54 protein-coding genes, 1 tRNA gene and 1 pseudogene (1 of these 56 only partly in view) are annotated in these 57,671 nt (G+C 38.3%); 32 read left to right on the forward strand and 24 right to left on the reverse strand.

Translation table 11 applies throughout. The annotated features are described in order from the left end of the window. Nucleotides 1-421: 421 nt before the first annotated feature. The 4 genes from ODQ17_RS07035 to yccS all read right to left on the reverse strand — a co-directional run bounded on the left by ODQ17_RS07035 (nt 422) and on the right by yccS (nt 6,910). Entirely contained in the window at nt 422-1,207 is a 786-nt protein-coding gene (locus ODQ17_RS07035; RefSeq protein ID WP_322902647.1) for a YdcF family protein, read from the reverse strand. A gap of 114 nt (nt 1,208-1,321) precedes the next feature. Beyond that, nucleotides 1,322-3,904 (reverse strand): sulfite reductase flavoprotein subunit alpha, encoded by a 2,583-nt coding sequence (locus ODQ17_RS07040; protein WP_322902649.1) that lies wholly within the window; start codon nt 3,902-3,904, stop codon nt 1,322-1,324. A 155-nt stretch (nt 3,905-4,059) separates the two neighbouring features. Further along, a complete protein-coding gene (locus ODQ17_RS07045) occupies nt 4,060-4,635 on the reverse strand; it encodes an SdpI family protein (protein ID WP_013196917.1) in 576 nt (191 codons plus the stop codon). Nucleotides 4,636-4,735: 100 nt separating this feature from the next. Further along, complete coding sequence (gene yccS, locus ODQ17_RS07050) at nt 4,736-6,910, reverse strand: YccS family putative transporter (RefSeq protein WP_034596023.1); 2,175 nt, start codon at nt 6,908-6,910, stop codon at nt 4,736-4,738. A 127-nt stretch (nt 6,911-7,037) separates the two neighbouring features. Between yccS and ODQ17_RS07055 the strand changes: the two genes are divergently transcribed. Continuing rightward, nucleotides 7,038-8,252, forward strand: coding sequence for a multidrug effflux MFS transporter (locus ODQ17_RS07055; protein WP_049838069.1), 1,215 nt, complete (start codon nt 7,038-7,040; stop codon nt 8,250-8,252). Nucleotides 8,253-8,277: 25 nt separating this feature from the next. On the opposite strand, the gene ODQ17_RS07060 is transcribed toward ODQ17_RS07055, so the two are convergent. Next, nucleotides 8,278-8,985: a nitroreductase gene (locus ODQ17_RS07060; protein WP_322902652.1), complete on the reverse strand. Its 708-nt coding sequence runs from the start codon at nt 8,983-8,985 to the stop codon at nt 8,278-8,280. A 507-nt stretch (nt 8,986-9,492) separates the two neighbouring features. Between ODQ17_RS07060 and ODQ17_RS07065 the strand changes: the two genes are divergently transcribed. From ODQ17_RS07065 to sbmA, 6 genes are all read left to right on the forward strand, one after another. Next, nucleotides 9,493-9,696 (forward strand): hypothetical protein, encoded by a 204-nt coding sequence (locus ODQ17_RS07065; protein ID WP_192834376.1) that lies wholly within the window; start codon nt 9,493-9,495, stop codon nt 9,694-9,696. 156 nt (nt 9,697-9,852) lie between these two features. Next, nucleotides 9,853-10,020: a hypothetical protein gene (locus ODQ17_RS07070; protein WP_151823308.1), complete on the forward strand. Its 168-nt coding sequence runs from the start codon at nt 9,853-9,855 to the stop codon at nt 10,018-10,020. Between the two features lie 99 nt (nt 10,021-10,119). Further along, on the forward strand, nt 10,120-11,595 hold the full coding sequence (locus ODQ17_RS07075; protein WP_151823305.1) for an alanine/glycine:cation symporter family protein: 1,476 nt from the start codon (nt 10,120-10,122) through the stop codon (nt 11,593-11,595). Between the two features lie 170 nt (nt 11,596-11,765). Further along, nucleotides 11,766-12,740: a patatin-like phospholipase family protein gene (locus ODQ17_RS07080; RefSeq protein ID WP_205668941.1), complete on the forward strand. Its 975-nt coding sequence runs from the start codon at nt 11,766-11,768 to the stop codon at nt 12,738-12,740. Nucleotides 12,741-12,944: 204 nt separating this feature from the next. Then, a complete protein-coding gene (locus ODQ17_RS07085; protein ID WP_322902656.1) occupies nt 12,945-14,180 on the forward strand; it encodes a threonine ammonia-lyase in 1,236 nt (411 codons plus the stop codon). A 237-nt stretch (nt 14,181-14,417) separates the two neighbouring features. Further along, complete coding sequence (gene sbmA / locus ODQ17_RS07090) at nt 14,418-15,614, forward strand: peptide antibiotic transporter SbmA (protein ID WP_322902658.1); 1,197 nt, start codon at nt 14,418-14,420, stop codon at nt 15,612-15,614. A gap of 42 nt (nt 15,615-15,656) precedes the next feature. On the opposite strand, the gene ODQ17_RS07095 is transcribed toward sbmA, so the two are convergent. Then, nucleotides 15,657-16,406, reverse strand: a complete 750-nt coding sequence (locus ODQ17_RS07095) for a DUF4850 domain-containing protein (protein ID WP_322902660.1) — start codon at nt 16,404-16,406, stop codon at nt 15,657-15,659. 124 nt (nt 16,407-16,530) lie between these two features. On the opposite strand from ODQ17_RS07095, the gene ODQ17_RS07100 reads away from it, so the two are divergent. The 3 genes from ODQ17_RS07100 to ODQ17_RS07110 all read left to right on the forward strand — a co-directional run bounded on the left by ODQ17_RS07100 (nt 16,531) and on the right by ODQ17_RS07110 (nt 19,035). Continuing rightward, nucleotides 16,531-17,595, forward strand: coding sequence for a DUF1176 domain-containing protein (locus tag ODQ17_RS07100; protein WP_322902662.1), 1,065 nt, complete (start codon nt 16,531-16,533; stop codon nt 17,593-17,595). Nucleotides 17,596-17,635: 40 nt separating this feature from the next. Then, nucleotides 17,636-18,406, forward strand: a complete 771-nt coding sequence (locus ODQ17_RS07105) for a hypothetical protein (protein ID WP_322902664.1) — start codon at nt 17,636-17,638, stop codon at nt 18,404-18,406. Between the two features lie 110 nt (nt 18,407-18,516). Then, nucleotides 18,517-19,035: a hypothetical protein gene (locus ODQ17_RS07110; RefSeq protein WP_322902666.1), complete on the forward strand. Its 519-nt coding sequence runs from the start codon at nt 18,517-18,519 to the stop codon at nt 19,033-19,035. A gap of 80 nt (nt 19,036-19,115) precedes the next feature. On the opposite strand, the gene ODQ17_RS07115 is transcribed toward ODQ17_RS07110, so the two are convergent. The 5 genes from ODQ17_RS07115 to gatC form a co-directional block, all read right to left on the reverse strand. After that, nucleotides 19,116-19,694, reverse strand: coding sequence for a DJ-1/PfpI family protein (locus ODQ17_RS07115; RefSeq protein WP_322902668.1), 579 nt, complete (start codon nt 19,692-19,694; stop codon nt 19,116-19,118). 169 nt (nt 19,695-19,863) lie between these two features. After that, on the reverse strand, nt 19,864-20,328 hold the full coding sequence (locus ODQ17_RS07120) for a hypothetical protein (RefSeq protein WP_322902670.1): 465 nt from the start codon (nt 20,326-20,328) through the stop codon (nt 19,864-19,866). A 110-nt stretch (nt 20,329-20,438) separates the two neighbouring features. After that, the gene (gene gatB, locus ODQ17_RS07125; RefSeq protein WP_192455321.1) at nt 20,439-21,908 is read right to left on the reverse strand and encodes an Asp-tRNA(Asn)/Glu-tRNA(Gln) amidotransferase subunit GatB; all 1,470 of its coding nucleotides are present in this window, start codon (nt 21,906-21,908) and stop codon (nt 20,439-20,441) included. Continuing rightward, on the reverse strand, nt 21,908-23,386 hold the full coding sequence (gatA, locus tag ODQ17_RS07130; protein ID WP_322902673.1) for an Asp-tRNA(Asn)/Glu-tRNA(Gln) amidotransferase subunit GatA: 1,479 nt from the start codon (nt 23,384-23,386) through the stop codon (nt 21,908-21,910). The genes gatB and gatA overlap by 1 nt, the downstream gene beginning before the upstream one ends. A gap of 53 nt (nt 23,387-23,439) precedes the next feature. Continuing rightward, nucleotides 23,440-23,754 carry an Asp-tRNA(Asn)/Glu-tRNA(Gln) amidotransferase subunit GatC gene (gatC, locus tag ODQ17_RS07135; RefSeq protein ID WP_000107699.1) on the reverse strand — a complete coding sequence of 105 codons (315 nt, stop codon included), beginning with the start codon at nt 23,752-23,754 and terminating at the stop codon, nt 23,440-23,442. Nucleotides 23,755-23,887: 133 nt separating this feature from the next. Here gatC and ODQ17_RS07140 point away from each other — a divergent pair, with 133 nt between their 5' ends. The 6 genes from ODQ17_RS07140 (at nt 23,888) to ODQ17_RS07165 (ending at nt 28,709) form a co-directional block, all read left to right on the forward strand. Next, nucleotides 23,888-24,928 (forward strand): rod shape-determining protein, encoded by a 1,041-nt coding sequence (locus ODQ17_RS07140; protein ID WP_004789315.1) that lies wholly within the window; start codon nt 23,888-23,890, stop codon nt 24,926-24,928. Nucleotides 24,929-24,944: 16 nt separating this feature from the next. After that, nucleotides 24,945-25,802 (forward strand): rod shape-determining protein MreC, encoded by an 858-nt coding sequence (mreC, locus tag ODQ17_RS07145; protein WP_004789316.1) that lies wholly within the window; start codon nt 24,945-24,947, stop codon nt 25,800-25,802. After that, a complete protein-coding gene (mreD, locus tag ODQ17_RS07150) occupies nt 25,789-26,280 on the forward strand; it encodes a rod shape-determining protein MreD (RefSeq protein WP_004789317.1) in 492 nt (163 codons plus the stop codon). Before mreC ends, mreD begins: the two co-directional genes overlap by 14 nt. Further along, nucleotides 26,268-26,828 (forward strand): Maf-like protein, encoded by a 561-nt coding sequence (locus ODQ17_RS07155; RefSeq protein WP_322902675.1) that lies wholly within the window; start codon nt 26,268-26,270, stop codon nt 26,826-26,828. The genes mreD and ODQ17_RS07155 overlap by 13 nt, the downstream gene beginning before the upstream one ends. 113 nt (nt 26,829-26,941) lie before the next feature. Further along, nucleotides 26,942-28,396 (forward strand): ribonuclease G, encoded by a 1,455-nt coding sequence (gene rng / locus ODQ17_RS07160; RefSeq protein ID WP_004789319.1) that lies wholly within the window; start codon nt 26,942-26,944, stop codon nt 28,394-28,396. Nucleotides 28,397-28,535: 139 nt separating this feature from the next. Continuing rightward, complete coding sequence (locus ODQ17_RS07165; RefSeq protein WP_002116397.1) at nt 28,536-28,709, forward strand: PA1571 family protein; 174 nt, start codon at nt 28,536-28,538, stop codon at nt 28,707-28,709. A gap of 27 nt (nt 28,710-28,736) precedes the next feature. Here the strand turns inward: ODQ17_RS07165 and ODQ17_RS07170 are convergent, their stop codons facing one another. Together ODQ17_RS07170 and ODQ17_RS07175 are read right to left on the reverse strand one after the other, a co-directional pair. Further along, entirely contained in the window at nt 28,737-30,122 is a 1,386-nt protein-coding gene (locus tag ODQ17_RS07170) for a WS/DGAT/MGAT family O-acyltransferase (RefSeq protein WP_005309889.1), read from the reverse strand. A 171-nt stretch (nt 30,123-30,293) separates the two neighbouring features. Next, nucleotides 30,294-31,028, reverse strand: coding sequence for a phosphoadenylyl-sulfate reductase (locus tag ODQ17_RS07175; protein WP_322902677.1), 735 nt, complete (start codon nt 31,026-31,028; stop codon nt 30,294-30,296). 184 nt (nt 31,029-31,212) lie between these two features. Between ODQ17_RS07175 and thrH the strand changes: the two genes are divergently transcribed. Then, on the forward strand, nt 31,213-31,830 hold the full coding sequence (gene thrH, locus ODQ17_RS07180; protein ID WP_003655338.1) for a bifunctional phosphoserine phosphatase/homoserine phosphotransferase ThrH: 618 nt from the start codon (nt 31,213-31,215) through the stop codon (nt 31,828-31,830). A gap of 59 nt (nt 31,831-31,889) precedes the next feature. Here the strand turns inward: thrH and ODQ17_RS07185 are convergent, their stop codons facing one another. Both ODQ17_RS07185 and ODQ17_RS07190 read right to left on the reverse strand, forming a co-directional pair. Further along, nucleotides 31,890-33,365 (reverse strand): outer membrane protein transport protein, encoded by a 1,476-nt coding sequence (locus ODQ17_RS07185; RefSeq protein WP_322902679.1) that lies wholly within the window; start codon nt 33,363-33,365, stop codon nt 31,890-31,892. A gap of 600 nt (nt 33,366-33,965) precedes the next feature. Further along, complete coding sequence (locus ODQ17_RS07190) at nt 33,966-34,664, reverse strand: NAD(P)H-dependent oxidoreductase (protein WP_322902681.1); 699 nt, start codon at nt 34,662-34,664, stop codon at nt 33,966-33,968. Nucleotides 34,665-34,820: 156 nt separating this feature from the next. Between ODQ17_RS07190 and ODQ17_RS07195 the strand changes: the two genes are divergently transcribed. Beyond that, on the forward strand, nt 34,821-35,846 hold the full coding sequence (locus tag ODQ17_RS07195) for an AraC family transcriptional regulator (protein ID WP_322902683.1): 1,026 nt from the start codon (nt 34,821-34,823) through the stop codon (nt 35,844-35,846). Nucleotides 35,847-35,888: 42 nt separating this feature from the next. Here ODQ17_RS07195 and ODQ17_RS07200 read toward each other — a convergent pair whose 3' ends face one another. Then, nucleotides 35,889-36,881 (reverse strand): fatty acid desaturase family protein, encoded by a 993-nt coding sequence (locus tag ODQ17_RS07200; RefSeq protein WP_322902685.1) that lies wholly within the window; start codon nt 36,879-36,881, stop codon nt 35,889-35,891. 105 nt (nt 36,882-36,986) lie between these two features. Beyond that, a complete protein-coding gene (locus tag ODQ17_RS07205; protein ID WP_322902687.1) occupies nt 36,987-37,787 on the reverse strand; it encodes a PaaX family transcriptional regulator C-terminal domain-containing protein in 801 nt (266 codons plus the stop codon). 347 nt (nt 37,788-38,134) lie between these two features. Here ODQ17_RS07205 and ODQ17_RS07210 point away from each other — a divergent pair, with 347 nt between their 5' ends. The 4 genes from ODQ17_RS07210 to hchA all read left to right on the forward strand — a co-directional run bounded on the left by ODQ17_RS07210 (nt 38,135) and on the right by hchA (nt 42,134). Then, nucleotides 38,135-38,953, forward strand: a complete 819-nt coding sequence (locus tag ODQ17_RS07210; protein ID WP_016137097.1) for an undecaprenyl-diphosphate phosphatase — start codon at nt 38,135-38,137, stop codon at nt 38,951-38,953. A gap of 157 nt (nt 38,954-39,110) precedes the next feature. Beyond that, nucleotides 39,111-40,007 (forward strand): AraC family transcriptional regulator, encoded by an 897-nt coding sequence (locus ODQ17_RS07215; RefSeq protein ID WP_322902689.1) that lies wholly within the window; start codon nt 39,111-39,113, stop codon nt 40,005-40,007. 32 nt (nt 40,008-40,039) lie between these two features. Then, nucleotides 40,040-41,050, forward strand: coding sequence for an NAD(P)H-quinone oxidoreductase (locus tag ODQ17_RS07220; RefSeq protein WP_322902691.1), 1,011 nt, complete (start codon nt 40,040-40,042; stop codon nt 41,048-41,050). 208 nt (nt 41,051-41,258) lie between these two features. Then, nucleotides 41,259-42,134 carry a glyoxalase III HchA gene (gene hchA, locus ODQ17_RS07225; RefSeq protein ID WP_013196940.1) on the forward strand — a complete coding sequence of 292 codons (876 nt, stop codon included), beginning with the start codon at nt 41,259-41,261 and terminating at the stop codon, nt 42,132-42,134. A gap of 13 nt (nt 42,135-42,147) precedes the next feature. Here the strand turns inward: hchA and ODQ17_RS07230 are convergent. Beyond that, nucleotides 42,148-42,220: transfer RNA gene (locus tag ODQ17_RS07230), tRNA-Arg, on the reverse strand. Between the two features lie 311 nt (nt 42,221-42,531). Between ODQ17_RS07230 and ODQ17_RS07235 the strand changes: the two genes are divergently transcribed. Continuing rightward, nucleotides 42,532-42,786, forward strand: coding sequence for a TIGR03643 family protein (locus tag ODQ17_RS07235; protein ID WP_003655360.1), 255 nt, complete (start codon nt 42,532-42,534; stop codon nt 42,784-42,786). 101 nt (nt 42,787-42,887) lie between these two features. Here ODQ17_RS07235 and ODQ17_RS07240 read toward each other — a convergent pair whose 3' ends face one another. Then, complete coding sequence (locus ODQ17_RS07240) at nt 42,888-44,267, reverse strand: amino acid permease (RefSeq protein WP_004789335.1); 1,380 nt, start codon at nt 44,265-44,267, stop codon at nt 42,888-42,890. A gap of 378 nt (nt 44,268-44,645) precedes the next feature. On the opposite strand from ODQ17_RS07240, the gene prpF reads away from it, so the two are divergent. The 3 genes from prpF to ODQ17_RS07255 all read left to right on the forward strand — a co-directional run bounded on the left by prpF (nt 44,646) and on the right by ODQ17_RS07255 (nt 47,335). After that, on the forward strand, nt 44,646-45,833 hold the full coding sequence (gene prpF / locus ODQ17_RS07245) for a 2-methylaconitate cis-trans isomerase PrpF (RefSeq protein WP_322902693.1): 1,188 nt from the start codon (nt 44,646-44,648) through the stop codon (nt 45,831-45,833). Nucleotides 45,834-45,995: 162 nt separating this feature from the next. Then, nucleotides 45,996-46,907, forward strand: a complete 912-nt coding sequence (locus tag ODQ17_RS07250) for a polyprenyl synthetase family protein (RefSeq protein ID WP_322902695.1) — start codon at nt 45,996-45,998, stop codon at nt 46,905-46,907. A 59-nt stretch (nt 46,908-46,966) separates the two neighbouring features. Further along, nucleotides 46,967-47,335 carry an MmcQ/YjbR family DNA-binding protein gene (locus ODQ17_RS07255; protein ID WP_322902697.1) on the forward strand — a complete coding sequence of 123 codons (369 nt, stop codon included), beginning with the start codon at nt 46,967-46,969 and terminating at the stop codon, nt 47,333-47,335. Nucleotides 47,336-47,403: 68 nt separating this feature from the next. On the opposite strand, the gene ODQ17_RS07260 is transcribed toward ODQ17_RS07255, so the two are convergent. From ODQ17_RS07260 to ODQ17_RS07275, 4 genes are all read right to left on the reverse strand, one after another. Then, nucleotides 47,404-48,258 (reverse strand): SPFH domain-containing protein, encoded by an 855-nt coding sequence (locus tag ODQ17_RS07260; protein ID WP_013196946.1) that lies wholly within the window; start codon nt 48,256-48,258, stop codon nt 47,404-47,406. 28 nt (nt 48,259-48,286) lie between these two features. Continuing rightward, a complete protein-coding gene (locus ODQ17_RS07265) occupies nt 48,287-48,748 on the reverse strand; it encodes an NfeD family protein (protein ID WP_004789340.1) in 462 nt (153 codons plus the stop codon). A 104-nt stretch (nt 48,749-48,852) separates the two neighbouring features. Further along, entirely contained in the window at nt 48,853-49,770 is a 918-nt protein-coding gene (locus tag ODQ17_RS07270) for a patatin-like phospholipase family protein (RefSeq protein WP_034591625.1), read from the reverse strand. 66 nt (nt 49,771-49,836) lie between these two features. Beyond that, a complete protein-coding gene (locus tag ODQ17_RS07275) occupies nt 49,837-50,463 on the reverse strand; it encodes a lysophospholipid acyltransferase family protein (protein WP_322902700.1) in 627 nt (208 codons plus the stop codon). A 129-nt stretch (nt 50,464-50,592) separates the two neighbouring features. Between ODQ17_RS07275 and ODQ17_RS07280 the strand changes: the two genes are divergently transcribed. From ODQ17_RS07280 to ODQ17_RS07305, 6 genes are all read left to right on the forward strand, one after another. After that, nucleotides 50,593-51,852, forward strand: coding sequence for an MFS transporter (locus tag ODQ17_RS07280; RefSeq protein ID WP_322902702.1), 1,260 nt, complete (start codon nt 50,593-50,595; stop codon nt 51,850-51,852). Nucleotides 51,853-51,925: 73 nt separating this feature from the next. Then, nucleotides 51,926-52,117, forward strand: coding sequence for a hypothetical protein (locus ODQ17_RS07285; RefSeq protein WP_322902757.1), 192 nt, complete (start codon nt 51,926-51,928; stop codon nt 52,115-52,117). Between the two features lie 273 nt (nt 52,118-52,390). Further along, the gene (locus ODQ17_RS07290; RefSeq protein WP_151827143.1) at nt 52,391-53,758 is read left to right on the forward strand and encodes a DcaP family trimeric outer membrane transporter; all 1,368 of its coding nucleotides are present in this window, start codon (nt 52,391-52,393) and stop codon (nt 53,756-53,758) included. 181 nt (nt 53,759-53,939) lie between these two features. Beyond that, a complete protein-coding gene (locus ODQ17_RS07295) occupies nt 53,940-55,589 on the forward strand; it encodes a phosphoethanolamine transferase (protein WP_322902704.1) in 1,650 nt (549 codons plus the stop codon). A gap of 14 nt (nt 55,590-55,603) precedes the next feature. After that, nucleotides 55,604-56,272: a DNA-binding response regulator PmrA gene (locus tag ODQ17_RS07300; protein WP_005309947.1), complete on the forward strand. Its 669-nt coding sequence runs from the start codon at nt 55,604-55,606 to the stop codon at nt 56,270-56,272. Nucleotides 56,273-56,302: 30 nt separating this feature from the next. After that, nucleotides 56,303-57,637 (forward strand): ATP-binding protein, encoded by a 1,335-nt coding sequence (locus ODQ17_RS07305; RefSeq protein WP_151827141.1) that lies wholly within the window; start codon nt 56,303-56,305, stop codon nt 57,635-57,637. Between the two features lies 1 nt (nt 57,638). Here ODQ17_RS07305 and ODQ17_RS07310 read toward each other — a convergent pair. After that, a pseudogene (locus ODQ17_RS07310) lies at nt 57,639-57,671 on the reverse strand (phosphatase PAP2 family protein); it runs 676 nt beyond the window's last position.

Raw genomic sequence — 57,671 nt, forward strand, 5'->3', positions numbered from 1 at the left:
AGCGTCTGCCTTACAAGCAGAATGTCGGCGGTTCGATCCCGTCAGCGCCCACCATTCTTTCTTTCAGAAAATTTAATTTCCTAAATTAATTCTTCCATAAATATATTTTGCTTACATGTAAACATATTTACTATGTGACTAGATATATTTTTCAATTTTCTATTCTAAAAAAATAAAGTTTTACTCCTTTAAGTTATTTTTCTATTGATTTCAATTTTTTAACTTTAGTACTTCTATACTTATGCCTTCGATGGGTTCCTGATCCTCATTAAATTTGTTTCATTCGAGACTAAATATAAGAATTCAATCTGCAATTTATTATCTTCAGCTTAGATCGACTTTATATTTGTACTGATTGCTAATATTTTGACAAATAAAAAACTGCTATTTTTTGAATAGCAGTTTTTCGACTAAATTACTTTTAATATTCGTTTAGAAGCCATCCACTCGCATACGCGAAATATTCACGTAACCATGCATTATAGCGAGTAGCTAATGGTGTCTCGGCCGCTACTCCATAAACTTGGGTATAGCCCTGTTTCTTTGCAATTGCTTCTGCTCTAGGAATATGAAAATCACTTGTCACAATAGCAATTGGTTGGTTTAAGTTAATGTTCTGCTGTGCTAATAGTGGTTTACTATTTTTTAAATTAAGCTCAGTGCTGGTACTTTTATCTTCAAGAATCATTCGTTCTTTTGTAATATGATACTTTTGCTGAAGATAACGAGACATCACTAATGCTTCGCTTTCTTTTTCTGAAAAATCAAGACCACCTGTTAAAACAACTTTTGCTTGCTGTTGTTTAAGCGCTACAGGGGCAGCTGTATCTAAACGTTTTGCAAGAATTGTAGATGGTTGACCATTTTCGACACCGCTTCCTAAGACAATAATTGCTTTTACTGGAGGAATATTATCTGAAGTATCTTTATTTTCTTTAATAAAGCTAAAGAAATAGCCTAAGCCAATTAGCCATATCCAGAAGCATAGCCACCCAAAACGCCAAAGCGTATGTAAGCGATAATGATAGAAGAAAAAGCGCTCTAAGTGATAATAAAATAAAGAATATAGGCAGAATAAAGCACCTAAAATGAAAGGAATAATTGTGCCTACATTAATTTTATTGAGACAAATTAAAACTAATCCATCTAGAAATAAAATCGAACCAATGATTGCGAGAAAAATACGGATCCATTTACTGACTTGCATTGTGCTTAGAGTTGCAATTTAAATTGCAGACAGTGTATGCAAAATCATTCTGAATGCAATAAAAAACCGAGTAAAGCATTTAAGCTGTTACTCGGTTTTTGTTTTTATTGATCTTTAATAGACATCACGGCGGTAACGACCTTGTTGTCTTAACTCATCTACCTGTTCTTCACCTACAATTTCGATAAGTGCTTGATCGACTCCACTTGCCATACCATCAATACTACCGCATACATACAGAACAGCACCGCGTTCTATCCAGCTTACTAATTCTGCTGCATTCTGACGGATTACATCTTGAACATACATACGTTGTTCTTGATCTCTCGAAAATGCTAAATCGAGGCGTTTTAAGATGCCTGTGGTTTTCCATGCCTCAATAGTTGATTCATAGAAGAAATCACATGCTCTTTGACGTTCACCAAAGATTAACCAGTTTTCAGTGTAATCATGACGAGTACGGGTGTGTAATAGGCTCATTAAGCCAGCAATACCTGTTCCGTTACCAATACAAATAATAGGGCGGTTATCATCAATAAGATGGAATGATTCATTGGTACGAATACGTAAAGCAATTTCATTATTAATTTGCGTATGTTGAGTGAGCCAACCCGAACCTAAACCTAGGTTACCAGACGCATCATATTGTTGACGAACAACCAAACGAAGCACTTGCTGAGAAGGAATACTCGCAATCGAATACTCTCGCGTTGGTAAGTTAGGAAGCTGTTCTAATAAATGGTCAAGATTCGCAAATGGTTCAATTTCGCCCGTTAAATCTTTATTCCAAAGTGCTTTTTCGATTGGAATCTGTAATGAATCAACTTTTGTATTTTTAAGAATATGATGCTTCTGCAAAAAGTCGTGAATACGCTCAGGGCTATTACCAGGTTGAATTTCAGCAATATCACCCGCTTGCCATAGTGCTTCGTGCTTTGCATTAAGCTCAATATTATAAGCAGGTTGACCTAAGCTATTGGGATTGAGTAAATCACGTTGTTGCAATACCCATGTATCAAATACTTTTTCTAAATTTACCGCATGTAAATCTAATTTAGTTGCTTTCGCGAGTGCCTGATTCCAGTTTTGAATATCCGATAAGTTTGCATTATCAACTTCAATTGTACTAAAGAGGGTATGAGCACCATTAGTTTTAAGCCAGAGGTCTACCGCATGTCCAAAACTACAATAAGTATCAGGATATTCTTTAGAACCTAATGCCAAAACAGCATAGTTAATGTGTTTAAGATCTAGATTTGCTTTTAAAAGCTTTTTTGCAAAGCTTGTGGCGAGATCTGGTGCATCACCAGTACCATAAGTACTGATTACAAATAAAACCTGCTCATACTGCTCTAAATCAGACTGTGTGAGCTGTTGTACAGGTTTAACCTGAACAGGTTGATGAGCTTCTTGTAAACTTGTTGCCGTACTCCAAGCGAGTTGTTCAGCTACACCTGTTTGAGTTGCATAGGTAATAAGCCAAGGTTTCGCATTTGGATCAATGTATTGTCCAGCTAAAGACTGACGAGCTGCCTGTGTTAATTTTTTCTGTTTACGGCGTTTAAGATAAAGCATCCATCCTGTAACCAAGAACAAAGGCATTGCCAATGAAGCAAGCATTGCAACAAATTGATAAATTGGTCCAAAGAAACTACCACGATGCACTGGTAACATGCTGCTCATGATCTTTTGATTAAGCTTTTTATCTTCGTAAAGCTCCATCTTTTCGATATTACCAGTTTGATAATTATAGATGGCTTGGTTACGTGCACGCTCATGTTGTGGCGTAGCATCGACAAAGCTTAACTCAACTTTTCCATCATCTTTTTTCGGTAAGTTCAATGTTAGGGTCGAATAATCACGTCCGACCTGACTATTGAAGCCGCTCCATGTTTGATTAAGTGCTGTAATGAGCTGAGTATTATCTAATTGAGGCTCTGATTTTTTATCCTTATTACGGTCAGATTGTTTACCTTGTTGCATGCCCCGATTTTGAGGAGTAGCACCATGACCTTGTGGTTTAGGTTGTTCAACTCCCATCACTTTGAACATGCCACTACGCCACCAGTCATAAGACCAATATAGACCTGTACATGCGAAAAGCAGATAAAAAACAATGACCCACGTACCCACAACAGCATGTAGATCCCAAATAAAATTTCGGCCTTTGAGTTTCGGCTTCACAGCGAGCCATTGACGAGCAGAATGCTTTTTAGGCCAGCGTAAATATAACCCACTGAGTACAAAGTAAATTAACATGAGTGCGCAAGCACCAGTAATTTGTTTACCAACTTCGCCAGCTGTTAAATTACGGTGAATTTGTTGTATGAGTAACAACAACTTTCGGCCTTTCACATCTGGCAGAACTTGAGCGTTATATGGATTAACCATCATATTGTAGCCACGACGTTCACCTTCTTTTTCAATATTTACAACAGAAGAAGAGGTGGGGTCCTTGGCAATCGTAATGCTATTAATTTTAATTTCAGGCTGAGTTGTATTGAAATGTTGATATAGCTGAGCAGGGGTTAACTTTGGAGTGTTTTCAGCTTGAACAACATAACTATCAGAATTCACCCATTTTAAAATTTGTTGATCATAAGAATAAATTGCACCTGTTACACCCATAATGGATAAGATGAGGCCAGCAGTAATACCCAGAAACCAATGAATTTGAAATAAAATTTTTTTAAACATGGTCGAAAATGTAAATATGATGGAGATCTTGTAACGAAGTATAGCCGAAGATTGAGTAGATAATATGGATTTTGGAGATAATATTAATTTTCATTATCATTTATTTTTACTTTAATAAAAAACCTCCATCAGGAGGCTTTTTATAGAATCTAGAATTACAAGGTTTTTGGTTCACCTACAGATTCTTTTAAGTGAGTACGAATCGTATTAAACGAAAAGTTCTTAGAATCCATGCGCTTAGGTAGAATGTAAGCACCTTGCTGCTCTTGACCTTTTGGATCTTTCACTTTGAAATTGACCAAAATGAAATCAGGTGCGTTGTACCATTCGTAGATATTTTTCCATCCAATTGTACCAACGCCTTCTTGAAGGCCCATTTGCTGACGCATCACGATGCCATGAGGCTGTACACCTAAACGAATACCTTTGATTTCCTGTACCGGAAATTCATTCATTTTGCGTTTAACGTACCATTCTAATCCGTATTTACGACCTAGGTAGTAAAGTACTACAGCGACAATAGCAACCCAGCAAAAAACAGTAGAGTAGTTCTTAATAAAAATAAGACCTAATATAGCTAGGGCTAAAACGACACCCATAATTGCCCAAATTTTTGTGCTGATTTTATTAGTGCTGCGCCAGATAAGAAGCTGTGCATTACGTTGTTCAGCTTCTGACACATCATATGGAACAGGCTGAAGCGTATAAGCGTATAAAGTTTTCGCGGTCATAGTGCAAATAACAAATTGTAAACTGTTTTAAGTTTAGCACTAATTGGCATAAGTCAGGAAAGGATATTATGCCAATTTAATACTAAATTCCGAGGCAAATTTATAATGATGCAAGCTCACTGGCATCATTATCAAGATCATGACTTAGCCGTTGTTTTAACATACTAAATCGGTTCAATACACCAAGCATGAGTGAGAGCTGCTGTAAAATAATGAGTGATTTTTGGTCGTCTTCATCATTTTGGCTTAAACGTTGACGTATCGTTTGGAGCATATTTTGTGCTGTAAGATCAGGCATTTCGTCTCTTAATAGTGCACCTTGAATATCATCAAGGGCTTGGTCTAATAGTTTAAGGACAGCTTGATCCTGAATGTTTTCTCGATGTGCTCCAAGTGCAGCGATATAACTTAAAAATGTATGGTTTAAACATAAAAATTCAAAAATATCGGATTTACGAGTCGGGTCAAAGTCTGGTTCAGTTGCTAAAGTTGAAATAAGTGAAGCAACTTCAGCATCAGTATTATGTGCAGCTCGACGTACAATTCGGTAATTTAGCGCATGATTACGGCCTTCATGATATTGTTTGACGACTTCAGCTAAATAATTACATTGAGCTTGTAGTGAGCGTCTGATGTTGCGAGGCAAACGTCGAAACTTCCAGTCAGGCCAAATAAAGGTCACCCCAAACCAAGCTAAAGCACATCCCATTAAAGTATCTACAAATCGAGGAATGGCAGCAGCCATTGCTGAACCGTCTAGATTAAAGTTAATTAATGCCAAAATGGTGATAAAGGCAGTTGCCTGCGCATATTGTTTACTACGTAACTCAAAAAACAGGACTCCACTTAATATCAACATAAATAGTTGTCCTTCTGTCGAAGGAATTAAGAAGATAATCGCAAGTCCAACAACAATACCAACTAAGGTCCCAACAATTCGTAGGCGTAAGCGGCGCTTGGTCGCGTTAAAGTTGGGTTGGCTTACAAATAGAGCTGTAAGCATAATCCAGTACCCATATTCAATATGGGTCATTTGAATAAAGACATATCCGATAAACAAAACAATCGAGACGCGAATTGCGTGGCGGAATAGCACTGATTCAGGAGTTAAGTTCTGTTTTATTCGGATGACAATATCATTCCATCCTTGTAAATCATCATCTTTCAGCTGGTTCTCGGCTTGTTTTACTTTATCAGATTGAATGTGTTGTTCAGTTTCCAAGTTGAGTAACTGGGAATCGATAGACTTTAAATTCTGGTATAAAGCGAAGAGAGCATTTACCCATAAAAGGTCATAATGCTGATCACGACGTAACTTCTCTAAAGAGAGGCGTAGATTTTCAAAGCTTTGTTTAAACCTTTTATTATGGTTATAAGGTTTACGTTGCAAAATACATTCATTTAACTCTTGGCAAGCTTTACCTTGAACCGCCAAAATTCGTTGGAATCTAAATAAAATATCGCTGTGCTGAAAGATTTTGGCTAATTTTTGATAGTCAATATGGGCTGAGTCAGCACGTTCATGGATATCTTGAGCAACAAAATAATAATGTAAGCTTCGGCGGGTATCTTTTTGTCCACGGTCGCCTTTTAAGCGAGTCAGTAAAGCTGTTTTTAAGTCATTAAAAATCGTAATCAACTTACCGTTTTCTAACGACAGCTCAATCATGCTTTGCTGATAGCTGGCAGGAGTCATATCTACATCAAACAAATTTGATTTTGCAAAAAGAAAATCACCTAAAGATGCATAAGACGCAGCCAGTTTGTCTTGTAGTTGTCGAACCGGAAATAATAAAAAGCTAATAGTTGCAATGAGGCCGTACCATGCAGCACCTGCAACTAAAAGGGCGGGTTGGATATACCAGTGGTCGAAGAGGTGAACACCTAGCATGGTATAGACTGAAACAACTAAACAGCCATAAGAGATGGTTGCGTAACGACGTCCTAATGAACCGAGTAAAATCCAGCCAATACATGATGCAATTAACCCTAAAGCAAAAGCCATTGGGTAGGGGAAAAGTAGTTGTACGGAAGCAGCGGTAACGAAGAACCCAATATAAGTATAAATCAGGTTCATGATTCGCACGGAAAAGCGATCATCAATATCGCTTAAACCTGCTGCGACTACACCTAAAGTGAGTGGAATGGTTGCTAATTGATAGCCTAAAAAATAAGGCACGAAAGCAGTTCCTGAAAAGGCTATCAGCATTCGTACGTTATACATAAATGTTGTGTTATAAGTCGCTCTTTTTAGGCGTTTAAACCAAGATTTCAAAGGAAGTCCTTGCTGATCAACCTGAGTGATAAAGGATTTGTGTATTTCTACACCAATGTTGCACAAATCATACGATAGACAGTGTAAGCTTGTCTGTATGCAAATGATTGAAAAATGAAATATCGTTATGTCTGAACAAACAGCCCAGCGTCAATACTCTATTGGCTGGATTATGCTGCTCGCTTTGCTTACGGCTTTAGGGCCATTATCCATCGATATGTACTTACCTGCTTTGCCACAAATGGCTCATGATTTTGGGGTAAGTACGCAAATGGTGGCAAATACATTACCAGCTTACTTTTTTGGTTTAGCTGTTGGGCAATTAGTTTATGGTCCTCTAAGTGATCGTATTGGTAGAAAAAAACCACTTTATTTTGGTCTCGCACTTTACGCAGTCGCAAGCTTATTTTGTGTATTGGCAACAAATGAATGGGGCTTGATTGCTGCTCGTATTTTGCAAGCTTTAGGTGGCTGTGTGGGCGTGGTCATGGCTCGTGCAGCAATACGCGATAAACTCGATGTTCAAGGCTCGGCACAAGCTTTTTCAAGCATGATGATTGTAATGGGACTTGCACCAATTTTGGCACCGATGATTGGAGCATGGATTTTAATCTGGTTCCCTTGGCAAGCTATTTTTATTGCCCTTTCAATTGTCGGCGTCATATGTTGGTTGTGTGTACATTTCTTCTTTAAAGAGACCTTGGCAACTGATAAAAGACTTAAGTTATCACCCTATCAAGTAGTGACCCTCTATGGGGCTATTTTCAAAGATACGAGCTTCCGTTTACCTATGTTTGCAGGGTGTTTAACAGGGGCAGCACTATTTTGTTATATCAGCTCGGCACCAGCAGTTTTCATGGACCAGTATGGACTCAATCAACAAGAGTTTGCTTACGTATTTGGACTGAATGCTTTTGGCATTATGTTGATGTCATCTTTAAATAAGCACTTAACAACACGTGTTGAAATCACTAAACGTTTAAGAGCTGGTTCAATGGTACAAGTGACAGGGGCCAGCATTGTATTAATTGCTGGTTTAATTCCTGCGGCACCTTTATGGCTTGTTATGTTAGGGCTATTTTTAGCGATTTCAGGGATTGGTTTAACAGGACCAAATGCAATGGCGCTGGCAATGTCCAAACAAGGCGCTCGCGCAGGGACAGCGAGTGCAATCATGGGAAGTATGCAATTCGCTTGTGGCCTGTTAGGTGGTGTATTACTTAATTTTCTTATTTGGTCTGCGTCGCTCAATATGGGCGTGATGATGGTGTTATTTACACTAAGCGGTTTTATTGTCGTATTAAAAGCGACGAAACAGGTAACAATAAAGCCATTCTCATAGTTTTAAGAGAATGGCCACTTATAGCTTATTCGTCTAGAAAAACTGCGAAATTTTCAACTGGTTCTCTAGGGGTAATAAAGGTATTTACAATGTGGTTGGGATCAGCATGACCTAACGCAATTGCACATACGAGTTCTTCTTCATCTGATGCACCCAAGATATCTAAAACAACAGGGTGAAAATGGTTCCAAGCTGCTTGTGGGCATGTATCTAAACCACGTGCCTTAGCAGCAACCATCACGTTCTGGATCATCATTGCGATATCCATTTTAGACCCGATTCCCATCGTTTTATTTACAGTAAAGAAAAGGCCGACTGGAGCATCGAACAGTTTGAAATTACGTAACTGTTGTTCTGCCATTTTTTCTTTTTCGCCTTTTTTGATTTCGAGTAGACCATAGAGTCCCCAACCATTTTCACGGCGGCGATCAATAAAAGGCGATACCCATTTTTCAGGATAATAGGCAAATGTTTCTTTATATTTTTCTGCAAGTTCTGGGTTTTTTGAAACTTCAATTTGTGCTGCACAAACACGTTCTACCATTTCATCACGCTTGTTGCCTGTTACCACATAGACTTTCCATGGTTGAGTATTTGTTCCAGAAGGTGCTCGACTTGCGACTTGTAATATATCTTTAATGACTTCGGACTCAATTGGAGTATTTAAAAAAGCGCGGACAGAATGTCGAGAAGTGATAGCTTCATCAACGAGACGAACTTGTTCCAGATTCATGAGTACTCCTACATCTTTTTCGTAAATATTTCATACTTTTTGAAGCTTACTTTCATACTTTGAAAGTACTTCATTTATAAGCAAAAAATATTAGAAAAGAGATATCCTTACAGGTATGATAATTTAATTAGTCTAGACATATTGTCCGATTAATTATAATTCGAATATGCCACTTTAGATTTAAATAGACAAAATAGTGTGATTTTGTCGGTTATAAAAATAAAAGCATAACAATGAGTGGGTGAAAAATATTCAATTGAAATAAAGGTATAATATGTTTAAAAACAGTACAAAACGGATAGTTTTATATAAAATATGACCATTTTTTATATAAAATTTTAATGAAAAATATACACAAAACTTTAAATTTCTGCATAATACCGACTTTTTTACGCAGGTATGATTTCTCCATACTCACGTTAGGAAATAGTGGCTGCAAACAAAATCCTTTTACAAAAAGGATTTAGATGCAGAAATGGAGAAATACACGAGGTATAGGAGCTTTACATGAGTTTACCACTCATCAACAAGCAGTTCATGAAACAAGGATTGGCGATTACCATTGCAACCATGAAAATGAACGTAACTCAAGCAGCTACTGGGCCACAAAAAATACAACAGCTTAGTACAGGTCTAAACGCACTCTTCTTTGATCATGAAGAAAAGGGCGCAGATAATCGCGTTATGGCGATGGCTCGTTACAGTCTTTGAAATTTATATCCAGTTTAGACATTTGTTCAAAAGTATATGTAAATATGCTTATTGGCTTAAATCCAGATTTTGTAAAACTCGCTTAACTGATGGGAATCATTAGACGAGTTATTTAGCGGTGGTCATTTGTTAGTTTCCAAGTTTGTAGCTGAGTCGATGCATACTGTTTTTCCGAAAGCGGAAAAGTTCAGTAGCGCAATGATATTCTTTTATCTGAAGGTCGCTTTCTCTCATGCAACCTTCAAAGGCTTAGTGTTGGGCATGATGTTGCTTAAACTTGTGACGGTAATTGCTATTCAATTGACATTAAAATTTTTTTATTGAATTTACTGAAAAGTCCCGGTTTCTAGGGGCTTTTTTGTTTATTGCAGTATTTTGGCATGTGCTTTTAGCACATTAGCAAGGAATGTAAGCGGACCGAGTATGAATGAACAACTCAATGCCACACTGATGTCGTGGGTACAATTTTTTAATGATCCTTTATGGGATTTTTTAGTTATTTTCTTGCTGGCTGTCGGTATTTTTTATACGGTCTTAACAGGAGCAGTGCAAATTCGCATGTTCTTGCAAAGTATCCGAGTGATGAAAAGCAGTCGTACAGAAGGCGAAGATGAACACGGTCTTACACCTTTTCAGGCGTTTGTAACAGGCCTTGCGAGCCGTGTTGGGGTCGGTAATATTGCTGGTGTAGCAATTGCCATCGCAATTGGTGGTCCTGGTGCAGTGTTCTGGATGTGGGTGACTGCTATTCTTGGTATGAGCTCTGCTTTTATTGAGTCTACGCTTGCTCAGCTATTTAAAGTTAGAGATAGTAAGAGTAAACAGTTCCGTGGTGGACCAGCTTACTATATTACTCAAGGTTTGCGCAGTAAAACCTTTGGTGTGGTCTTCGCACTTGCATTGATCTTTACCTACGGTTTCGTATTCAACTCAGTTCAAATCAATGCGATTGCTAATGCATCTTCACATGCTTGGGGTTGGGACAAAGCTAATCTTATTGCCCATTTAGGTGGTGTTGAACTAGAAATTTCATGGGTTGGTATAGCGCTTGTCGTTATGGTTGCATTGGCAATTTTTGGTGGTATTAAGCGTATCGCTAAATTTGCTGAGATGTTTGTACCTTTAAAAGCAGGTCTTTATCTATCTGTTGCTCTCTATATTGCAATCAGTAACTATGCGATTTTGCCTGATATTTTAAAGCTGATTGTGACTGAAGCTTTCAATTTTAATTCTGCAGCAGGTGGTTTCTTTGGTGCGGCAGTGTCAATGGCAATGATGCAAGGGATTAAGCGTGGCTTGTTCTCTAACGAAGCTGGTATGGGTTCTGCACCAAACGCAGCAGCTGCGTCTGATGTAAAACATCCTGTAAACCAAGGTTTAGTACAAATGCTCGGTGTATTTGTAGATACTTTCATTGTATGTACAAGTACTGCAATCATTATTTTGGTTTCTGGTGTTTACCAAGATGCAGGTTTTGTTGGTGTTGAATTAACTCAACGTGCTTTAGAAACTCAAGTTGGGCATTGGGGATCGGACTTCCTTGCTGTTCTATTATTCTTATTCTGTTATTCAGCTGTACTAGGTAACTATGCCTATGCAGAAGGTAATGTGCAGTTTATTAATAACAACCCGAAAGTCATGTTCATCTTCCGTATTTTTGTATTGGTGATGGTGTACTTCGGTGCAATTGGTAGTGTTCCACTTGTTTGGTCTATGGCTGACTTGTTTATGGGTATCATGGCAACCATTAACTTGATTGCAATTTTACTGTTAACACCGATGGCACGCACATTGTTGAAAGATTACCGTGAACAATTGAAAAAAGGCATTAAAGAGCCTGAGTTTAAAATTGATAAATATCCGGAATTGAAGAAAAAAGTTGATTCAGATATCTGGTAAGTTACAAAAGGCCTCTTATAAATAAGGGGCCTTTTTCATAACGGGGATAAATAAAATACTTGAGTCTAAATTTTAAACATGACAAATTAAATAAATTCAATACAGCTTTTAACGAGACTAGCAACTAAAATTGCAATCCGAACTTAAACCTCATAGTGCGAAGATAGGCCATGAAACAGCTTAAATTGTGGGTTCTCGGACTCTCTATGGTGTTGGCAGGATGCCAGACCACTACACACTTATCTGCTGCGCTAAAATCACCAACAGCAGAGGCTTATGCTCGCTCTGTTGATCAGCCATTTGCACGAATTAAAAAACAGCAAAAACGTCCTGTGGTTGCGCTCGTATTGGGTAGCGGTGGAGCACGAGGTTATGCTCATATCGGTGTCATTGAGGTTTTGGAACAACATGGTATCCGACCAGATTTTATTGTAGGTACCAGCGCGGGTAGTATTGTTGGAGCACTTTATGCCAGTGGTAAAAGTCCTGCTGAATTACGTGATACTGCTTTAAAAATGAAAGCTGGCGATGTGCGTGATATTAGTATCGGATTAAAAGGTTTTTTTGATGGTAAAAAAGTAGAAAACTACGTTAACCAGCAAGTAAATAACGTCCCACTCGAAAAAATGAAAATCCCAATGTATGTGGTTGCAACCGAATTAAAGCATGGCACTAAAACCGTATTTAACTATGGTAATACTGGGCAAGCCGTAAGAGCATCTGCTTCAATTCCAAGTATGTTTGTACCTACTAAAATTGGTAAATCTGAATATGTAGATGGCGGTTTGGTCAGTCCTGTACCAGTTGAGGTTGCACGTGACTTAGGTGCTGATGTGATTATTGCCGTTGATATTTTAGCTCAACCTATTTACACAGAAACATCGAATGTTTGGGGACTGTTTAACCAGAATATTAATATTATGCAAGGTCGTTTGGCAGCAGAAGAATTACAATATGCGGATGTTGTTATTCAACCAGATTTAAGAGAAAAAGCTCATATTTTTGATGTGAAAGGCCGTGAAGCCACCATGAAATCTGGCATCGATGCAGCCAATGCTAAACTTTCTGATATTCAGTTTGCTATTGATGAAAAAATAGCTGAACAGAATATGTCTACTGAAGGGTTAAGTGCACAAACTCAATAATTTGACGTTAATTGTTTGAAAATTAATTAAAAAGCCTGAATAGGGCTTTTTTTTATGTGAATTTAAATCCTTAATTTTTGGAATAAAAATTTTTGTATATTAGGTATATGTTGGATATGCTGAAAACTCTGATGACCAATATAAAATATTGATGTCATTTTTAAAAAATAATTGATTTGTAATGTATTGAGGCTGACTAGATAAATGATACAGCAACAGGTTAAAAATGGGTTTCCAACATTAGATGATGTTCATGCTGCCGCAGAGCGTTTAGAAGGTTTAGTCGTAAAAACTCCTTTTGTTTTCTCAGAAACCATTTCTAAAACCTTAGGGGCTGAGATGTGGCTGAAATTTGAAAACTTACAATTTACAGCTTCTTTTAAGGAGCGGGGTGCACTGAATAAACTGTTGTGTTTATCTGACCAAGAAAAACAACATGGTGTTATTGCAGCTTCGGCAGGCAATCATGCGCAAGGTGTAGCGTATCATGCTCAGCGCACAGGCGTAACAGCGACTATTGTGATGCCGAAATCTACACCTAATGTAAAAGTACAGCGAGTGCGTGAATATGGGGCACGTGTCATTTTACATGGACAAGACTTTTCAGAAGCTGCTGCTGAAATGCACCGTGTTGCACAAGAAGAATCTTTAACAATTATTCATCCATTTGACGATGCAGAAATTATTGCAGGTCAGGGAACTATTGCGCTCGAAATGCTTGCAGCTGTTCCTGAACTAGACATTTTAGTTGTGCCAATTGGCGGTGGTGGTCTAATTTCTGGTATTGGGATTGCTGCTAAAGCTATCAATCCCAAAATTAAAGTGATTGGGGTGCAATCGGTTGTATATCCAAGTATGGCGAAACTTCTGTGCAATTATCAGCATGCTGTTTCAATGGGCTCTACAGTTGCAGAAGGTATTGCGGTAAAAACTCCGGGTGAGCTTACAACTCAAGTTGCTAAACAATATGTTGATGACATTGTTGTTGTTACTGAAGACATGATTGAAGAGGCAATTGCGCTATTACTCAATATTGAGAAAACAGTATGTGAAGGGGCCGGTGCAACAGGTATTGCTGCAATTATGTCTCGTCCTGATCTATTTTTAGGTCATAAGCTTGGTGTAGTGCTGTCTGGTGGCAATATTGATACACGCGTTATGGTCTCTGTGTTGCAACGTCATTTAACGCGTACAGGGCGTATGGTTCGTATTCGTGTTGAATTACCAGATAATCCAGGTGCTTTAGCCCGTTTAACAGCAATCATTGCTGAGCAAGGCGGTAATATTTATGAATTGCGTCATGAACGCTTTGCAGCGACAAGCCGTGCCAAAGAAAGCGCCGTGAGTGTTGATGTTGAGCTTAAAAGCGCTTCCGACCTTGATTTGCTGATTCAGGCAATGCAGTTGGAAGGTTATATTGTTCGTAAAGAAGAGATTTAATCTCTGATATTGCTGTGTTATAAAAGCCGTATATGGCTCTATCGAGAGTCATATACAAGGTAATTTAAATGGATTAAATTGCCAAAAAGGGATTAATTTACAAAAAAACGATCAAATCCTTCAATGAAACAGGAAAAATTGACAATTCTCTAAACTTTGCCCTTCACAATTTTAAGGTTTAGGTTTTAGTATTCCTTCCATTGTAAATTTGAAGAAATATAAGGATATCCACGCTCAATGTTCAAATCATTTTTTCCATCACCACGGTATTTTTTCATATCTGCGGTTATTTGGATTGTGCTAAATATGGTGCTCTGGTATTCGGGTGGAAATACATGGGGTACTTTCATTGGCTTTCATCAAGGTTACCATAGTACTCAATTGCCGATAGGTGTCAGTCGTTTCTGGTCTCCAACTTTTTTATGGTTTTATATCTGGTTTTTAGTCTCTACTGCTCTTTTTGCTAGCTTTTGGAAAGTTCTTTCTAATAATCCATGGCAGCGTTGGTCAGTTTGGGGTTCGGCATTTATTTTATTTAATATCTGGTTTAGCGTTCAGGTCAGTGTTGCGATTAATGCTTGGTATGCACCTTTTTATAACCTTATCCAAACTATGTTAGATCATGGTGGCGGTGATATTAATAAACTTTATACCGGGACAGTTACATTTCTTTTAATTGCCATGGTTGGTGTGACTTTAGCTGTAATTAATTCATTTTTTGCTAGCCATTATGTATTCCGTTGGCGTACAGCAATGAACGAATACTACACAGAGCATTGGAATCAGCTGCGTCATGTAGAAGGTGCTTCACAACGTGTACAAGAAGATACCATGCGTTTCGCATCTGTTTTAGAGGATTTAGGGGTAAATTTTATAAAGGCAATTATGGTATTAATTGCATTTTTACCTATTCTTTTTGAGCTTTCGAAGCAAGTTAAGGTACTACCTCTGGTAGGAGAAATTGACCATTCATTGGTGTGGGCGGCAATAGTATGGGCTGTTTTTGGTACAGTTCTATTAATGGTGGTTGGTATTAAATTGCCTGGTCTACAATTTAATAATCAAAAAGTAGAAGCTGCTTACCGTAAAGAACTGGTTTATGGCGAAGATCATGAGGAAAGAGCGCAACCAAAGACATTAAAAGAACTTTTCTCGAGTGTTAAGCTGAATTATTTTAGATTATATTTGCATTATTCTTATTTTAATCTGGTCAGTATCTGGTATCTACAATTAGATATTTTATATAGCTTAGTTGTTTTATTCCCATCTATTGCAGCGGGTAAAATGACATTAGGCTTAATTACACAAATAAGCAATGTGTTTGATAAGGTCCGTGAATCATTTCAATATTTAATTACTTCATGGAAAACTATTATTGAATTACTGTCGATTTATAAGCGTTTAAAAGCTTTTGAGTCGATACTACACAAATAAAAGAAAGCCCGCGAAAGCGGGTTTTTTTATAGGTGTAAAAATTTAATGAGTTGAGTTGTAAAAATTAATGATAGGACCAACCAATGACTGTTGTGATTTATCTAAGGTGACTTGAATCTCTTTATAGTTAAAAGTGTCTTCATCATCATATTTAGCAATACCATGCGTTTTATTGTTCACTTCTGGAATTTGATAACTAAAAAAAGCCACTTTCTTAGAAGGATGAACAATATTGATGATTTTTTTAGGGTCTTTATAACCACCGAATTCATTTTCAAGACTTTCTTTTAACAGCTCAGGAAAATAAAGCGTTGCATTTGGTAGTCCACAGCCAACACAAAATGAAGAATCATAGAGTTCTATTGCTTGTTTTTGATCTGTACTCATTATTAGAGCAAAACCAGTCCCATTAGCGCCTGCATTTGCTTGCACATCTTGCCAATTTCTTGGAACGAGCACTAAGCCTGTTTCAGGTAATGCAAGAAGCTTGAGTTGTTTTGCATGTTGAGTATCGAGTTTAAAATTAAAACGGCAACTTTTAGGTGTACACGTTTCAAAATCTTTAAGTAAACCATTCTCTGTTGGGCTTTGTGCTGTAACACCATAAAACGGGACTGTAACACCGTTTAAAAACTTTGCTTCTCCTAGAGCGTAGAACTGGTTATCTGCTTTGCGGGTTGCAGCAGAGCTATAAAACTTTGGGAAATGAGGCGTAAAGCTTTTTACTTCTGCATAAGCAGTTGAAGTTAGACTGACCAATGCTGTGCATACTAAAAAATTTAATTTTTTCATTTTTAGAAAGTAATCAATTTAAATCTTATATAAATCTAACATATTCTTTTAAACTGTAAGGTAATTCAAAATTGAAAACTGTTTTTAACTTCATAATAAAACAGACCAGCAGAGACATGAAAAAATGAAAAAAATCCTTTCAATTTGCTGTTTATCAGTCATCAGTTCTTATGGTTTTGCTCAAATCATAAACGGTATTTCATTTTCACACCAAGAATGGGAAATCTCTTGTAGCAATACGGGTACATGTAAAGCCGCAGGCTATCAAAATGAAGACAATGGTGATAATCCAGCATCGCTTTTATTGGTGCGTAAAGCAGGGCCAAAACAACCTGTACAAGCTGAATTTGCTTTATCAGACTATGAGCAAAGTTTGCCAGCCAATCAGCTTAAAAATATTCATTTTTATGTAAATGGCAAAGATTTAGGCGCTGTGACTATAGATGGTACCGATTTGCCATTGATGGGGAAATTGAATAACTCACAAGTCAACGCTGTACTACAGCAGTCTAAACAGAAAACTGAAATTGTATTTAAAAATGCTCAACATCAATGGAAAATTTCCGATGCAGGAATGACCGCTGTGCTATTAAAAATGGATGATTTTCAGAAGCGTATTGGGACTGTTGGTGCTTTGGTAAAAAAGGGCAGTGCCAATGAAACTAAAGTACTTATGCCTGAGCCAAAACTGGTTGTTAAACATATTAAAACGACAGCTAAACCTTATTTAACGCTACAACCGAAAAGTAAGCAGTATCAAGCAATACACCGTAGCTTGATGGCAGCTAATCAGAATCCTAAAGAAGACTTTTGTGAAGGAATTTATGGCGGTAATAGTGATGGAGCTGAACCACAAGAAATCGAGCTATATAAACTAACCAATAAGAAAGTTTTGGCGACTACATTGTGTTGGAGAGGGGCTTATAACGAAGGGTATGGGGCTTGGGTACTCGATGAGTCTTTGACTGGTAAAGCAACGTTTGTGACAGAAACAGCTTCTGATTTCGATAGCGGTATTATTAGTAGTGCTCAAAAAGGAAGAGGCATAGGCGATTGCTGGGCAAGTGAAGAATGGGTCTGGGATGGCAAGAGTTTTGTACATACTAAGGATATGTGGACAGGGATGTGCAAAGGCTTGGCAGCAGGTGGAGTGTGGGAGCTTGATCGAATTGAAACTATTGTAAAATAGCTAATTTGTTGAAAAGAAATATCATTAGGGAAATAAAAAAATGATTAAAGGCAACATACAGATAGCTTTCTTAGTTATAGCAGGAATATTTGCTTGCTTTGCCAAGCCTGCTTTTGCTGCACCCTTAAGTATTTTAGAGTTTAAAAAAACACAATTAAGTCAGAATGAGCAGGAGCAACTTTGCATACAAGTTAAAAAGCTTTGCGAGCATCCGGACCAATGGCGGGTTTTAAAAACAGCAGATCGGCAGTTATGGCTTCTGTCGGGTGGAGATATTATTCAATTTAACGACTCTGCAAAAGGATTCAAACTATCGAAACAGTGGCATGTAAATCTCTCTACTCAAAAGGAGGGAACATCTGATGGGCAGTTTATCTTTCCTAAGCTTTTTCCTATGGCTCAAAATCGTTATACAATTGCTGTAATCGATTCATTTTCTGAAATGTACTCAGGAGGTGGTGCAAATATTGAGCGCGCTAGTTTTTATGAGTTAACAGATTCTGGAATGACATATCAATTTATTGCGAACTATCCATTTAGTTTTAATCGGATGATTCGGGCATGTTTTTCTGAGCAAGATTATGAAAGTTCTCAAGGCAAATGCCATGATGAAGATAGTCTCAGTCTAGATATTCGTCCGATTAAACCTATGTTGTGGCAATTTCGCTATCGTTATAGTTTAAGCGTATCACCTGCCTCAGATTCAGGGGAGAAATCATATAACGGCAGTAGAAACTTAAATATTGATTTAAATAAAGTACCAGAGCAACCCAATATTCCAGAAGCATGGAATTATGCGGGGATGGGCTAATTATTAAAGTAATTGTTAAATTTGAAGAAATAGACGATTTACAGAGTCATAACAGGTAACACCACTAGCTCTGTGATACAAAGAGCAGATTGTTTATTGGAGCTAGACCTATGTCACGTCAAGTTTATGCGATTGCCCGCCGTAAGTTTTCACATTTGAGCCGTTCAGTTTGTATGGCAGTTGCTGTACTGGGTACAACACAAATTACGATGGCTGGTCCAACGGTTGATCAGTTAAGTGACTGTTTAGTTAAGGCTACAACGGCTTCAGACAAGACCACGGTGCTTCAATGGACATTTACGGCTTTAGCTGCCCATCCTGATTTAAAAGTATTTAGTAATGTAACACCTGAGCAAAAGGATCAGTTAGATCAAAAACTGGCGCAGGTTTTACAACGTGTGATTGTGGAGCAATGTTCTACCCAAACTAAAGCTGTGATTCAGGCTGAAGGTGTGAAGGCAGTTGGGGAGGCTTTCCAGCAGTTAGGCCAAAGTGCTGGCGAAGATATTGTTAAAGACCCCGCAGTTAAACAGCAGTTGCAGGGCACATTGCGCTATATCGATTTAAATAAATTGGTGACGACGTTTTTAACACCAGAGATTTGGAATAAGTTGGGAATCACAAGATAAAAAATCTAGTTTTCTATTTTAGTAATAAAGCCTGCTATTTAATCAGCAGGCTTTATTTTAATTGGGACGAAGAGATCTATTTAGAGCGTAATCTTAGCGCCTAAAACTTTTACAAATTGTGCTAACCAAGCTGGATGTGCAGGCCAAGCTGGGGCAGTCACCAAATGTCCATCTGTAACTGCTTCAGTCACAGCAATATCTGCGTATTGTCCACCTGCCAATTTTACTTCGGCAGCACATGCTGGATAAGCTGAGCAGAGGCGACCTTGTAATACATCTGCCGCAGCGAGTAACTGAGCGCCATGGCATACGGCTGCAATTGGTTTTTTCACTCTATCGAACTCACGTACAATTTCGACAACACGTTCATTCATACGTAAGTACTCTGGTGCTCGGCCACCTGGAATAACTAGACCTACATAGTCTTCGGTATTAACGGCATCAAAATCAAAGTTAATGGCGAAGTTGTGGCCACGTTTTTCGCTATAAGTTTGTTCACCTTCAAAATCATGAATAGCCGTCGCAATATGGCCACCATTCTTTTTATTTGGGCAAACAGCATGCACGGTATAACCTAAACCAATTAAGAACTGAAAAGGAACCATGGTTTCATAGTCTTCTGCATAGTCACCGACCAACATTAAAATCTTTTTAGACATGATTTATCTCTCTTTTTAAAATATAAGTTATCTAAATTCTTAATTTAAATTAGCATAGTCACTGAGTAATTTTTTAGGAAAAAAGTGCATTCTTTAGTCGAAGAATGCTTTAGACGGATATAAAAAGCCCCGATAAATCGAGGCTTTTTAGTTTTATCAGGTCTATTTTTTATAACTCACAAGCTTTACCTTGATATTCACGACGGTTAAAGACGTATTCCTTACCATTCCATCGATAAACAGCAAAACAGAAGCCTGAACCACCATTTTCAATATCAGGCCAACCATCTTTGCCTTTAGTTTTCAAAAAGGTGGGAATGCCAGAGTCGCTAAAGAGTTTTTTCCATTGACCGTCTTTTTGTTGTGAAACAATATAGTAACCAACACCCGTATTGCCATAACACATAGTGCTACTATCTTGAATAACTGCATCTTTATGACCGTCACCATTTAAATCTTTATAAATGATAATTTCACCCCGATTGCAATTTCCTGCCCAACCATTCTTTGTTTTTTTGAAATTTGCTGCTTTAAAAATAGGTTCTACCTCACTCTTTGGAACTTGAACCGTTTGAGCAAAAAGTGTCGAGTTTATTAACAATAAAGAAGCAGTAATAAGTAATTTATTTATCATGAGTAACCTGTTCCCCATAGTTTTAGCTTAAAAATTATTGTGGATTCATTGCATTTTAAAATAGATAAAAAACCCGCTCTAAAGCGGGTTTTTCTAAAAATTGGATTAGCTTAACCAATCAACTTCTTCATTAATTCATTTACTTGAGCAGGGTTAGCTTTACCCTTAGAAGCTTTCATGACTTGACCAACAAGACCGTTAAAAGCTTTTTCTTTACCAGACTTGTACTCTTCAACCATTTTTTCATTGGCTGCAAGTACTTCTTTAATGATTGCTTCAATTGCACCTGTATCGGTTTCTTGCTTTAAGCCTTTTTCCGCAATAATGTCATCGGCAGATTTACCTTCCGATTCCCACATAAAGCCAAAGACTTGTTTAGCAATTTTACCGCTAATGGTGTTGTCAACAATACGTGCAATCATGCCACCTAACTGTTCAGCAGAAACAGGTGAGTCAGCCAAATCTAAGCCTGCTTTGTTTAATGCGCCTGAGAATTCGCCCATTACCCAGTTTGCAGATACTTTACCTTGCTTCGCACCGCCAGCAGCAGTCACAACAGCTTCAAAGAAGTCTGCCATTTCGCGTGAGAGCGTAAGTACATGTGCATCGTATTCAGTTACAGCAAAGTCTGCGATAAAGCGTGCACGGCGAGCTGCAGGAAGCTCTGGAAGTGCAGCACGAGCAGCTTCGATTTGCTCATCTGCAATAATTACAGGTAACAAGTCTGGATCTGGGAAGTAGCGGTAATCGTTCGCTTCTTCTTTCGAACGCATTGAACGAGTTTCCATTTTGTTTGGATCGAACAAACGAGTTTCTTGGTCGATACTTCCACCGTATTCCAAAATTTCCATTTGGCGTTCAATTTCAACATTGATCGCTTGTTCAATGAAACGGAATGAGTTGAGGTTTTTAAGCTCACAGCGTGTACCAAACGGTTGACCCGGACGACGTAAAGACACGTTACAGTCCGCACGGAATGAACCTTCAGCCATGTTACCGTCGGAAATACCTAACCAACGCACAAGTGTGTGGATTGATTTGATATATGCCACCGCCTCTTCAACTGAGCGCATGTCAGGTTCAGAAACGATTTCAAGTAAAGGTGTACCAGCACGATTTAAGTCAATGCCAGACATGCCTTCAAATTGGTCATGAATCGATTTACCCGCATCTTCTTCTAGGTGAGCACGAGTTACGCCAATTCGTTTTGTTGTGCCATCTTCAAGCTGAATGTCGATATGACCCAAGCCAACAATTGGATTATCCATTTGGCTAATTTGATAGCCTTTTGGCGAGTCAGGGTAGAAGTAGTTTTTACGTGCAAACACAGATGCTTGATCGATGTATGCATCGATACCCAAACCAAAGCGGATAGCAAGATCAACTACTTTTTCATTTAAAACAGGCAATACACCTGGCATTGCCAAGTCTACAAGGCTCGCTTGTGTATTTGGGTCTTGACCAAATTCAGTCGATGAACCTGAGAAAATTTTAGAATTGGTTGCAAGCTGAGTGTGAATTTCGATACCAATAACGACTTCCCAACCGTCAATCAATTTCAACTTTTGAGCTTCAGCCATTATGCATTCTCCTCAGCAATTGCCGCACGTTGAGTATGGAAATCGGTGTTTTGTTGGTATTGATGAACAATCGACAACAATTGTGATTCTGACCAGTAGTTACCAATTAATTGTAAGCCTACAGGTAAGCTGTCTTTATCAAAACCAACAGGAGCATTAATCGCTGGTAAGCCTGCTAAGTTCACTGCAAGTGTATAAATATCACCTAAATACATTTCAGTTGGACTTAAGTTCGCACCAATTTTATAAGCAGTTGTTGGTGCAGAAGGAGCAGCAATCACGTCTACATTTTCAAATGCTTTTAAGAAGTCTTGTTGAATTAAACGACGTACTTTTTGTGCTTTCACATAGTAAGCATCGTAATAACCCGCAGAGAGTGCATAAGTACCAATTAAGATACGACGTTGAACTTCTGGACCAAAGCCTTCTGAACGAGAACGTTTATAGAGATCCATCAAGTCTGCTGGGTTTTCACAGCGGTAGCCGTAACGAACGCCGTCATAACGTGACAAGTTAGATGATGCTTCTGCTGGCGCAATCAGGTAATACGTTGGTACATAGGCTTCAGTCATGTTGAGGTCAATCTCAACAAGCGTTGCGCCCATTTCTTCAAGCTTTTTCAATGATTCTTCGACACGCGCTTTTACGTCTGCATCTAAGCCTGCAACGTTAAAGTACTGTTTAGGAATACCAATACGTAAGCCTTTTACAGATGTGCCATTTAAGTTCGCAACGTAGTCATCAACTTCTTTTTTAACCGAAGTCGAGTCTTTTGTATCGTGACCTGCAATTACATTCATCAGGTGCGCACAGTCTTCAGCAGAGCGTGCCATTGGACCTGCTTGGTCTAAAGATGATGCGTAAGCAATGATACCGAAGCGAGATACACGACCATAGGTTGGTTTTAAGCCTGTTAAGCCACAGAAAGAAGCAGGTTGGCGAATTGACCCACCTGTATCTGTACCCGTAGCGAAAGGCGCTAAATCAGCCGCTACAGCAGCCGCAGAACCACCTGATGAACCACCAGGAACGTGGTCAAGCGCCCATGGGTTGCTAGTTGCGCCAACATATGAGCTTTCTGAAGTTGAGCCCATCGCAAACTCGTCCATGTTCACTTTACCTAAAGTGATAAGACCAGCAGCTTTTGTTTTTTCAACAACAGTTGCATCGTAAGGAGAGATGAAGTTGTCTAGAATTTTTGAACCAGCAGTTGTTTTAATGCCTTTGGTACAAAAGATATCTTTATGAGCAAGTGGAATACCCGTTAGAGCAGAGGCATTCCCTGCTTTTAAAACAGCATCGGCAGCATCAGCTTCCGCGAGCGCCTGTTCAGGTGTAACCGTCACATAGCTTTTTACCAGTGGGTCAATTTTAGCAATACGTTGCAAATAATGTTCAGTCAGTTCGCGAGATGAAAACTTCGCTTGGCTTAAGCCCTCAGCAAGTTCACGAATTGATAAGCGATGTAAATCAGTCATGAGTAAAATTTCTTTACATTCAAAATAGGGAAGATGGGTTAATTGAGTAAAAGTTATTCAATCACGCGAGGAACAAGATACAAACCATCTTGAGTTGCAGGTGCAACTGCTTGGTATTCATCTCGATGATTGCTTTCCGTTACCACATCAGCACGTAAAGGTTGAGGATTGTCAAAAGGACTTTTCAAAGGTTCTACGCCTTCCGTATCAATGCCTTTTAAGGTTTCCATCATGCCTAAAATTTTATTTAGACTTTGAGCATATTCAGCAGATTGCGTATCATTGAGCGACAATCGAGCAAGATTGGCGATTGCTGAAACTGTTTGTGCATTTAAATCTGCTGAATGCTGTGCATCCGATGTAGACATAACATCACCTAATCAGTATTAAAAATTTTCAAAATATCGTGCGTTATAATAAGCGATTGACTTGTTCAAATCATCACATTTAGTTTAAAGTTGCCACCTTGCATCCACATGAAAGTTTAACTGAGAACGAACCGTGATTCTAAAACGACTAATTGGCTTGTTTTCGCCGGATCTAGCCATTGATTTAGGTACAGCAAATACACTTATTTATGCACCAGGCCGCGGCATTATATTAAATGAACCAACAGTTGTGGCAATTCGTCACAGTGGTTCACAAAAAATTGTTGCTGCTGTAGGTCTAGATGCTAAGCAAATGCTGGGCCGTACGCCTGCGAATATTTCTGCAATTCGTCCAATGAAAGACGGTGTAATTGCGGATTTTGAAGTGACTGAAACCATGTTGAATCAGTTTATTGGTAAAGTTCACGAAAAACGTTTGTTCCCACCTGCACCTCGTGTAGTTGTATGTGTACCATGTAAATCAACTTTGGTCGAGCGCCGTGCGATTCGCGAAGCAGTATTTAATGCTGGTGCCCGTGATGTTCGTCTCATTGAAGAACCTATGGCTGCTGCAATTGGCGCAGGTATGCCAGTTGAACAAGCATGTGGTTCTATGGTTGTGGATGTTGGTGGTGGTACAACTGAAATTGCAATTATTTCATTGCAAGGTTGTGTCTATGCTGACTCTTTACGCATCGGTGGCGATGTTTTTGATGAGCAAATCATCAATTATGTTCGTAAAGCTCACGGTTGTGTAATTGGGGAAACCACTGCTGAAATTATTAAAAAAGAAGTAGGTATGGCTGTTTCTGATGGCACAACATTAGAAATTGAAGTACGTGGCCGTAACCTTGCAGAAGGTGTGCCTCGCGCAATTACTGTGACTTCTGACGAAATTACTCAAGCAATCTCTGATCCATTACAAAATATTGTAAGCGCAGTAAAATCTGCACTTGAGCAAACTCCTCCAGAACTTTCTTCTGATATTGCCGAGCGCGGTATTGTGTTGACAGGTGGTGGTGCATTACTTCGTAACCTCGATAAATTATTAGCTCAAGAAACTGGTTTACCAGTTGTGGTTGCTGAAGATCCTCTTACTTGCGTGACCCGTGGTGGTGGTAAAGTATTGGAATTCTTCGACAACCCGAACCATGACATGCTTTTTGTTGGTTAAGTTTAAGGATTAGGCGGTGCAACCGAATATTTTTTCAAGACAGCCGCCATCTTTCCGCTCGTTCATTATTGCGGTCATTACATGTTTGGTTGTGCTGTTTTTTGATTGGCGCATGCCGTATGTAATTCAGCCAGCAAGGGATGTCTTGTACGCTGCATATAACCCAATTTATGCATTGGCCAGTTATCCAGTACTGTCGAGAGAATGGCTGAATCAACAAACAAAATCTGAAGCACAACTGCGTCGTGAAAATACTGCGATGCAGGCTGAGCTTTTACAAGCTCAGGTTCGTTTACAGAAGCTTTCTGAACTGTCAGCTGAAAACACCCGTTTGCGAGGTCTTCTTGATACTCCATTAATTATTGATGGACGTATGGAGATCGCCGAAGTAATTGGGACAGATGCAGACCCATTGCGTCATATCATCATTGTTAACCGTGGCTCTATGGACCATCTTAAGGTCGGTCAAACGGTTCTGGATGATAAAGGAATTATGGGACAGATCATTAATGTATATCCTCATAGCTCACGTGTAATGTTGTTATCAGATAAAGAACATTCACTTTCAGTACGTCTTGAGCGCACTGGAATGCGGGCGATTGTTTCTGGTACTGGTGATTTGGGTCGTTTGAAAATGGAATATGTCCCGACTAGTGCGAATATTCAAGTGGGTGATAAAGTGTTTAGCTCAGGTTTGGGTGAACATTTCCCAGCAGGGTACGCAGTAGGTACAGTTGCCAAAATAAGACGTCATAATTCGGGCGAGTTTGCAGAAATTGATGTTACACCAGCCGCACAATTAGCTACAGGGCATCATGTAGTCGTACTTTTCTCTGATTCTTTAGCGAAGGAGCAACCATATGCCGATCGCTAAATTGAAACGAGAAAAACGAAATGATCCATTATGGGGAATTATCCTCTCTGTAATTGTCGGCTCTGTGCTCATGGTTTACCCGCTATCCTACGATATTTCAGGTTGGCGCCCATTATTCATGTTAATGATTATGCTATTTTGGGTAGTATGTCAGCCAACATGGTGTGGGGTCTGGTTTGCATTTGGAATGGGAATTTTTACAGACCTTTTGCTTGATGCGCCTTTAGGCCTTAATGCTTTAAGTTTTGTAATTGTGACTTTTCTTACCCGTTTTTTAATTCGCGAGCGCCGTATTTTAACCTTTGGTAATTTATGGACAATTGCAACTCTGGTCATTATTGCTCATTTAGCGTTTATGTGGGTAACGCAGACCATGGGTGGAATTCATTTTTCGATTGCTAGACATTGGCAACCATTGATGACAAGTATCATCACTTGGCCAATCGTCTATTATTGTTTGGCAAAATGGCGCATATAGTTTTAGCATCTAGCTCTCCTCGTCGGAAGGAGTTATTGCAACAACTGGGTTTGGATTTTGAAATTTATAGTCCAGATATTGACGAGTCCGTTCATGAAAATGAGCTGATTCACCATTATGTTGAACGGTTAGCTAGAGAAAAAGCACAAACTGTATTGAAGCTTTTTCCAGACGCAATCGTTATTGCTGCCGATACAAGTCTTGGGCTTGATGGCCAAATTATTGGCAAGCCTGAATCGAAAAATCATGCTTTTGAAATCTGGAAACAATTATCTGGACGTTGGCATGATGTGTTTTCTGGATTATGTATTGCTACGCAACAAAAAATGTTAAGTCAGGTGGTGCAAACTCAAGTTGAGTTTCAGCGTCTGACTACGCAAGATATGGAAGATTATTGGACTACAGGTGAGCCTGTGGGGAAAGCGGGTGGATATGCAATTCAAGGAATTGCTTCTCAATATATTCCCCAAATTCAAGGAAGTTATAGTAATGTGGTAGGACTTCCTTTATACGAATTTGCACAGTTATTAAAAAGAGTAAAGACATAAGAGGTTGTTATCATTCTTAATTGAATAGCATTGTCGATGAACACTAGGCAAAGTTAAAGTTAACAGCTTCTCTGACTCTTTAATAAAAATTTTATAATGCTTTGAGTTTATGTATGTCAGAAGAATTACTTATTAATGTCACGCCTATGGAGTGTCGGGTGGCATTAATCGAAAATGGAACTGTTAATGAGCTGTATGTCGAACGTACAGTCAAACGTGGTCTAGTCGGCAATATTTACAAAGGTAAAGTCGTGCGGGTGCTTCCGGGCATGCAAGCTGCCTTCGTTGATATTGGTTTGTCTCGAACAGCCTTTTTACATATCAATGATATGGTTTGGCCTCGTTCACAGCCTACCCCAAATGTTTTTGAACTTTTACATCCCGGACAAACGCTTACTGTCCAAGTAATGAAAGATATGTTGGGAACAAAAGGCGCGCGTCTGAGTACTGACCTTTCAATCCCTTCTCGTTATCTGGTTCTCATGCCATATGGAAATCATATTGGTGTGTCTCAGCGTATCGAGTCTGAAGAAGAGCGAGAGCGACTACGTAATATTATCGAAGGTATTCAATCTGAACATAATTTGCCGGGTAGCGTGATTGTACGCACAGCTGCTGAAGGCGTAGATGAGGCAGAAATTGCACAGGATATGTGCTATCTGAGTAAATTATGGGAATACATTCAACGTAAACAAATTGATGTTGCTGTCCCTTCCTTAATTTTTGAAGAGCTTCCATTACCTCAACGTATTATTCGAGATTTGGCTAGCGACGAAACTGCAAAGATTTATGTCGATTCGAGAGAGATTCACGCGAAGCTTCTTGAGTTTGTTGAAGAATTTGTCCCGAATATGCAGAGTCGACTCATTCATTATCCGGGGGAGCGACCACTATTTGATCTTTATAATGTCGAAGAAGATATTCAAAAAGCCTTACAAACCCGCGTAGCTTTGAAGTCAGGCGGCTATCTGATGATCGATCAGACTGAAGCCATGACAACGATTGATGTTAATACGGGTTCATATGTTGGTGGTCGTAGTCTTGAGGACACCGTTTTTAAAACCAATATGGAAGCGACTCAAGTTATCGCGCGTCAACTTAGACTGCGTAATTTGGGGGGTATTCTCATTATTGATTTTATTGACATGCAAGAGGCAATTCACCGTGAAGAGGTGATGCGTCAGTTTGAAAAAATGCTTGAGCGTGATCACGCTAAGACCAAAATTACTCAAGTGTCAGAACTTGGTTTGGTTGAAATGACGCGTAAACGAACACGTGAATCGTTAGAACATTTGCTGTGTGAGTCATGTCCAACCTGTCAAGGACGTGGTTTTGTCAAAACAGCAGAGACAGTGTGTTACGAAATATTTCGTGAGATATTACGATATACCCGTGCATTTGAGTCAACGAGTGGCTTTACTGTTGTTGCTCATCCTTCTGTGATTGACCGATTATTAACAGCAGAAGCGCCAGCAGTGGCAGATTTAGAGCATTTCATCAACCGTGTCATTAAATTTCAGGTCGAAAATTTATATACGCAAGAGCAATACGATATCATTTTAAGTTAAAGTTGTAACAAGATATCGCTTAATCCTTGTTACAACTGAAATTTTACTTTCATTCATGAATTTTAAATACTACTTACATACAGTAGCCCTAGACGTTCTCCCTATTAAACGTCTTAGCAAACAATAAGAGGTATAACCCATGAATGTAAGTGAAAACTTAATTAGCAACGGTCTTAAACATGTTTTAGAAAGCACGCCAGTAAATAGCTGCTATATGTTGAATGACCAAGGTAAAGAAGTACCGATCACAACTGCAATGATTCGTTCAGTATGTCATCAGTTGCTTAACCAGTGCCGCACAATCAAAAAATAAGGGGCCAATTTAAAGCCCCTTAGTTTTCTAACTTGCTGAATGATGTTTCAGCTGCTTTTCTGCAATAATTTCTTCAAACCGTTGAATCTCATCTTCTAAGTGAGTCAAAAGGTTTTGCATTTTTGGCAAGGCATTTCGACAAGCTGTTAATCCAACTTCAAGCTTATCTAAATAACTGGTCATAGTAATATTTAGAGCTTGTCCATCCATGACAATTGAAGCAGGGTAGAGAGCATCTAATTTCGCGCCATTCCAATAAAGAGGCTCACGTGGTCCTGGTACATTGGAAATGACTAAATTGAATGCCTGACGCTTAGGAAGCATTCCTGACATGATGTTTAAACCTGCCGGACCATAAACAACCGCACTATAGTTTAAAATTTCATTCGCAGTCATACGGCTAAAGCGTTGCTTTGAATTTTGCATGCTGCGACGAATAATTTCTAGACGCTCTAACGGTTGGTCTTTATGAGTTCCTAAATTTGCCAGAATCATGGTAATTCGGTTACTCATATCAGAATCATCGGTGCGTAATGAAGCTGGCACCATGGCAATAAGTGGTTTTTTAGGTAAGCTATTTTGACTAATCAAATATTCACGTAAAGCACCAGAGCATACTGCGAGTACAACATCGTTAATTGTCACGCCTAATACTTTTGAAATCTTTCTAAGGCGGCTCAACTCAAATGATTGGGCCGCAAAACGACGTGAAGCACTCACTCTTTGGTTCAAAATCGACACTGGCGCCTGAAAAGTAGAAACATAATCAGGATTTTTACCCATTTCTTTAAATATAGTTTGAGATAGCTCTTGCATGACTTTAGGAGCGATATCGAGTTGAGACTTAATGCCTCCTAAAATACTCTTAATTTTACTGGTACTTGGCGTTGGTACTTTTAGTCGTTTAGTTCTTTTGCTCTCAACACACCATAAAGGAACTACATGTTTTTCTTCTGGTGTCTTTGAAAGTGATTTCTCAATCAAACGCATACCTGCAACGCCGTCGACCATTGCATGATGGATTTTAAAATACATGGCAAAACGATTGCCTTCGATTCCTTCAATAATGTCACAAGTCCAAAGAGGCTTAGCACGATCAATTAACGAACTATGTTGCTGTGAAATATAAACCAGAAGTTCACGAATACGGCCAGGATGAGGCAGAGCAATATGGCGAAAGTGATGATCGATATCGAACTCTTCATCCTCATCCCAAAATAAGCCATTTAAACGGTTATTGAAGGGTGGGATAGGAATGCTTTTTGAGCGTTTAATATCTTCAACTAAATCATGTACAAAAGTTTCAGGTGCATTTTCAGGAATTTCAAATAAAAATAATCCACCGACATGCATGGGTTGCTGTCTTTTTTCAAGTGACAGAAAAATGAAATCAATTGGGTGTAATGGACGCATAAATCATTGTGCCTCATGCATTTTTCTAAGAAGCCCTTATCTGAGCTCTTATTAGAATTATAGAACCGTAAAATTAAGTATATAGCGTTTAGAGTAGATAAAATATGACTTTGTGTACGGAACATGACATAAAAAAAACCACTGATTTAGCAGTGGTTTTTTGATAACAAATTACTTTTTCATATTACCTGCGTGTAATCCACACTCTTTTTGAGTCGCTTCTTCCCACCACCAACGCCCTTCGCGCTCATGTTGGTTCGGTAATACAGCACGTGTACATGGTTCACAGCCAATAGAAACAAAACCACGTTCGTGAAGAGGGTTATATGGAATTTCCATCATACGGATGTAGCTCCATACTTCAGCACTTGTCCAGTTTGCTAAAGGATTATATTTAATAAGTTGCCTACCTGGACCAGAGAAACCTGCATCAGCTTGTACTACTGGAATTTCTGTACGTGTACCAGGGCTTTGATCTTTACGTTGGCCCGTAATCCAGCCATCTAAAGTCGCAAGTTTTTTACGCAAAGGCTGAACTTTTCGGATACCACAACATTCTTGGTGCCCATCAGTAAAAAAGCTGAATAAACCTTTTTCGTTTACCATGTTTTGAACAGCTTCAGATTCAGGGAAACAAATTTCGATATTGATATTATAGTGTTTACGGACAGTCTCAATAAATTGATAAGTTTCGGCATGCAGTCGACCAGTGTCGAGACTAAAAACACGGAACGGCTTACCCAAACGTGAAGCAATATCAATTAAGACAACATCTTCTGCTCCCGAAAAAGAAATTGCGATTTCACCTTGCTGGCTTAAGGCAAGCTCTAAAATTTCTCGCGGGCTTTTGGTCGCATATTCGGCTGCAAGAGCATCTACGATATCAATAGTCGGAATAACGGTCATGTGTGTTCCTGGCAAAAGGCTTGGGCGCATTGAGTTATGAAAAATATTCTAATGGATAGTGAATAAAGTGCTTAGCACTTTAATTTCGATCCTTATGAATAAAATTGATTTGATCAATAACAACGCAAAACTGAAAATCTTAGTGGTATGATACAGCAATTTTTAACCAACGTTGGAAGCATTCATGGAAATCGTATGCCTAGATCTTGAAGGGGTTTTAGTTCCTGAAATCTGGATCAATTTCGCAAAAAAAACAGGGATTAAAGAACTCGAAGCAACAACTCGTGATATTCCGGATTATGATGTTTTAATGACTCAGCGTCTTAATATCTTAAAACAACACGGTTTAGGCTTAAATGACATTCAAGAAGTCATTGCAGAGATGGGGCCATTACCAGGCGCAAAAGAATTTGTTGAATGGGTGAGCACGCATTTCCAACTTGTGATCTTGTCAGATACGTTTTATGAGTTTGCACATCCTTTAATGAAGCAATTAGGATGGCCAACAATTTTCTGTCATAAATTAGAGACAGATGAAGAAGGAATGATTACAGCTTATAAATTACGTCAACCGGATCAAAAACGTGAGTCGGTTAAAGCACTACATGGATTAAATTTCCGTGTAATCGCAGCTGGTGATTCGTATAACGATACAACCATGCTTGGAGAGGCTGACCACGGTTTCTTATTTGATGCACCTGCAAACGTGATTGCTGAGTTCCCACAGTTTCCAGCTATCCACGGATATGATGCATTAAAAGAAGCAATCCGTTCAGTTTCAAAGCGTAGTATTCCAGCATAAGACATAAATAATAAAAAAGGCGCTTTAAGCGCCTTTTTTATATGAATGAGTTTTGAAACTTAGAATTTATAGCCAAGTTTTAAACCATAAGCGATTGCGTTGTTGTCAGAGAACTCCGCAACATATTCATCACCGCCCGCTTGAGCACCAGTTTGAGCTTTAGCATCGCCTAACCAGAAATATTTTACGCCACCAGCAATAAATGTTTGTGGAGTAGGGCTATATTGAAGACCTAAACCAACATTCCAGTAACCTTCTGTTGGCCCTAAAGTTGTTACTGGATCGCCTGCACCTGAGTCCCAACCTACAGAAACGTTACCTGCCCATTTGTCATTAAGTTTACGCCCAACACCTGTAGTCACTGTCCATTGGTCATCTGTATAACTAACTAAATCAAACCCATTTGGACGGTTAACAATAGGTAGTTGCCCTACAACTTTTGATAGTTGCCCAAACTTGTATGGTTGAACAGAGAAATCTTTCCAGTTCACCCAACGTACGTTAGCAAAGGCAACGGTGTCAGCCATGATGCCCGTTTGGAAATCAAAGTTAACTGATTGAGGGGTGGTAATTGTGGTATCTGCTGAGCTATTTTTTATCGCATCAGCAGCTGCCGCTTGCCCTAATAATGAAAGAGCTGGAAGTGTAGGTAAGTTTTCACGGATATTGACATCATGGTCAACTTCAGAACGATAAGTTAAAGAAGCTTTTAATGCAATTTCAGGAATTTGATAAGCAAAACCTGCTAGCCAACCCACACCACCAGTTTCTTTGATGTCTGCATCATAGCCGTTGTAAATACTATAAGCTTGCCCACGGAGACTGATATTTCCTTTAATGGTTTGATACACACCACCCGCATAGAGGTTCCAGTTTTTATTCGGTTGAAAACCAAACACCATTGCTAGGTTCTGGGTGTCAACTTCAACTTTGGTGCCACCCTTGCCAAGCAAACCATTAATGTTATTTATTCCAGCATCAACTGTTTGAGTTACACCTGACGTAATTTGTTGCATAACAGCAGCATTATTTTGAATAGCTGCTTTTGCCTGATCAATAGTGGCATTAGGTGGTAACGTGCCAGAATTTAACAAATTTTGTGCTGCAGTATTAACTTGATTGTTAATTCCATTTGTAATTGTTTGCTGGCGAATAACTGCTAAAGCAGCTGGAGCTAGAATTGTATTAGAAGAGTCTGAAACAAATGCATTTTGACCCTTATATTCTGCATCTGCTCCAAACGGTTGATCGTAAATTAAACCAAAAGAAAACTTATCGTTAAGTTGTAGTTTTAATGCTGCATTAGGGAAATAATAATCCTCACCCATATCGCTAATATCACGGCGTGTTGCACTTGTACCTGCTTCTTTACCTGATACATCTGGATCTAAAGCAGAAATACCTGCTTCAAAATAATTACCTGGTTGGAAGAATGCAGACATTGATTGTCCAGAGCGATCCAATGCTGCTGCAAAAACCCCAGTTGCAGGCAGCGTTGCTAAAATCATTGCAGTGCTCAGATGTTTTAATTTCATTTTAATCTTTCCTTGAACTTCAAGACATTTTTTTAAAAGTAACAGAGTTAAACCGTTTAAACTGTGTTGCCTTCAAAGCTCCTAATTACAACTTATAAAAGCTTTGATAACTCCATGTAACAAAAATAGCATAATTACAATAAGAGTAAATCTGTTATATGAACTGAAGAGTACTCACTTTTTATACAAATAGTGTCAATAATGGATGAAATATGAAGGAATATTTTCGTTGGTAAATTATTTTAATTGTTTGATATTTATATTTTTAATCTATTAGTAAAGAGGTTTGTTTTAGTGACATTTTTGTCACAAATCCAAGAAAAATGGTCAAAGATTTTTTTGTAAAAATATGAATTAATCGATTATGAAATGAGTAGTAGTTGTCATTTTTAGTTGATAAGTCTAGTTTCTCTACATCTGTATATTATTGATTAACTTTTATATTCTTAATTTTATAAAAAAGTTTACCTTAGTTTTTTTACCGTTTGATCTATTTTTTTTTGCGTTTTTGCCTCTCTGTTCGGGAGTAACTATGAGAGAGAATAGCCAAAAATATAAAGATAGATTCGGCTATTTAATTTTTAGAGCTCAAACACAGCATTAGAGTGGATATAGTTTTTCATCAAATTGCTCAAGCTTAGGAAATTTTAGTGGTTCAAGCTTGTCTAGATGAGTGAGGTAGGTTACGTAGTCGTCGAGAAGGGTTTCTCGTGCTTCTTGACTAATATAAGGTACGTGATAAGCAATGAATGGTGGTAAAACTTCAAAACCGGCATATGCCAAAGTACCACGTTGAATCGGTGATAAATAATTTTCAATTGGGCCGTGAATTGAGTTCTCTCCAAACATGTGTGTTCTACCACCGAGTGTTAAGCACAACATCGCTTTTTTACCTGCCATGCCGCCGTGGTCATAAAACCGCTTACCACCATAAAACAAGCCCGAGACGAACACACGATCAATCCAGCCCTTTAAAATTGCTGGAACAGATGTCCAATAAAGGGGGAAATTTAAAATAACTAAATCAGCTTTTTTTACTTTTTCAATTTCTGCTTGAATATCTGGAGCTAGAAGTTGATTTTTGCTGGCATTTCTTTGTTCGAGAGCATAATTAAAATAATCAGGTTGATTAAGCTCTAGAAAATCCTCTTTGGACGCAACAGGGTTAAATTGCATCGCATATAAATCTGAAATCTCTACTGTATGCCCCAATTTTTCTAAGGTTTGTTTAGCTGTACTTTTTAGAGCAGCAGTAAAAGACTGTGGTTCTGGATGAGCATGGACAATCAGAATGTTCATAAGGTGACCTGTATTCTTTTCAGAAATTGTGCTGTCTAGTGCAATTCAGCAGATTTTGTTTTGAATAACTATGCATCAATTTAAAAGCATGGCATAGTTCATGAACTGACAGTTTTTACCATTTCACGCCATTTTATTTTGCTCATTGGGTTGCTCATGAATCCAGAATTACCCGGAACTTATATTAACTTATTAGTCGAGACTGTTAAGCGATGGGGTGTCTCTGGTGAGCAACTTTTAGATGGAAGTGGAATAGCTTTAGACCAATTAAAAAAGCCTTATTGGTATGTTAAGTTCAACATCTTAAATGAGCTTATTGAACGGGCGATTGAGTTATGCAAAGAGCCAGCACTAACTGGGTATTTAGCTTTAAACATGACGGCCTCTTGTTATGGTTCAGTCGGAATGGCTGCTATAGTTTCTCCAAATTTAGGAGAAGCGCTGAAAATACTTGAACAGTTCATTGGCTCACGTTGTAAGGTTTTCAAACCAGAATTAAAACAAGAAAATAATGATGCATGTTGGTCAATTCATCAGCCTGTTGATGCATTTCAGTTGAGCTCAAATGCCAACTTTTTTTTGTTAGTCGGTTTTGTTCAAATTGCAAAAAAATTAACAGGGCTTTCTCATTTAGGAAAAGTTGAATTACAAATTCCTGAACCGATAGGTTTTTCCCAAATAAGTCATCAACTGGCTGTCACTTGTTTATTTAATCAAAAGTGTAATCGTTGGATATTTCCAAAAGAGTATTTAGCACAGCCTGTATTAACGGCGGACCCAATGCTAGCGCCGTTGTTAAATGCACAATGTAAGCGGGATATAGAGAAATTAAAATTAGAAAGTGGCTGGAAAGGGAGAGTCAAACAAGTTGCTGAAAAATTGCTTTTGAATGGGGAGATTGAGGCATTGAAAGTTGGGCAAGTTGCTCAAATCATGAATATGTCAGAACGAACCCTGCAACGCTATTTAGCTCTTGATCACACTAGTTTTACACTGTTGGTGGACTCACTGAAAAAAGAGCAGGCCCAGAAACTTTTAACTCAAAATAACATGTCGATTGAAAAAGTGGCTTTAATGCTGGGTTATGCCGAGACTTCTCACTTCACCCGTGCATTTAAGCGCTGGATGGGCGTCACGCCTAAATATTTCCAAACCCAACAGAAGATGGATGATTTAAGTTAAAAGGCCATAAATTTATGGCCTTTCATTTATCATTTGAGTTAATTAAGTAGATTGTTCTGGCTTAGATGAGAGTGATTCAATTACTTCAAAATAGCTAGGTGGTGCCGGAACATGGCCGCGATTTCTCAATAGACGATGCATGCGCGGCAATTTGAAGTAGGGCACCGAAGCCATTAAATGGTGTTCCATGTGGTAATTGACATGAATAGGGGCCACAAAGCTTCTGGCAATCCAACCTGCACGTGTTGTACGGGTATTGGTTAAAGCTGTATTGCTCGTTTGCATTCCTGCATGTTCGGCCATGGAGCGAATTCTTAAAAATAATGGGAAGGGTGTTAAATAAGCTAAAGGCCATAACCAATAAAACCGTTGTTGACCAAAAGCTTTTAAAACCCGATAAAGAGCTACATTGGTAGCAATAGCTCCGCTACTGTTTTTTATAAGGCTTTTAGCATAGTCAATGAAGTCTTTATTACTTCGGTCTAGCCAGACTTGATCATTTGCAACCGTCCATTTCATTAAATCGAGATCCATTAACACTCGACCAAAGCTAAACTTTAATCCGGTCATACCCGTTAAGTCGCGTAAGAATTTACGAGTAAGAGATTTTCTACTTACAGGAAAACCAGAAACGAGAGAAAGGTCTGGGTCATCTGGAGTAGAGGTTTTTGCATGATGGCGAACATGATGTACGCGATATTTTTGTAGATCATTCCAGATCGGACGGGCGCATAGCCACTCACCGACAAAGTCATTTATTTTTTTATTTTTGAACAAACTTTTATGCGATGCATCATGCATCAAAATCGCTAGGCATAACTGGCGACCTGCCAATATTGCTAAGGCAAGCATACAAGCAAGTAATTTGCCCCAGCTCGGTAAGTAATCCCACATCATGATTAAACTGGCAAATGTTCCGCCAATAACAGCCCATGTACTTGCAACAGCCCAAGCACCATATGCATCTGAGGGTTGTGTGAGTTCCTGTATTTCTTCTCTGCTAAATAGATCGGTCACACTCACTTGTGCATTCATTTTTATTCTCCCAAATCAGATTTTGGTATCCATATTATATATTACCAATATAATTATAAAATTTTAAAAAGTGTAATATTTGTTTGTAAAAAAATAAATCGCCCTTTAATGGGCTAATTCATTTTCATAAAGTTTCTGCCACAGCTTTTGTCCAATCGAGTCGAGCTGCTGTACATTTTGAGCAAACTGATTGCGGGCATGTTCGTTAACAAATGGAGGGGGCAGTAGAGGATCATTCATGAGTAAGGTAATTGTTTCACGTCCTAATAACAAAGCTTGAGTGGCGGCCTCGTTTAAGGATAAATTTTTATAATTCAAAAGCCATTCTTGAATATCTTGGCTATACATCTCATAATTTTCTTCAAGCTGCTTTGTATCCCATAAAGAAGGAATTAACGAAACTGTTTTTGAGTCAAATTTTTGAATAATAGAAATTTTGGCTTCATTTTCAAGGCCTGCTAAAGTGAGTTCTTCACATGTTTTTTCAAAACTATAGGCTAAATTGTCTGGGCGTATATAAATACCAGTTTCGAGCTCTCTAAAGCCAAATTGATGTAAAGCGTGTTCTCTCTTTTTTAAAGCAGTCCGATCTATACGCCCTAATGTCCCCGTAAATACTGCCAGATAATTCTGTTGCCATTCTTTGGTCTGTTTAATGCCATTTTTACGATTCAAAATGACTTTTGCCCAGTCTTTGGTGGGTGGCGAAAGTTGATAGATACCACGCTCGACGCTTTCTATCATGCCTTCATTTAATAGCCGAGTCGTCGCAACACGAATACCATTGTCACTCATATTAAAGAGTTTGGCTGCAATCAATATTTGTTTAATGGTGAGCTGAGGATAAGCGGAGGAAAGAAATAAATCGATAATAAGATGACGTGCATTAATTTTGGTATTTTTCATTCAGATAGAATTTTTGATATGAGTTGCATGTAAGAAAAATAATATCATGTTTTTGTAAGGTCTTTTTAAGATCATTTTTAGGGTCAATAAGCGTAAAAATCTTAGCTATAGAATGAGAAATTTTGTAGTTCTTAAGCAAGTTCATCTTTTTACGATAGTTAACCTAAGATTGTCATGATGATGTGATACATTATTCCTCTTTAAATAAACCGCCTTTTGCTAAGGGCAATAACCACAAATGCTAGAAATGATCTGATATTGGGCATGAACTAGGCCAAAATTATGGTTTGTACATGATATAAAACAAATTTTTAGACTTTTCTAGTGATTAACTTTTTGAGCAAGTGATGGAAAATTTTGAAGTTATAAAAGCACTGTTTTTAGGCTTTGTCGAAGGCTTAACTGAATTTTTACCAATCTCGAGTACAGGCCATTTAATTTTATTTGGTCATATTATCGATTTCCATTCAGACGGCGGTCGTGTATTTGAGGTCGTAATCCAGTTAGGTGCTATTTTGGCAGTGTGCTGGTTATACCGACAAAAAATTGTTAACTTGATTAAAGGCTTCTTTAGTGGTGATGTGGAATCACGTCATTTTGCTATTAGTGTGCTTATCGCTTTCTTCCCCGCAGTTATTATTGGGGTTTTGGCAGTAGACTTTATTAAAAGTGTTTTATTCAGCCCAATTGTGGTGGCGATTGCCTTAATTGTCGGGGCGCTTATTATTTTCTGGGTTGAATCTAGACAATTTGAACATAAGACACTCGATGCAACCAAAATTACTTTTAAACAAGCACTTTTAGTCGGACTTGCTCAATGTGTTGCCATGATTCCAGGAACTTCACGTTCAGGTGCAACAATCGTAGGCGGAATGTTTGCGGGCTTATCACGTAAGGCTGCTACAGAATTCTCTTTCTTCCTTGCTATGCCAACCATGTTGGGGGCTGCAACTTTTGACTTGGTTAAAAATGCTGACGTATTGACTGCCGATAATATGATTAATATTGGGGTAGGTTTCGTTGCTGCTTTTATTGCCGCATTGTTTGTTGTAAAAGCATTGGTTCTATTTGTAGAGCGTCATACGTTACGTGTATTTGCTTGGTATCGAATTGCACTCGGTGTAATTATTTTGATTGCAGCAATGTTCTTTAATTTATCGGCTTAAATAATCTGATGAAGTGAAAAACCTAGAATGTTCTAGGTTTTTTTATGCCTAAAAATTGATTTGAATTGCCTATTTATACAAAGTAAACGTAAGATTGATGTTTTCATTTTAGGTTCATTGTTATATTGATTATTAGATAACTTCTCACAATAAAACTATGCCGCAAAATCATCTTACAGAACATTTGGTCGATGCATTTTTGCACTTGGCTCCCGCAGAAGGTCTCTATCCTACTTTTATCTCTAACATCACTTTGATGCGTGTAGATCATTCCACACCACCTGTTGCCGTGCTGCAAGAACCCTCAATTGTTTTAGTGATACAGGGATTAAAGCGAGGATATATTGGTAAAGAAATCTTTCAATTTCAACAAGGGCAGTGCTTATTCATCTCAATTGCAATACCTTTTGATTGCGATACTGTTGTTGAAAATAATGAACCCATGTTGGCGATTGCAATAAAATTTGAACCACAAATGATGGCTGATCTCATTACTAAAATGGATAAACAGCAACAAGTGATTACTGAAGATGCTCACTCGGAAGATTTAAAATTAAGCTGTGGGCTTAGAGTGATTGACATGAATGCCACCATTTCAGAGGTTGCTCTCAGATTGCTCAATTTACTTCGCTCTAAACAAGATACTTTTATATTAGGTGAGCAAGTTAAAAGAGAATTGGTTTATCGTGTGGTGCAGGCCTCAGGTGGTAATTTAGTCGAGAGTTTATCGGCTATAGCAAGTCGAAATGGTGTGATTTACACCATTTGTGAAATTATTCAGCGTGATTATTATCATAATTTAACGGTTCAAGAATTGGCGAAACAAGCGGGCATGAGCATCTCGCTTTTTCATCAAACTTTTAAAAAGGTGACGAATTATTCGCCTTTACAGTACATCAAAATTACTCGGCTACATAAGGCTCGTGAGTTAATCATGAACAATAAAATGGGTGTAGCAGAAGCAGCCTATGAAGTGGGGTATGTCAGTGCTTCACAATTTAGCCGAGAATTTAAGCGACTGTTTGGCGTTCCACCCAAGTCCTCAATTATTTAACGTAGATTAGTATTTTGAAATATAAATCAAACATGGAGTATTTTATGACCCTTCCCAAAACCATGAAAATTATTGAAATTACGGCTCCTGGTGGACCTGAGGTTCTAAAAGTTCAAGATGCTAGTCTTCCAGTACCTCAAGCAGATGAAGTCTTAATTGAGGTAAAGGCTGCTGGAATTAACCGTCCTGACGTTTTACAGCGTATGGGTTTATATCCAATGCCTAAAGGTGTTACTCAAATACCGGGACTTGAAGTCGCTGGTGTCGTGGTTGCTGTGGGTGAACAAGTAGATCAATTCAAGGTTGGTGATAAAGTTTGTGCCCTAACAAATGGCGGTGGTTATGCAGAATATTGTGCGGTAACTGCAACTCAAGTATTGCCAATACCTGAAAATTTATCATTTACGCAAGCTGCTGCAATTCCAGAAACATTTTTTACGGTTTGGGCAAACCTATTTGATATTGGCCGTTTAAAGAAAGATGAAACTGCACTGATTCATGGTGGGGCAAGTGGTATTGGAACCACAGCTTTAGCAATTTGCCAAGCTTTAGGAATTAAAACTTTTGCTACCGTTGGTAGTGAAGATAAAGTTGAAGTACTCTCTAGTTTCACCACAGCAATTAACTATAAAACCCAAGATTTTGAGCAAGAAGTTTTGAAACATACTCAAGACCAAGGTGTTGATGTTATTTTAGACATTGTGGGTGGTTCTTATTTCACGAAAAATTTAAATCTATTAAAACGTGATGGCCGACTTGTCATTATTGGTTTTATGGGGGGGCGAATCGCAAAAGAATTTGACTTACAAAAACTGATTTTAAAACGTGCCACAATTACGGGTTCAACGATGCGAGCACGTAATAGCCAAGAAAAAGCAGAGATTGCCCAATCTTTGCATGAGCATGTATGGCCATTATTGGCTCAAGGTAAATGTTTACCGCAAATCTATAAAACGTATGCTTTTTCAGATGTACAAAGTGCTCACGCATGTATGGAACAAGGTGATCATATTGGAAAGATCGTTTTAGAAATGAATGCGTAACGCTGTAATCATTGAAGTTTGGGCGAACGACAGGTTCGCCTAAACTGAATTTTATAATTCTAGATTCTGCCTATTTCTCTATAAAAATTGCCAAATTCTATTGGCAGATTGCACCAGTTCTATAACTTCACCTATAAATTGAGTAAGAAATAAAAATGGGTTATTACCTTATTATTTCTTTCCATACTGATGAAAAAGGATAGTAAAAATGAATACCGCAAATATTGATGATAAAAATCCTACTCCAGATTTGGCTGAAGATAATGCCTTTTTCCCATCACCTTATTCACTAAGTCAATATACTGCTCCTAAAACCGATTACGACGGCACGACTTATTCAACGCCGTATGCGGGCAATAAAAAAGTTTTAATGATTGCAACTGATGAGCGTTACATCCAGATGCAAAACGGTAAGTTCTTTTCAACAGGTAACCATCCTGTAGAAATGCTTTTACCGATGTTTCATTTAGATAATGCAGGCTTTGAAATTGATGTTGCGACACTTTCTGGGAACCCTGCTAAACTTGAAATGTGGGCGATGCCAAAGCAAGAACAAGTTGTATTAGACACCTTCCAGAAATATGCAGATAAATTAAAAAATCCATTAAAGCTAACTGATATTTTAGAAAACGCAGTGGGGGAAAACTCACCATATGCGGCTGTATTTATTCCAGGGGGGCATGGCGTATTAGCTAAAATTCCACATAGCCTTGAGGTGAAAAAAGTTCTTAAATGGGCAGTTGAACAAGATAAATTTATTATTACATTATGTCATGGTCCAGCTTCATTACTTGCTGCGGCAGTAGATGAACAGCCAGAAAACTATATTTTTAAAGGCTATCAAATTTGTGTATTCCCTGATTCATTAGATAAGGGAGCAAATATTGATATTGGTTATATGCCCGGGGCTTTACCTTGGCTAGTAGGTGAAAACCTTGAAAAACTCGGTGTAGAAATTTTAAATAAGGGCATTACAGGTCAATGTCATAGAGACCGTAAATTGCTAACTGGTGATAGTCCGCTTGCTTCTAATAATTTAGGAAAACTTGCAGCTGAAACATTGTTGGCTGAAGTGAAGGATTAAGTGATGAAATATGTGCGCCCTGCGGGACTCGAACCCACGTCGGTCGCTTAGGAGGCAACTGCTCTATCCAGTTAAGCTAAGGGCGCATAATTTTATGATTATAAACAAAAAAGCTATTGCGAAGGCAATGGCTTTTTTACGTTTTAGTTATTAAAAACTTTTGCCATAGTGAGCAATAAAGATAAAGTTGGAACATTCAATGGTTTTGAACACTTATGTCTTATAAAAAAACAGTTTAGAAAGCTAAAAAATCACAAAAAATTCATGTTGATCTTTCTACGATCTGAAGCAAAACACGAAAAGGTTTAAGACAAGCAATCGAGTAGGTGAAGTTATTCCTAGAAGGTTGTTTGTTAAAAATCAGATTTGACTATCGTATAATTCAAAAGGGCATAACATGAAAAAAATTGATGAACAGGACTTATCTAGAATTATTGAAATGGCATGGGAAGATCGCACTCCATTTGAAGCAATTGAGCGAGAATATGGCTTAAGTGAAAGTGAAGTTATTCGTTTAATGAGATATAACCTGAAAACCAATAGTTTCAAACTCTGGCGCAAACGTATGGCAGGGCGTAAAACTAAGCATCAGCAATTACGTTCGCCAGAAATTGAACGAGCTTACTGTTCGCGTCAGTATAAGTATGCATAACGTCTAGTTTTATTGTCGAAGAGATTTTAATACTTACAACGCGTAATTTTCTAATGATGAATAAAAAAGCCATTGTCGAGACAATGGCTTTTTAAATTTATTTATTCTTCCGGATTCTCAATGGAATCTAGTTTTTTAGGATTTAAATAGTCAAAAAGTACGAGCATTGCCGTAATCCAAATAGGGATCATCATTACTGACTCTTTGAAGCCTTGAGTCCACATAATATAGAGAACCACAGCAATAAACGCTAAAACTAAGTAATTACTAAAAGGTGACCATAACGCTGGAAAAGATGTCTTAATATTGGCGTGCTTAACAAAGCGTCTATACTTCAAATGTGTAATTGATATCATTGCCCAGTTTAGAACAAGTGCACCAACCACAACATACATGAGATGTCCAAGAGCATCTTCAGGCACAAAGTAATTCAAAAGAACACAACCAAAGATTAATAAAGCAGAAAGTAGAACAGCGGGAATAGGAACCCCCTGTTTATTGGTTTTTGCAAAAACTTTTGGTGCATTCCCTTGTTGAGCGAGACTGTAGAGCATACGGCTATTTGCAAACATCCCACTGTTATAAACAGATAGAGCAGCAGTTAAAATAATAAAGTTCAGTAAGTGTGCAGCCCAACCAATTCCCATTTGGCTAAAAATCATAACAAATGGGCTTTTGTCGAGACCGCCAAGATCTAATTGGTTCCATGGCACTAATGAAAGTAAGATTGCCAATGAACCGATATAGAAAATCAAGATACGGAAAACGACTTGGTTAATTGCTTTTGGAATGGTTTTTTTCGGATCTTTTGCTTCTGCTGCGGCCATACCAATCAGTTCAATACCACCAAAAGCGAACATCAAGAAAGCCAACATATAGAACAGGCCGCTAAAGCCATTTGGAAAAAATCCACCATGAGACCAAAGATTACTAAATGAAATGCTTGAACCTACATCTGCTGTAAAGAGCAAATAAAGCCCAAACACAATCATAGAGATAACTGCAGCAACTTTAATAATAGCGAGCCAGAATTCGGACTCACCATAAAATTTGACGTTGGTTAAGTTAATTGCCGTAATCACGACAAAGAAAAATAAGACAGAAGTCCACGCTGGAATATGAGGCCACCAATAATTAATATATTTGGCTACCGCGGTGAGTTCACTCATCGCAACCAGAACGTAGAGTATCCAATAGTTCCATCCGGTTAAAAATCCGGGAAATTTCCCCCAATATTTATACGCAAAATGGCTGAACGATCCTGCAACAGGTTCTTCAACAATCATTTCTCCCAAGTGACGCATAATCAAAAACGCGATTAAGCCGCCAATGGCATATCCTAAAATAATGGATGGTCCCGCAGATTGAATCACTTGCGCCGAGCCTAAAAATAATCCGGTACCAATTGCTCCACCCATAGCAATTAATTGGATATGTCGATTTTTTAGTCCTCGTTGCAGTGTAGAAGATTCGTTGGTCAAAGGTCTTCACTCACAATGAATAAGTAAATTATTCTAATAGATGGAGTTATTTTAGCCTAGACTACAAATTAATAAGCTGTGACTGAAAAGTAATAATAAAATATATTTAAAATCATTGGTTTACTTTTAATATTTCAATATAGAGTGAAAAGTGCTCTAAAAAATATAATTTCATATAGACTTTTTTTCTTAGATTTTGCTTAGATTAAGTCATTGCAAGCATATTGCTAAATTCTCAAAATATGCTCGCGTCAATACGATTGATGTATAAAGCAGATCGCTATCTCTTGGCCTTAAAACAATTTAAGATGCAGAGAAGGGTAAACAAGAATGCTTGTTTTGATATAGAAGAACATAATAGTAAGGATAACAGTTGATATGAGCTCAGTACCGCAAATTAAAATTCCAGCCACTTATATGCGTGGTGGAACCAGTAAAGGTGTCTTTTTCAAGCTTGATGATTTGCCGGAAAAAGCCCAAGTTGCAGGACAAGCAAGAGATCAGCTTTTACTACGTGTCATTGGTAGCCCGGACCCCTATGGAAAACAAATTGATGGGATGGGCGGAGCCACTTCGAGTACCAGCAAAACAGTTATTCTCGCTAAAAGTACTCAGCCAGATCATGATGTTGATTATTTGTTTGGTCAGGTTTCAATTGATCAAGCTTTTGTAGACTGGAGTGGTAACTGCGGTAATTTAACCGCTGCTGTTGGCTCTTTTGCGATTTCAAATGGTTTAGTAGATGCAGATCGTATTCCAGAAAATGGTCTATGCACGGTTCGAATCTGGCAAAAAAATATTCAAAAAACCATTATTGCGCATGTGCCTATCACCAATGGTCAAGTTCAAGAAACTGGTGATTTCGAACTTGATGGAGTGACGTTTCCTGCTGCTGAAGTTCAAATTGAGTTTTTAGATCCAGCCGATGATGGCGAAGAAGGCGGTGATATGTTCCCTACAGGGAATGTCGTTGATGAATTAGATGTTCCTGATATTGGTCGTTTCCAAGCGACTTTTATTAATGCCGGAATTCCAACCATTTTCTTAAATGCAGAAGATTTGGGTTACCAAGGTACAGAGCTGCAAGATCATATTAATAGTGATGCAACTGCGCTGGCACGTTTTGAAAAAATTCGTGCGTATGGTGCGGTACAGATGGGTTTAATTAAAGATATTTCAGAAGCGGCTGCACGTCAGCACACACCAAAAATTGCTTTTGTTTCTAAACCTAAAAACTACACCGCTTCAAGTGGTAAGTCAGTTTCAGAGAGTGATGTCGATTTACTGGTTCGCGCTTTGTCGATGGGTAAATTGCACCATGCAATGATGGGAACTGCAGCGGTTGCGATTGGCACTGCGGCTGCCATTCCGGGAACGTTAGTAAACCTTGCGGCTGGTGGCGGCGAACGTGAAGCAGTACGTTTTGGTCATCCATCTGGAACATTACGTGTTGGTGCTCAAGCGGAACTGATTAATGATCAATGGGTCGTGAAAAAAGCCATTATGAGCCGTAGTGCACGTGTGTTAATGGAAGGCTGGGTACGCGTCCCAGGTGACAGCTTCTAAAAGTCATTAAGTAAGAAAAAGCCTCTCAATCATGTAGAGGCTTTTTTACAGTTGCCTTCAAAAACTCATCACCCACTTTTCACAGTGAATCGTGTATGATGTAGCGCATGAATGCTTCATTACATTCAATAAAATTTCTCTACTGATTTTATCGAGGCGACTGTGTCATCACTCTCTCAAGTTAATGCGGATGTTTTAAAACAAGCTCAACAACGTATTCAACAAGATTTATTGACGACACTGGCCGCGTTCTCAATTCCAGAGCCTTTAAAAAGTGCAGTACATCATGCAGTCATGCTTGGTGGAAAACGTGTGCGTCCGGCTTTGTGTTATGCCACAGCTTCTTTACAGCCTAATCCAAATTTTGCTGCGGCTCGCCGTGCGGCGGTTGCTGTAGAGTTAATTCATTGTTATTCGCTAGCGCACGATGACTTGCCTTGTATGGACAATGATTTATTACGTCGTGGTCAACCGACATGTCATGTTGCATTTGGTGAAGATACTGCTTTACTCGCAGGCGATATTTTACAATCAATGGCTTTTGAAGTTTTAGGTAGTCGTTTGTTCGATGAACAAGGGCAGGGTACTGATGCTGCGATTGTATTAAAGCAAATTCAGATTTTAGCAACAGCCACTTCTAAAATGGTTTGTGGACAGGTGTTAGACCTACAAGCTGAAGCTAAACAAATTGCTCAAGACGAACTTGAAAATATTCATCGTAATAAAACTGGTGCGCTTATTCAGGCTGCAATTATGATGGGTGCAGTCACTATCTTTTCTGGAACAGATCAAGCAATTCCAAAATTGCGCCAATATGGGCAGACCATTGGACTGGCTTTTCAAGTATTAGACGATATTCTCGATATTACTTCGAGTACCGAAGCTTTGGGCAAAACTGCTGGTAAAGATGAGCAAGTTCAAAAATCGACGTACCCAGCTTTAATGGGCCTCGAACAAGCACAGATTTATGCCAAAGAATTGCATGATCAAGCTTTTGAAGCCCTAGCTCATTTTGGTGACAATGCAAAAGAATTAGTAGATATCTCACAATTCCTTTTAGCCCGTACCAGCTAATAAAAAATTAAATCAATAATCCTGCTTATATTCATATTCAATGAATAAAGGAGATAATAATGAATTGTGATCAGCTCCATCAAATTGCGATAGAGATTGCGCGTAATCTTCCTTTTAGTGAGCAAAGCCAACCCTTTGGCCCAGATTGCGATGTCTTTAAGATTTTAGAAAAGGTGTTTTTATTAGTGGGAGAAGGAACGGGCACAAAAATGATTACTGTCAAATGTGATCCCTATAAAAGTCAGGAATATCAGGAGCTCTATTCATTTATTATTCCGGGTTACCACATGAATAAAAAGCACTGGATTTCCATTACTCCGCATAAAAACTTAACTCGTGATTTACTTCAAGACTTGATTCGCGACTCTTATGACTTGGTCGTAAAAAAGCTACCTTTGAAAGATCAAAAAAGATTAAACAACCAATAATACTCAATATAAAACGGCTACATGATTGTCGCCGTTTTTATTTCAATGACTTATTTCAAGCAATTAAATTAATTATGCTTTCCCATAATGCCACGAATTGTATTTAAAACATCGGCAGGTAAAACTACGGTTTTAGCATTGCTTGATTTAGCCATATCTTGCATCGATTTAATGTACTGCTCACCTAGCAAGTAAGCCACAGGGGTTTCTTTATCACCGACTGCACTTGTCACCATCTCAATCGCTTTTTGCGAAGCTTCAGCTAAAACAACTTGTGCTTCTGCATCACGACGAGATGCTTCTAAGCGACCGTCAGCTTCTAAAATGGCAGCTTGTTTTTCACCATCTGCTCTCGTTACTGTAGCACGACGTTGACGTTCTGCCGCAGCTTGAGCTTCCATGGCAGCTTGCATCGTTGTAGATGGCTGAATATCTTGAATCTCAACCGTTTTTAAGGTGATGCCCCAATCCGAAATATCATCAGAAATTGCAGCTTTGAGCTTTGCTTTAATATGATCACGTGAAGACAATGCATCATCTAGATCCATTTCACCGACAATAGAACGCAGTGAGGTTTGTACAAGGTTTTGAATCGCCCATGTATAGTTTTCAATACCGTAAACTGCTTTTTCTGGTGTGGTTAAATTAATATATGCCACAGCATTCATGAGTAATACAGCATTGTCACGTGTAATTACTTCTTGTGATGGAATATCTAACACAATGTCTTTCGTGGTAATTTTATAAGCCACATCATCGATGTAGGGGATCACAAAATTAAGCCCCGGGTTAAGGGTGGTGTGATATTTACCTAAACGTTGGACAATCCATTTGTAGCCCTGAGGAACAATACGAACCCCTTTAAAAATGGTAATAGCCACAAAAGCCAAAAAGGCTAAAACAATAATAGTACCGACTGGCATGAAAATACCCTCTCTTTATCTTTAATGTTTATGAAGTACCATGGGTTTGAACAATTAAGTCATTACCCGAAATATCAATAACTCTAACACGATCACCTACTTTGACAGGAGTAGTGCTCCGACAATTCCACTCATCGGCTCCTAAAATAGGCATTGGAAAGCGAACAATAATTTGATCATGGTCTAGGCCGGTTTGAATCACCATTCCAATTTGACCAATCGTTGCTTCACGGGGCAATCCCGCTTTCGTTTTATCAATTGATAAGGGTTTAATAAATTTGAACCAAAGAATGGTGCATAGTACTGATAGGATTATCCACAATACAATTTGTGTTGTGAGGCTAATATCTGGAAATAGCCAATAGAGAATGCACACCATAATGGCGGCAATACCAAACCAGAGTGCGGCAAAGGCAGGTAGAATCAGTTCAGAAAGAATAAGTAAGATACCCAATACAAACCAGTGCCAAGGTTGTACAACAAACTCCATAAATCTGCTCTTTTATATATCTTTATGATGGGTAAAAGTGACTAATATCACTTTTACCACTGTAGCAGATGATAGGAAATGTGGATAGAAAAAAACCACTTCAATTAGAATTTAGAACGTGGCGCGGGCTTAAATGCTGCTGGAGATTTTTTGAAGGTTGCAATTGCACTTTCAATTTGGCGAATTTGAGCTTGAGCAGCTTTTTCACCTTCCAAAATTGCCTGATTACTTGATTTGAGATCAAGTGTACCTAAATGACCCACTTTAGGCTGAATCACAACATTGGCTTGCTTGAGTTCTTCATTAATACTTTGTTGGCCCATAATGTTAATGGTTTGATCTAATAATCCCCACATATTGGCTGGGCGATTACCTGCTGGACGCGCTGAAATATCAACGGCAATCACAATATCTGCACCCATATCACGAGCTGTTTTAACAGGAATTGGGCTAACTAATCCGCCATCAATGTATTTTTGATTGCCGATTGTGGCTGGCACGAACACATTTGGAATACTGCAAGAGGCGCGTACTGCTTGGCCTGCATTGCCTTTAATAAAGTCTGCCTTTTGACCATTATCAAGACGAGTTGCCACAGCCGCAAAACGGATTGGGAACTTCTCAATCGGTTTATTGCCAACATTACGGTTAACGTAGTCTTGTAACTTTTGTCCAAGAATAATGCCTTGACGGTTAAGCGTTAAATCACGGATATCAGACTCTTGTAATTTCAGAGCCAGACTTTGCAATTGATAAGGTGTTTGTCCACTTGCGTAGATACTTCCAACAAAGCTACCTGCGCTGGTACCCGTTACAATTTTAGGCTTAATTCCATGAGACTCTAAAACCTTGATCACACCAATATGTGAAAATCCTTTTGCTCCACCGCCACCTAAAGCAAGTGCAATCACAGGTTCACGGGCTTTAATTGAGGTAGTCGGCGTTGGTGTTTTGCTAAATTTATCACAGCCAAAGAGTGCTAGAGAGATAAATCCAATACTGGCAAATTGAGCAATTTTCATCTTTAAAAATAATCTATGTCGAGATAAATTAAGAAGGGCCATAAGACCAGATTCGCTCAATTTTTGCTAGGTTTTTTTCACTAGATTTTGTAAAGGTTCGGCAAGCCAATTGCGATTTTTGGGTGAGATTTTTCCTTCATAACGCTCAAAAATCTTGGCGAGATCTTCATCATAGTTGCCACTCGGGTCTAAGTGACCTAAGCAGTGAATCGTCTTACGGTCATAATCAAAAGAAAACATCACAATGGGAATATTGGCTTTTGCGGCAATATGGTAAAAACCACTTTTCATTTTTTTTGCTTTTTTACGTGTGCCTTCGGGCGCCATCCCAATCCAGATCTTGTCATATTTTTGAATGGTTGCAACCACTTGTTCAGTAAGTCCATTGGCTGTATCACGTTTAACAGGAATGACCCCAGCCCAGTCTAATGCCCGCTTAAACGGTGGTTTAAAAAGGGCATCTTTACCCAATACTGTAATTTGGATACCTAATCCGAAAATCGCAAGAAAGCCATACCATCCATCAATATTGGAAGTATGGGGTGAAATAATTGCTACTGCTTTTGGAAAATTAGGAACTTCGCCTTCAACTGTCCAACCTTGCGCTAAAAAAAGTTTCTTAAATAGTGCTCGGCTTAAAGCAGTACCACGTTGGGGTACCAAATCAGGTAAATTAGGGAAATGTTGATCCATATTTTTTTTAAATTTTAACTTGTCCTAGTTTTATCTTAATCTTTTGAAATATATGCTTCATTGGCAAAATGTAAGAACAACATGGCATTTGATGTTATTCCTCATTAAAGAAATAAAAAGTAGGTATATATGTTTCGGCAGCAAAATCTTTATCTTCTGCTATTTTCCTTATATTGGGCACAAGGGCTACCTGTCGGTTTTATGACTCATGCTTTACCTGTTATTTTAAGGGCACAAGGCGTGTCACTCGCTCATATTGGTGGTTTTGGTCTATTAATGTTGCCTTGGTCAATTAAGATCTTTTGGGCGCCGTGGGTTGACCGACATGCACTTTCCCGTTTGGGGCACTATCGTAGTTGGATTTTACCTACGCAGTTTTTGACGGTAGCTGTGCTGTGTATTTTGTCTTTTTTCCCTATTCAGGCTTTAGACCAACCTCTTTATTTATTTGCTTTATTTATTTCGCTTCTTTTAATGAACTTAACTGGAGCAACACAAGATATTGCGACCGATGCTTTGGCCGTCAATTTGTTAAAGCATGACCAGCAACATTGGGGAAATACATTTCAGGTGATTGGTTCCCGACTCGGTTTTATTGTCGGTGGAGGTGCCGTACTCTGGTGTTTAGACTGGTTAACATGGCAACCCACTTTCCTGTTATTAGCAGCCTTGGTGTTTTTAAATACTTTACCCGTTTTATTATTTAAAGAACCTAAACATGCAGTTTATTCAGGTCATCAACTTAAACCTAGCCAGCAAAATTTAGTCATAAAAATTAAGGCCTACTTGAGTTATTTCTCTCAAAATGCAGAGCTTCGTTCTTGGTTAGTTGTACTTGTTACCTTTAAAGTAGCAGATGGTTTAGCTGGACCATTACTTAAACCTTTAATGGTCGATATGGGGCTAAGTTTTACTCAAATTGGTGTTTATATCACCATGCTTGGTGCAGTAGCAGCACTGGCAGGGGCAGCAATAGCTGGTGGAGTGCTTAAATACTTCTCTAGACCCACTACTTTAATTATTTTTTCAATATTTAAAATCATGAGTTTAGCAGCCTATGCCTATTTAGCTTATGCTTACGAACAGAAAATTCAACTCAATGTCTGGGCGATTTATACAGTCAATGCTTTAGAGGATGCATTCTCGGCAATGTTGTTGGTGGTTATGTTGACCTTAGTCATGCACTACAGTCGAAAAGAATATGCAGGTACAGATTTCACCTTTCAGGTTTCAGTCATGGCGACTGTGAGTGGGGGGCTTTATAGCTTGAGTGGTGTGTTTGGAGATGCTTTCGGTTATTTCCATTATTTGATAGCTATTGTCATTATTGGCACTGTTACTTTGCTCCCTATTTCTGTCTGGAAACATGCAAAACTACAAGAAAAATAATGTTAACTAAATGAAATAAAGAAATTTAATATCGATTAAGGAGTGATCTCGTCATTATCTACTACCTTTGTCTATGTTTTTAAAATTGTATGTTTTTAGCTATTTAAATGCTCTATTAATTGTGCCATCTTGTTTGGGTAGCAAATGGAAGCTAACTGGAGTAAAAATGGATTTCGTTAACAAGAAAAATCATGTGAATCAATTAAAATGGGTAGAAAAATGTTCAAGTAGATTGGATATTAGCCTAAAGTCTAAAAAAGAATAATGAAATAACGATTTAATCATTCTATAAGATAAGAGAGTTGTGTAGGATTCGTTACAACATGAAGTTAAGGTGAAAATCTGTAAGTCAAAGTATAGTTTTTATGTCTTTGATTATTGGTTTTGGTCTTGCATAACGTTGAAATTGGTTTTGGTTGCGGTAATAAAATTAATGTAACCAAAGTGGAGGAGAGTTGATTTTTTAGTCACCTAATTTAATGGCGTAAATCAACTTGGCATGGATAGGCAACATAAAATATATTTTTTGGAGTTTTTGATGGATCTATTCCTTAATCGTAAATCTTTCGTTGTTAAAAGTTTAGCTCTTACAGTTACGGCTTTAATGATGAGTGGGGCACATGCTGCGACTTCCGACAAAGCGGAAATTCAACAGCTTCGTAAAGAAGTTGAGGCTTTAAAAGCTTTAATTCAACAACAAAGCCAAGTACAGCAACAACAACAGCAAGTACAGCAACAACAGCAAGTACAGTTAGCTGAAGTTAAGGCACAACCAGTTGCTGCACCAGTTTCGCCGTTAGCGGGATTTAAATCTAAAGCTGGCGCTGATGTGAACCTATATGGTTTTGTTCGTGGTGACGCTAACTATATTATTGAAGGTGCGGATAACGACTTTGGTAAGGTTGCTGATTCAAAAGGTGAAGCGACTGATAAAATTCGTGCGACTGCTAAAACTACACGCCTTGGTTTAGATTTTACTGCTCCAGTAAATGATGCCAAAGTTGGTGGTAAACTCGAAGTCGACTTTGCAGGTTCAACAACAGATTCAAATGGCTCATTGCGTGTTCGTCATGCGTATGTAACATATAACAACTGGTTGTTTGGTCAAACAACATCTAACTTCTTGGCAAGCCATGCACCAGAAATGATCGACTTCTCGACTAACATTGGTGGTGGTACAACGCGTGTTCCGCAAGTACGCTATAACTACAAGTTAGGGCCAACTACACAATTGTTTGTATCGGCTGAAGAAGGTGATAGCTCAGGTCTAACTACAGTTGCAAAGAAAGATGCTAATGGTAATATTGTAAAAGATTCAAGTGGTAATACTGTATTTGTCGATACAGATGATAGCATCAAATATAGTTTACCTGTATTAACTGCTAAAATCACTCAAGGCTATGCAGATGGAAAAGGTTCTGCTTCAGCTCGTGCATTAGTTGAAAACTATAAATCAAAAGATGCTCATGATAACCAAACAGGTTGGGGTGTTGCTGTTGGTACCGACTTTAAAGTATCTGATCCTTTAAAACTCTTTGCTGATGCATCTTATGTTGTAGGTAACAGTAACTACTTATATGGCAGTAATAAAGCTTATAAAGTTGTGAATGGCGATATTGAACAAAATAAATTTGTAGCAGTACAAGTAGGTGGAACTTATAAGATTTTACCTAACTTGCGTTCAACTTTAGCATATGGTGCACAGTTCTCTGATGATGGTACTGACTACGCTAAAGCAAATACATCTGCTAATGAAAAAGTTCAACAAGCATGGCTTAACGTGATTTATACACCAGTTAAACCAATTGATTTAGGTGTTGAATACGTTAACGGTAAGCGTGATACCTTTGATGGTAAGTCTTACAAAGATAACCGTGTTGGTTTAATGGCTAAATATAGTTTCTAAGAACAATATTTAGTTAAAAATCAAAAAAGACGAGGTTAAATTTAACCTCGTCTTTTTATTAGAAAAATTTTGAAATAAGTATTTTTTAAGATTTATGTATTAGATCATTTTTTATTTAAGTCATTTTTAAGTTTCAATTTCTACAGTAAAGCATCATAAAAAGATTGTAGTTCCCCCCAAGATGCTGAATTTTTTTTCTACCTTAAAAAATAAACAGATTTCACTGTTTATGTTTAATTTCATTATAGCCATTTGGTTAGGTGCAGTTTTAAATATTGGTTTTTATAACAAAGTACATCTTTTAACTCCATATTTTGGAGTAAAAGCTATTCTATTTTTAGCTGCGACAGTGCTTATTGTTGTTGCTGCGTATTATGCGCTTTTACAAATTTTAAACTGGAAATGGACGGCCAAAATTTTTGCAATTTTGCTGGTTTTCATTGGTGGTTTTAGCTCTTATTTTGTAAATACTTTAGGTGTAATCATCTCGCCTGATCAGATTCAAAATATGATACAAACAGATGTATCTGAAGTTTCTGATTTGGTTTCATTACGCTTTGGACTTTGGACAGTTTTCTTCGTTATTTTACCTATTTTTTTGATTACTCAGGTAAAGATCAAAAAAGAAAGAATAGTTCCTCTTTTAGTTAAGAAAGTATTATCTATAGCTATTGCCTTCGCAGTTGTAGGTGGTTTGTTATTTACATATTATGTTGATTTTGCAGCAATATTTAGAGAGCATCGTGATTTAAAAGGTATGATCTCTCCTCAAAACACTATTTCTTCTTTAATGTCTTATTATCATAAAAAGGCACCTAAGAAAAATCTTCCTCTTGTAAAATATGGTCAAGATGCTCATCAGGTTCAGACTGCACAAAAAGGTTTACCTAAACTTATGGTGCTAGTTGTCGGTGAGACAGCTCGTGCGGAAAGTTTTTCACTCAATGGTTATGCTAAAAATACGAATCCAGAGCTTTCTAAACAAGATATTTTGAATTTTTCTCAAGTCAGCTCATGTGGTACAGCCACTGCTGTTTCAGTTCCATGCATGTTCTCGGGCATGCCACGTGTTGACTATGATGAGCAATTAGCAAGTCATCGTGAAGGATTACTTGATATTGCAAAGCGTGCGGGCTATCAGGTGACTTGGATTGATAACAATTCTGGTTGTAAAGGCGCATGTGATCGTGTTGAGCAATATCAAATTCCAGAAAAGCTACAGCAAAAATGGTGTAAAGATGGCGAATGTCTTGATGATATTTTAATTGATAGCTTAAATGAATATTTAGCTACTATTCCTAAAGAAGACACGCGTCCACGTTTAATTGTTTTACATCAAGTCGGCAGTCATGGTCCAGCCTATTACAAGCGTGCGCCTGCCGAATATCAAAAGTTTAAACCGACTTGCGATACTAATGCGATACAGGGCTGTTCTCCAACCGAATTAATAAATAGCTATGATAATTCAATCGTATATACAGACCATGTATTAAGTCAGATGATTAATAATTTAAAAGAAGTATCGAAATATCAAACAGGTTTATGGTATTTATCTGATCATGGCGAATCAACTGGCGAACATGGTTTATATTTACATGGTTCACCTTATGCAATTGCACCGACTCAACAAACACATGTACCAATGATTATGTGGTTCTCTGATAACTGGAAACAACACAATCTTGCGCAAGTGAGTTGTTTAGGCCAACAAACGAAACAAAAGTTAAGTCAGGATAATTTATTCCCAAGTTTGTTAAGTATGCTGGATGTGAAAACTCAGGTCATTAACCCTCAACTGGACATGTTGCACTCATGTGCCCATGTGAATTAAAGCGAGCCTAGAACATGACAAAAATCTTAATGATTGAAGATGATTTTATGATTGCTGAGTCAACAATAACGTTGCTGCAATATCATCAATTTGAGGTGGAGTGGGTCAATAATGGCTTGGATGGTCTGGCTCAATTGGCCAAAAATAAGTTTGATATCATTTTATTAGACTTAGGTTTGCCGATGATGGATGGCATGCAGGTTTTAAAGCAAATCCGTCAAAGAGCTGTCACTCCAGTTTTAATCATTTCGGCACGAGACCAGTTGCAAAACCGCGTGGATGGATTAAACCACGGTGCAGATGATTACTTAATTAAACCATACGAGTTCGATGAGTTACTTGCCCGTATTCATGCGCTATTGCGCCGTACTGGAGTAGAAGCTCAACTTGCGAATCATGAGCAACTTTTACAAAATGGCGATCTGGTTTTAAATGTTGAACAACATATTGCAACCTTTAAAGGCCAGCGGATTGATTTGTCGAACCGTGAATGGGCGATTCTTATTCCTTTAATGAGTCATCCAAATAAAATCTTTTCTAAAGCAAATCTTGAAGATAAGTTATATGATTTCGACAGTGAGGTGACCAGTAATACGATAGAAGTATACGTGCATCACTTGAGAGCTAAACTTGGAAAAGACTTTATTCGAACTATTCGAGGGTTGGGTTACCGTTTAGGGTAATCCTCACTTCAATTTTGGAACTTTATAAAAGTGCATTATTCATTAAAGAAACGACTGATTTGGGGCACCTCAATTTTCAGTGTCATCTTAGGTTGTATATTAATTTTTAGTGCCTATAAGGTTGCACTTCAAGAAGTTGATGAAATTTTAGATACTCAAATGCAGTATTTAGCAGAACGAACAGCTGAGTACCCTTTAAGAACAGTAAGTAGTAAGTTTGATTTACATAAAACTTATCATGAAGAAGATTTGTTTTTAGATATTTGGGCCTATAAGGATCAGGCTCATTTATCTCACAGTTTACATCTGTTGGTTGCACCTGTTACACAAGCTGGTTTTTACTCTCATAAAACTAGCCAAGGCGTAGTGCGAACTTATGTTTTGCCTTTAAAAGATTACCAGATTCAGGTCAGTCAACAAGAACGAGTTCGCGAAGCTTTTGCTTGGGAACTTGCGGGAAGTATGTTTATTCCGTATTTAATTATTTTGCCATTTGCGATTTTTGCTTTGGCTGCAATTATTGGTCGAGGCCTAAAGCCGATAGATGACTTTAAAAATGAGCTAAAGGAACGCGATTCGGAAGAGTTAACTCCCATTGAAGTTTCGGACTATCCTCAAGAGTTATTGCCAACTATTGATGAAATGAATCGTTTGTTTGAGCGTATTTCTAAAGCTCAAAATGAGCAGAAACAATTTATTGCAGATGCTGCTCATGAATTACGAACTCCTGTCACAGCTCTAAATTTACAAACCAAGATTTTAATCAGTCAGTTTCCTGAGCATGAAGCGCTGCAAAACTTGAGTAAAGGATTAGCGCGTATTCAGCATTTGGTTACCCAGCTTTTGGCTTTGGCTAAGCAAGATGTCTCTTTAAGTGTGATTGAACCGACCAGAACTTTTCAACTCAATGATGTCGCTTTAAATTGTGTTGAACAACTGGTTAATTTAGCTATGCAAAAAGATATTGACCTAGGTTTTGTCCGCAACGAACCAATTGAAATGCATAGTATTGAGCCAACAGTACACTCAATTATTTTTAACTTAATTGATAATGCAATCAAATACACGCCTCATGAAGGAATGATTAATATTTCAGTTTTTACTGCTACAGATGGCGATGCGTGTATACAAATTGAAGATAGCGGTGCAGGGATTGACCCTGAACATTACGATAAAGTTTTAAAACGTTTTTATCGTGTACACCACCACCTTGAAGTGGGTAGTGGTTTAGGTTTATCAATTGTTGACCGAGCGACTCAGCGTTTAGGTGGAACTTTGACACTAGATCGAAGCTTAGAGCTTGGCGGACTCTCTGTTTTAGTTAAATTGCCTAAAGCTCTACATATTCATGAAGCAAGAACTTGATTTAAACAAGTTCTTGTTTGATTCGTTTTTCAAA

Origin of the sequence: Acinetobacter sp. IRS14, from assembly GCF_034650275.1 — a bacterium.
Classification (GTDB): domain Bacteria; phylum Pseudomonadota; class Gammaproteobacteria; order Pseudomonadales; family Moraxellaceae; genus Acinetobacter; species Acinetobacter oleivorans.

Coding starts and splice junctions, on each gene's coding strand:
- ODQ17_RS07035 (WP_322902647.1), bottom strand. CDS start 1,207: ATGCAAGTCAGTAAATGGATCCGTATTTTTCTCGCAATCATTGGTTCG.
- ODQ17_RS07040 (WP_322902649.1), bottom strand. CDS start 3,904: ATGTTTAAAAAAATTTTATTTCAAATTCATTGGTTTCTGGGTATTACT.
- ODQ17_RS07045 (WP_013196917.1), bottom strand. CDS start 4,635: ATGACCGCGAAAACTTTATACGCTTATACGCTTCAGCCTGTTCCATAT.
- ODQ17_RS07055 (WP_049838069.1), top strand. CDS start 7,038: ATGTCTGAACAAACAGCCCAGCGTCAATACTCTATTGGCTGGATTATG.
- ODQ17_RS07060 (WP_322902652.1), bottom strand. CDS start 8,985: ATGAATCTGGAACAAGTTCGTCTCGTTGATGAAGCTATCACTTCTCGA.
- ODQ17_RS07065 (WP_192834376.1), top strand. CDS start 9,493: ATGAGTTTACCACTCATCAACAAGCAGTTCATGAAACAAGGATTGGCG.
- ODQ17_RS07070 (WP_151823308.1), top strand. CDS start 9,853: ATGCATACTGTTTTTCCGAAAGCGGAAAAGTTCAGTAGCGCAATGATA.
- ODQ17_RS07075 (WP_151823305.1), top strand. CDS start 10,120: ATGAATGAACAACTCAATGCCACACTGATGTCGTGGGTACAATTTTTT.
- ODQ17_RS07080 (WP_205668941.1), top strand. CDS start 11,766: ATGAAACAGCTTAAATTGTGGGTTCTCGGACTCTCTATGGTGTTGGCA.
- ODQ17_RS07085 (WP_322902656.1), top strand. CDS start 12,945: ATGATACAGCAACAGGTTAAAAATGGGTTTCCAACATTAGATGATGTT.
- sbmA (WP_322902658.1), top strand. CDS start 14,418: ATGTTCAAATCATTTTTTCCATCACCACGGTATTTTTTCATATCTGCG.
- ODQ17_RS07095 (WP_322902660.1), bottom strand. CDS start 16,406: ATGAAAAAATTAAATTTTTTAGTATGCACAGCATTGGTCAGTCTAACT.
- ODQ17_RS07100 (WP_322902662.1), top strand. CDS start 16,531: ATGAAAAAAATCCTTTCAATTTGCTGTTTATCAGTCATCAGTTCTTAT.
- ODQ17_RS07105 (WP_322902664.1), top strand. CDS start 17,636: ATGATTAAAGGCAACATACAGATAGCTTTCTTAGTTATAGCAGGAATA.
- ODQ17_RS07110 (WP_322902666.1), top strand. CDS start 18,517: ATGTCACGTCAAGTTTATGCGATTGCCCGCCGTAAGTTTTCACATTTG.
- ODQ17_RS07115 (WP_322902668.1), bottom strand. CDS start 19,694: ATGTCTAAAAAGATTTTAATGTTGGTCGGTGACTATGCAGAAGACTAT.
- ODQ17_RS07120 (WP_322902670.1), bottom strand. CDS start 20,328: ATGATAAATAAATTACTTATTACTGCTTCTTTATTGTTAATAAACTCG.
- gatB (WP_192455321.1), bottom strand. CDS start 21,908: ATGGCTGAAGCTCAAAAGTTGAAATTGATTGACGGTTGGGAAGTCGTT.
- gatA (WP_322902673.1), bottom strand. CDS start 23,386: ATGACTGATTTACATCGCTTATCAATTCGTGAACTTGCTGAGGGCTTA.
- gatC (WP_000107699.1), bottom strand. CDS start 23,754: ATGTCTACATCGGATGCACAGCATTCAGCAGATTTAAATGCACAAACA.
- mreD (WP_004789317.1), top strand. CDS start 25,789: ATGCCGATCGCTAAATTGAAACGAGAAAAACGAAATGATCCATTATGG.
- ODQ17_RS07155 (WP_322902675.1), top strand. CDS start 26,268: ATGGCGCATATAGTTTTAGCATCTAGCTCTCCTCGTCGGAAGGAGTTA.
- rng (WP_004789319.1), top strand. CDS start 26,942: ATGTCAGAAGAATTACTTATTAATGTCACGCCTATGGAGTGTCGGGTG.
- ODQ17_RS07165 (WP_002116397.1), top strand. CDS start 28,536: ATGAATGTAAGTGAAAACTTAATTAGCAACGGTCTTAAACATGTTTTA.
- ODQ17_RS07170 (WP_005309889.1), bottom strand. CDS start 30,122: ATGCGTCCATTACACCCAATTGATTTCATTTTTCTGTCACTTGAAAAA.
- ODQ17_RS07175 (WP_322902677.1), bottom strand. CDS start 31,028: ATGACCGTTATTCCGACTATTGATATCGTAGATGCTCTTGCAGCCGAA.
- thrH (WP_003655338.1), top strand. CDS start 31,213: ATGGAAATCGTATGCCTAGATCTTGAAGGGGTTTTAGTTCCTGAAATC.
- ODQ17_RS07185 (WP_322902679.1), bottom strand. CDS start 33,365: ATGAAATTAAAACATCTGAGCACTGCAATGATTTTAGCAACGCTGCCT.
- ODQ17_RS07190 (WP_322902681.1), bottom strand. CDS start 34,664: ATGAACATTCTGATTGTCCATGCTCATCCAGAACCACAGTCTTTTACT.
- ODQ17_RS07195 (WP_322902683.1), top strand. CDS start 34,821: ATGAATCCAGAATTACCCGGAACTTATATTAACTTATTAGTCGAGACT.
- ODQ17_RS07200 (WP_322902685.1), bottom strand. CDS start 36,881: ATGAATGCACAAGTGAGTGTGACCGATCTATTTAGCAGAGAAGAAATA.
- ODQ17_RS07205 (WP_322902687.1), bottom strand. CDS start 37,787: ATGAAAAATACCAAAATTAATGCACGTCATCTTATTATCGATTTATTT.
- ODQ17_RS07210 (WP_016137097.1), top strand. CDS start 38,135: ATGGAAAATTTTGAAGTTATAAAAGCACTGTTTTTAGGCTTTGTCGAA.
- ODQ17_RS07215 (WP_322902689.1), top strand. CDS start 39,111: ATGCCGCAAAATCATCTTACAGAACATTTGGTCGATGCATTTTTGCAC.
- ODQ17_RS07220 (WP_322902691.1), top strand. CDS start 40,040: ATGGAGTATTTTATGACCCTTCCCAAAACCATGAAAATTATTGAAATT.
- hchA (WP_013196940.1), top strand. CDS start 41,259: ATGAATACCGCAAATATTGATGATAAAAATCCTACTCCAGATTTGGCT.
- ODQ17_RS07235 (WP_003655360.1), top strand. CDS start 42,532: ATGAAAAAAATTGATGAACAGGACTTATCTAGAATTATTGAAATGGCA.
- prpF (WP_322902693.1), top strand. CDS start 44,646: ATGAGCTCAGTACCGCAAATTAAAATTCCAGCCACTTATATGCGTGGT.
- ODQ17_RS07255 (WP_322902697.1), top strand. CDS start 46,967: ATGAATTGTGATCAGCTCCATCAAATTGCGATAGAGATTGCGCGTAAT.
- ODQ17_RS07260 (WP_013196946.1), bottom strand. CDS start 48,258: ATGCCAGTCGGTACTATTATTGTTTTAGCCTTTTTGGCTTTTGTGGCT.
- ODQ17_RS07265 (WP_004789340.1), bottom strand. CDS start 48,748: ATGGAGTTTGTTGTACAACCTTGGCACTGGTTTGTATTGGGTATCTTA.
- ODQ17_RS07270 (WP_034591625.1), bottom strand. CDS start 49,770: ATGAAAATTGCTCAATTTGCCAGTATTGGATTTATCTCTCTAGCACTC.
- ODQ17_RS07275 (WP_322902700.1), bottom strand. CDS start 50,463: ATGGATCAACATTTCCCTAATTTACCTGATTTGGTACCCCAACGTGGT.
- ODQ17_RS07280 (WP_322902702.1), top strand. CDS start 50,593: ATGTTTCGGCAGCAAAATCTTTATCTTCTGCTATTTTCCTTATATTGG.
- ODQ17_RS07285 (WP_322902757.1), top strand. CDS start 51,926: ATGTTTTTAAAATTGTATGTTTTTAGCTATTTAAATGCTCTATTAATT.
- ODQ17_RS07290 (WP_151827143.1), top strand. CDS start 52,391: ATGGATCTATTCCTTAATCGTAAATCTTTCGTTGTTAAAAGTTTAGCT.
- ODQ17_RS07295 (WP_322902704.1), top strand. CDS start 53,940: ATGCTGAATTTTTTTTCTACCTTAAAAAATAAACAGATTTCACTGTTT.
- ODQ17_RS07300 (WP_005309947.1), top strand. CDS start 55,604: ATGACAAAAATCTTAATGATTGAAGATGATTTTATGATTGCTGAGTCA.